This is a genomic window from Sphingorhabdus sp. (assembly GCF_044338195.1).
GTDB lineage: Bacteria > Pseudomonadota > Alphaproteobacteria > Sphingomonadales > Sphingomonadaceae > Sphingorhabdus_B.
Genome location: NZ_JBIIMC010000014.1, coordinates 1 through 53,179 on the forward strand (window position 1 = coordinate 1; position 53,179 = coordinate 53,179).

General features: G+C 56.9%; 42 protein-coding genes and 1 tRNA gene. 18 read left to right on the plus strand and 25 right to left on the minus strand.

From position 1 onward, the window contains the following. The first annotated feature begins 29 nt into the window (after positions 1-29). Complete coding sequence (dksA, locus tag ACIQZK_RS05730; RefSeq protein WP_306064814.1) at positions 30-494, plus strand: RNA polymerase-binding protein DksA; 465 nt, start codon at positions 30-32, stop codon at positions 492-494. 138 nt (positions 495-632) lie between these two features. Continuing rightward, positions 633-1,022, plus strand: a complete 390-nt coding sequence (locus ACIQZK_RS05735; protein WP_397575285.1) for a PilZ domain-containing protein — start codon at positions 633-635, stop codon at positions 1,020-1,022. A 1-nt stretch (position 1,023) separates the two neighbouring features. Here ACIQZK_RS05735 and pgl read toward each other — a convergent pair whose 3' ends face one another. The 7 genes from pgl to ACIQZK_RS05770 form a co-directional block, all read right to left on the minus strand. Beyond that, positions 1,024-1,731, minus strand: coding sequence for a 6-phosphogluconolactonase (gene pgl, locus ACIQZK_RS05740; RefSeq protein WP_397575286.1), 708 nt, complete (start codon positions 1,729-1,731; stop codon positions 1,024-1,026). A 16-nt stretch (positions 1,732-1,747) separates the two neighbouring features. Further along, on the minus strand, positions 1,748-2,362 hold the full coding sequence (eda, locus tag ACIQZK_RS05745; RefSeq protein ID WP_397575287.1) for a bifunctional 4-hydroxy-2-oxoglutarate aldolase/2-dehydro-3-deoxy-phosphogluconate aldolase: 615 nt from the start codon (positions 2,360-2,362) through the stop codon (positions 1,748-1,750). Between the two features lie 3 nt (positions 2,363-2,365). Next, positions 2,366-3,346: a glucokinase gene (gene glk, locus ACIQZK_RS05750; protein ID WP_397575288.1), complete on the minus strand. Its 981-nt coding sequence runs from the start codon at positions 3,344-3,346 to the stop codon at positions 2,366-2,368. Further along, positions 3,343-5,166 (minus strand): phosphogluconate dehydratase, encoded by a 1,824-nt coding sequence (edd, locus tag ACIQZK_RS05755; RefSeq protein WP_397575289.1) that lies wholly within the window; start codon positions 5,164-5,166, stop codon positions 3,343-3,345. The genes glk and edd overlap by 4 nt, the downstream gene beginning before the upstream one ends. Next, complete coding sequence (gene zwf / locus ACIQZK_RS05760; RefSeq protein ID WP_397575290.1) at positions 5,159-6,604, minus strand: glucose-6-phosphate dehydrogenase; 1,446 nt, start codon at positions 6,602-6,604, stop codon at positions 5,159-5,161. Before zwf ends, edd begins: the two co-directional genes overlap by 8 nt. A gap of 101 nt (positions 6,605-6,705) precedes the next feature. Then, the gene (locus tag ACIQZK_RS05765) at positions 6,706-7,740 is read right to left on the minus strand and encodes an ACP S-malonyltransferase (protein WP_397575291.1); all 1,035 of its coding nucleotides are present in this window, start codon (positions 7,738-7,740) and stop codon (positions 6,706-6,708) included. Further along, entirely contained in the window at positions 7,737-9,929 is a 2,193-nt protein-coding gene (locus tag ACIQZK_RS05770) for a thiamine pyrophosphate-dependent enzyme (protein ID WP_397575292.1), read from the minus strand. Before ACIQZK_RS05770 ends, ACIQZK_RS05765 begins: the two co-directional genes overlap by 4 nt. A 285-nt stretch (positions 9,930-10,214) precedes the next feature. Here ACIQZK_RS05770 and ACIQZK_RS05775 point away from each other — a divergent pair, with 285 nt between their 5' ends. Continuing rightward, positions 10,215-12,752, plus strand: a complete 2,538-nt coding sequence (locus tag ACIQZK_RS05775; protein ID WP_397575293.1) for a TonB-dependent receptor — start codon at positions 10,215-10,217, stop codon at positions 12,750-12,752. Positions 12,753-12,820: 68 nt separating this feature from the next. On the opposite strand, the gene ACIQZK_RS05780 is transcribed toward ACIQZK_RS05775, so the two are convergent. The 4 genes from ACIQZK_RS05780 to acs all read right to left on the minus strand — a co-directional run bounded on the left by ACIQZK_RS05780 (position 12,821) and on the right by acs (position 19,479). Beyond that, positions 12,821-15,016, minus strand: a complete 2,196-nt coding sequence (locus tag ACIQZK_RS05780; RefSeq protein ID WP_397575294.1) for a 3-hydroxyacyl-CoA dehydrogenase NAD-binding domain-containing protein — start codon at positions 15,014-15,016, stop codon at positions 12,821-12,823. Positions 15,017-15,030: 14 nt separating this feature from the next. Further along, the gene (locus ACIQZK_RS05785) at positions 15,031-16,245 is read right to left on the minus strand and encodes an acetyl-CoA C-acetyltransferase (protein ID WP_397575295.1); all 1,215 of its coding nucleotides are present in this window, start codon (positions 16,243-16,245) and stop codon (positions 15,031-15,033) included. A 2-nt stretch (positions 16,246-16,247) separates the two neighbouring features. Beyond that, positions 16,248-17,405, minus strand: coding sequence for a CaiB/BaiF CoA transferase family protein (locus ACIQZK_RS05790; protein ID WP_397575296.1), 1,158 nt, complete (start codon positions 17,403-17,405; stop codon positions 16,248-16,250). A 121-nt stretch (positions 17,406-17,526) separates the two neighbouring features. Continuing rightward, the gene (acs, locus tag ACIQZK_RS05795; protein WP_397575297.1) at positions 17,527-19,479 is read right to left on the minus strand and encodes an acetate--CoA ligase; all 1,953 of its coding nucleotides are present in this window, start codon (positions 19,477-19,479) and stop codon (positions 17,527-17,529) included. A 157-nt stretch (positions 19,480-19,636) separates the two neighbouring features. Between acs and ACIQZK_RS05800 the strand changes: the two genes are divergently transcribed. Continuing rightward, a complete protein-coding gene (locus ACIQZK_RS05800) occupies positions 19,637-20,419 on the plus strand; it encodes an SDR family NAD(P)-dependent oxidoreductase (RefSeq protein WP_397575298.1) in 783 nt (260 codons plus the stop codon). 3 nt (positions 20,420-20,422) lie between these two features. On the opposite strand, the gene prfB is transcribed toward ACIQZK_RS05800, so the two are convergent. The 3 genes from prfB to ACIQZK_RS05815 all read right to left on the minus strand — a co-directional run bounded on the left by prfB (position 20,423) and on the right by ACIQZK_RS05815 (position 25,273). Continuing rightward, positions 20,423-21,550, minus strand: a complete 1,128-nt coding sequence (gene prfB, locus ACIQZK_RS05805; protein WP_306063984.1) for a peptide chain release factor 2 — start codon at positions 21,548-21,550, stop codon at positions 20,423-20,425. Between the two features lie 149 nt (positions 21,551-21,699). Beyond that, positions 21,700-24,216 (minus strand): penicillin-binding protein 1A, encoded by a 2,517-nt coding sequence (locus ACIQZK_RS05810; RefSeq protein ID WP_397575299.1) that lies wholly within the window; start codon positions 24,214-24,216, stop codon positions 21,700-21,702. Between the two features lie 82 nt (positions 24,217-24,298). Then, positions 24,299-25,273, minus strand: a complete 975-nt coding sequence (locus tag ACIQZK_RS05815; RefSeq protein WP_397575300.1) for an N-acetylmuramoyl-L-alanine amidase — start codon at positions 25,271-25,273, stop codon at positions 24,299-24,301. A 483-nt stretch (positions 25,274-25,756) separates the two neighbouring features. On the opposite strand from ACIQZK_RS05815, the gene ACIQZK_RS05820 reads away from it, so the two are divergent. The 3 genes from ACIQZK_RS05820 to ACIQZK_RS05830 all read left to right on the plus strand — a co-directional run bounded on the left by ACIQZK_RS05820 (position 25,757) and on the right by ACIQZK_RS05830 (position 30,726). Next, on the plus strand, positions 25,757-28,402 hold the full coding sequence (locus ACIQZK_RS05820) for a ribonuclease E/G (protein WP_397575301.1): 2,646 nt from the start codon (positions 25,757-25,759) through the stop codon (positions 28,400-28,402). A gap of 107 nt (positions 28,403-28,509) precedes the next feature. Beyond that, positions 28,510-29,877: a M48 family metalloprotease gene (locus ACIQZK_RS05825; protein ID WP_397575302.1), complete on the plus strand. Its 1,368-nt coding sequence runs from the start codon at positions 28,510-28,512 to the stop codon at positions 29,875-29,877. A gap of 42 nt (positions 29,878-29,919) precedes the next feature. Beyond that, positions 29,920-30,726 (plus strand): DsbA family protein, encoded by an 807-nt coding sequence (locus ACIQZK_RS05830; protein WP_397575303.1) that lies wholly within the window; start codon positions 29,920-29,922, stop codon positions 30,724-30,726. Here the strand turns inward: ACIQZK_RS05830 and ACIQZK_RS05835 are convergent. Together ACIQZK_RS05835 and ACIQZK_RS05840 are read right to left on the minus strand one after the other, a co-directional pair. Beyond that, complete coding sequence (locus ACIQZK_RS05835; protein WP_397575304.1) at positions 30,723-31,409, minus strand: RlmE family RNA methyltransferase; 687 nt, start codon at positions 31,407-31,409, stop codon at positions 30,723-30,725. The two genes, ACIQZK_RS05830 and ACIQZK_RS05835, sit on opposite strands and share 4 nt — an antisense overlap. A 2-nt stretch (positions 31,410-31,411) precedes the next feature. After that, entirely contained in the window at positions 31,412-32,596 is a 1,185-nt protein-coding gene (locus tag ACIQZK_RS05840) for a Ppx/GppA phosphatase family protein (RefSeq protein WP_397575305.1), read from the minus strand. Positions 32,597-32,764: 168 nt separating this feature from the next. Between ACIQZK_RS05840 and ACIQZK_RS05845 the strand changes: the two genes are divergently transcribed. From ACIQZK_RS05845 to ACIQZK_RS05865, 5 genes are all read left to right on the plus strand, one after another. Beyond that, positions 32,765-32,838, plus strand: a tRNA-Gln gene (locus tag ACIQZK_RS05845). Positions 32,839-32,969: 131 nt separating this feature from the next. Beyond that, positions 32,970-33,890, plus strand: coding sequence for an aminotransferase class IV (locus tag ACIQZK_RS05850; protein WP_397575306.1), 921 nt, complete (start codon positions 32,970-32,972; stop codon positions 33,888-33,890). A gap of 14 nt (positions 33,891-33,904) precedes the next feature. Next, positions 33,905-34,618, plus strand: coding sequence for an HAD family hydrolase (locus tag ACIQZK_RS05855; RefSeq protein ID WP_397575307.1), 714 nt, complete (start codon positions 33,905-33,907; stop codon positions 34,616-34,618). A gap of 181 nt (positions 34,619-34,799) precedes the next feature. Then, positions 34,800-35,816: a glutathione S-transferase N-terminal domain-containing protein gene (locus tag ACIQZK_RS05860; protein WP_397575308.1), complete on the plus strand. Its 1,017-nt coding sequence runs from the start codon at positions 34,800-34,802 to the stop codon at positions 35,814-35,816. Next, entirely contained in the window at positions 35,813-37,606 is a 1,794-nt protein-coding gene (locus ACIQZK_RS05865; protein ID WP_397575309.1) for an arylsulfatase, read from the plus strand. The genes ACIQZK_RS05860 and ACIQZK_RS05865 overlap by 4 nt, the downstream gene beginning before the upstream one ends. A gap of 15 nt (positions 37,607-37,621) precedes the next feature. Here the strand turns inward: ACIQZK_RS05865 and ACIQZK_RS05870 are convergent, their stop codons facing one another. From ACIQZK_RS05870 to ACIQZK_RS05885, 4 genes are read right to left on the minus strand one after another with little or no spacing between them, the layout of a single operon-like run. Further along, positions 37,622-38,518: a haloalkane dehalogenase gene (locus tag ACIQZK_RS05870; protein ID WP_397575310.1), complete on the minus strand. Its 897-nt coding sequence runs from the start codon at positions 38,516-38,518 to the stop codon at positions 37,622-37,624. A gap of 2 nt (positions 38,519-38,520) precedes the next feature. Then, positions 38,521-39,411 (minus strand): haloalkane dehalogenase, encoded by an 891-nt coding sequence (locus ACIQZK_RS05875; protein ID WP_397575311.1) that lies wholly within the window; start codon positions 39,409-39,411, stop codon positions 38,521-38,523. 59 nt (positions 39,412-39,470) lie between these two features. Beyond that, positions 39,471-40,385 carry a formylglycine-generating enzyme family protein gene (locus tag ACIQZK_RS05880; protein WP_397575324.1) on the minus strand — a complete coding sequence of 305 codons (915 nt, stop codon included), beginning with the start codon at positions 40,383-40,385 and terminating at the stop codon, positions 39,471-39,473. Next, on the minus strand, positions 40,385-41,005 hold the full coding sequence (locus ACIQZK_RS05885) for a TetR/AcrR family transcriptional regulator (RefSeq protein WP_397575312.1): 621 nt from the start codon (positions 41,003-41,005) through the stop codon (positions 40,385-40,387). Before ACIQZK_RS05885 ends, ACIQZK_RS05880 begins: the two co-directional genes overlap by 1 nt. 141 nt (positions 41,006-41,146) lie before the next feature. On the opposite strand from ACIQZK_RS05885, the gene ACIQZK_RS05890 reads away from it, so the two are divergent. The 6 genes from ACIQZK_RS05890 to ACIQZK_RS05915 all read left to right on the plus strand — a co-directional run bounded on the left by ACIQZK_RS05890 (position 41,147) and on the right by ACIQZK_RS05915 (position 45,743). Then, positions 41,147-41,398: a hypothetical protein gene (locus tag ACIQZK_RS05890; protein WP_397575313.1), complete on the plus strand. Its 252-nt coding sequence runs from the start codon at positions 41,147-41,149 to the stop codon at positions 41,396-41,398. A gap of 3 nt (positions 41,399-41,401) precedes the next feature. Further along, a complete protein-coding gene (locus ACIQZK_RS05895) occupies positions 41,402-42,034 on the plus strand; it encodes a hypothetical protein (protein WP_397575314.1) in 633 nt (210 codons plus the stop codon). 62 nt (positions 42,035-42,096) lie between these two features. Beyond that, positions 42,097-42,489, plus strand: a complete 393-nt coding sequence (locus ACIQZK_RS05900) for a hypothetical protein (protein ID WP_397575315.1) — start codon at positions 42,097-42,099, stop codon at positions 42,487-42,489. Next, positions 42,486-44,114, plus strand: a complete 1,629-nt coding sequence (locus ACIQZK_RS05905; protein ID WP_397575316.1) for a sulfatase-like hydrolase/transferase — start codon at positions 42,486-42,488, stop codon at positions 44,112-44,114. Before ACIQZK_RS05900 ends, ACIQZK_RS05905 begins: the two co-directional genes overlap by 4 nt. 118 nt (positions 44,115-44,232) lie before the next feature. After that, the gene (locus tag ACIQZK_RS05910; RefSeq protein ID WP_397575317.1) at positions 44,233-45,168 is read left to right on the plus strand and encodes a sterol desaturase family protein; all 936 of its coding nucleotides are present in this window, start codon (positions 44,233-44,235) and stop codon (positions 45,166-45,168) included. Next, positions 45,165-45,743: a hypothetical protein gene (locus tag ACIQZK_RS05915; RefSeq protein ID WP_397575318.1), complete on the plus strand. Its 579-nt coding sequence runs from the start codon at positions 45,165-45,167 to the stop codon at positions 45,741-45,743. The genes ACIQZK_RS05910 and ACIQZK_RS05915 overlap by 4 nt, the downstream gene beginning before the upstream one ends. A 31-nt stretch (positions 45,744-45,774) precedes the next feature. Here the strand turns inward: ACIQZK_RS05915 and ACIQZK_RS05920 are convergent, their stop codons facing one another. The 5 genes from ACIQZK_RS05920 to ACIQZK_RS05940 all read right to left on the minus strand — a co-directional run. Continuing rightward, entirely contained in the window at positions 45,775-47,142 is a 1,368-nt protein-coding gene (locus ACIQZK_RS05920; RefSeq protein WP_397575319.1) for a mannitol dehydrogenase family protein, read from the minus strand. Further along, positions 47,139-48,539, minus strand: a complete 1,401-nt coding sequence (uxaC, locus tag ACIQZK_RS05925; RefSeq protein ID WP_397575320.1) for a glucuronate isomerase — start codon at positions 48,537-48,539, stop codon at positions 47,139-47,141. Before uxaC ends, ACIQZK_RS05920 begins: the two co-directional genes overlap by 4 nt. Continuing rightward, positions 48,536-50,167 carry a family 43 glycosylhydrolase gene (locus ACIQZK_RS05930; protein WP_397575321.1) on the minus strand — a complete coding sequence of 544 codons (1,632 nt, stop codon included), beginning with the start codon at positions 50,165-50,167 and terminating at the stop codon, positions 48,536-48,538. The genes uxaC and ACIQZK_RS05930 overlap by 4 nt, the downstream gene beginning before the upstream one ends. Positions 50,168-50,284: 117 nt before the next feature. Continuing rightward, positions 50,285-52,990: an ATP-binding protein gene (locus ACIQZK_RS05935; RefSeq protein ID WP_397575322.1), complete on the minus strand. Its 2,706-nt coding sequence runs from the start codon at positions 52,988-52,990 to the stop codon at positions 50,285-50,287. Then, on the minus strand, positions 52,984-53,179 hold a 196-nt coding region (locus ACIQZK_RS05940; RefSeq protein ID WP_397575323.1), incomplete at its 5' end, for a hypothetical protein. The genes ACIQZK_RS05940 and ACIQZK_RS05935, both read right to left, overlap by 7 nt.

Consider the following 53,179-nt stretch of genomic DNA (forward strand, 5'->3'; position numbering starts at 1 on the left):
CGGGGCCCGCCAGAGGTGGAGAATCTAACATGGGCGCAAGCGCCGAGCCTCAAACGAATACCGGAGAATTGAACAATTCCGGTTATGATATTGACCCTTCATATATTCCCAGCGACGACGAGCCGTTCATGAACGATCGTCAGCTGAAATATTTTGAAAAACAGTTGGTTGACTGGAAAAACAGTATCTTGGCGGAATCGCAGGGGACGCTGAATCAGCTTCAGGATGGCCCTATGCGCGAACCTGATCTGAACGATCGCGCATCCAGCGAAACGGACTGGGGAATCGAATTGCGAACCCGCGACCGTCAGCGCAAACTGATCTCCAAAATCGAATCCGCACTTCGCCGCATCACCGAAGGCGAATATGGTTATTGTCAGGTAACGGGCGAGCCCATTTCACTTGCCCGACTGCGCGCCCGCCCCATCGCGACAATGACGCTTGAGGCGCAGGAACGACACGAACGGCAGGAACGCGTTTCACGCGACGACTAACACCGCGACGTTCGATGATCATGGTTGATGTAACCATGTGAAGTCCACCGGGTTGATCCGCGAATTAACCATTTGGTTACCATTAAGTGGCAGTGTCCAAGTCTGGATTATTCCCAATTCTGTGCTTGGTGCTGCATTATGAATGACTCATTCGGCGGAATTAACATGTCGGCTGCAAAGCGGAGCATGGATCGCGACAGCCTTTTTCTGAAGGCAGTTCTGCGCTTTCCCAATACAAAAGATGAGCATGAAGTACGCATTCGCAACGTATCAGCCGGCGGGCTGATGGCTGAAATCCCAACAGATACACTGCGCGGTGAACCGGTGGAGATAAAGCTGCGCAGCATCGGTTGGGTCAGCGGTCACATTGCATGGGTAACCGACCGCCGTGTGGGCATTGCGTTTGATCACCCCATCAATCCGAAAGACGCGCGCAAGCCTGCCAATGCCGGCGTACGCGAACTTCCCCTATATCTTCAAAGGCTAAACACGACGCCGCTGCCACCTGGCAAGCTACGCCGCGTTTAAATCAATCATCCAAGCAATATATGTCGACAGGGACGGCAATCTTGTCGAGCACGCGGCCAACGGGGTAAGCTGACTTACTTCCCTGCTCAATCGCTACCTCAAGCACGGCACGCTTCTCGGCCCCATTGATCACCAATATCGCCGTGCGCGCGGCACCGATTGCAGATGCTGTCAAAGTAACCCGGTTGACGGGAGCTTCGGGCGGGAGCGGGTCTGGCGCAACGCCAACGGCGCGCACATCTTTGCCACCTTCGAGCGCGGTTTCGAGATCAGGTCCCGGGAATATCGACGCGGTATGCCCATCCGTGCCCATGCCCAGCCAGACAAGATCGGGTGGCCAATGCAAGTCCGCAAGACGGGCGTTTGCTGCCCCTCCGGCCAATTTATAGTCCGCAGCATCGCTGGTGATCGGCAAAACACGCGCGCCTTTCGGGATGAATATCTTCGCAATCATCGCAACATTCGACAGCGCATTGTCGACGGGAACCAAACGGTCATCGGTCGGGATGATCGTGACACTTTTCCAACGGATATTGGCTTGTGCCAGCTTTTCCAAAATAGGCTTCGGCGTCGAACCGCCCGGAAACGCAACCAACGCTTGGCCACGGGCATCAAGTGCACTTTCGATGATGAAGCTGACGTCGCCGACAACAGCGTCGATCAAATCTTCTGCTGCGTCAAAGTCCCACCATTCAATTTCTTCGGCCATGTGCCTTGCGTCTCCGTTAGTTGCGTAATGCCGATGCTGCCCGCGCTGCAGATTCTATCGCGGCAACATCAGGAACGCCTTTACCAACAAGCCAGCTTCCACCAACACATAAAATTTCGGGAACCGCGAGCCAGTCTGCTGCGGTTTCCTGTTTGATACCGCCGGTCGGGCAGAATTTGCACTGACCGAACGGACCAATCAGCGATTTCAGCGCAGGTAGACCGCCATTTGCTTCAGCCGGGAAGAATTTGAAATGCGTCAGGCCCAGATCAAGTCCGCGCATGATATCGCCCGCGCTTGCGACGCCGGGCAGGAACGGAATATTCTTGGCGACGGCGGCTTTGCCCAAATTGTCGGTAAGGCCAGGCGAAACGATAAACTCCGCCCCCGCCGCGATTGCGCTGTCGAGGCCTGCCACATCAACGACTGTGCCTGCCCCCACAATTGCGCCCGGCACATTCTTCATTTCGGCAATGGCGTCCAATGCAGCCGCCGTGCGCAACGTGACCTCTAACACCGGCAAACCGCCTGCGACCAATGCCTCAGCAATCGCGTGTGCATGCGTCGCATCTTCAATCACCAGAACGGGGATAACCGGCGCGGTGCGCATGATTTTTTCAACGGGCGTCATGGGCTATTCTTTCTCGATATATTGCTGGGCATAGGCAGCCGCTGCGCCGAAAAGGCCGGGCTGCGGATGGGTGATGAGTTTAACGGGGATGGAGGCCATCAATCCTTCAAAGCGGCCTTTGGCGCGGAAACGTTCGGCAAAGCCTGACCGGACAAGACTATCCTTTATACGCAACCCAAGTCCGCCTGCGATGACGACCCCTGCAAAGCCACCCTGAGCGAGCGTGATGTCACCGGCAACACTGCCCAGCGACAGGCAAAAACGGTCAACAGCCGCCGCGGCAAGGCTATCTTCACCGGACATGCCCATTTGCCAGAGCGTCTTGTCATCATATTGCTGAACGGCGCGGCCTTCGATAGCGGCTAGCGTTTCGTAGAGATCAACCAAGCCAGGACCGGACACCACCCGTTCAATCGAAACCCTGCGGTAGCGTTTGCGCAAGCGCGCCAACACGGCATCTTCAATCGCGTCGAGCGGGGCAAAATCGATATGCCCACCTTCGGTCGCTTGCACATGATAGGCGCCGCCGGTGCGGCTAACATGTGCAACGCCAAGACCGGTTCCCGGGCCAATGATGCTCAGCGTGCCTTCCGGCGCAAACGCCTGATCAGGGCCTGTCAAATGGTGGAAATGCTCTGGCCCGGCTTGCGCAACTGCATGGCCAACGGCGCCGAAATCATTAACGATCACGAAGGTATCGACATTCAGCTTTTCACAGACCATCGACCGGCGGATGATCCACGGATTGTTGGTGAGCTTAATCACGTCAGCATCGACCGGCCCTGCAATGGCAATGGCGGTTGCGGGCGGAAGCGGCGCGCCGTTCATCCGCTGAAATTCCTGCCAAGCGGTTTGGAAACTGGCATGCTCCGCTGTTTTCAGCGTTACCGCCTCGCCAAGTTTAATCACCTTGCCCGCGTCCACTTCGGCAAGGGCAAAGCGCGCGTGGGTTCCGCCGATATCGACGGCGACAATCGCGGTCATAGCCCTGCCGCCGCGAGCATGGCTGACCCGCCCTTTTCCGCTTCATCGGCCGTGGCACGCATCATTGCAAACAGCTCGCGTCCAGTTCCCATGTGCGCCACCGGCGTCGGCGCTGGTGCGCGACCGGCCCATTCGCTGTCGTCGACCAACACGGACAAAGTGCCATTGGTGGCGCACAGGCGCACGACGTCGCCATCCTGAAGCTTCGCGATAGCCCCGCCACGTGCAGCTTCGGGACTTAAGTGGATCGCTGCGGGCACTTTGCCGGATGCGCCGGACATACGCCCGTCGGTCACGAGTGCGACCTTAAAGCCTTTATCCTGCAACACACCCAAGGGCGGCGTCAGCTTGTGCAGTTCAGGCATGCCGTTGGCGGCAGGCCCCTGAAAACGGATGACGACAATGACGTCGCGATCAAGCTCGCCCGCCTTAAAGGCCGCCAGAACATCATTTTGTTCATGAAATACGCGAACCGGTGCTTCGATGGTCCAGCGTGCCGGATCAACCGCGCTGGTCTTGAACGTCGCACGGCCCAAATTACCCGTCACCAAGCGCATGCCCCCATCGGGGCTGAAGGGTGCCGACGGCGGGCGCAGCATCGTGTCATCGGCGGTCACCGCAGGTGCTTCGCGCCACACAAGCGTGTCCTCTTCCAACATCGGCTCACGCCCATAATCCGCCAAATCCTGACCCGCGACGGTCATGATATCGCGGTGGAGAAGCCCCGCGTCTATCAGTTCGCGGATGACATAGCCTATTCCGCCTGCCGCGTGGAAATGGTTCACATCGCCCGAGCCGTTCGGATACACGCGGGCTATCAACGGAACCACTGCCGACAGCTGATCCAAATCTTCCCAATCGATGATGATACCGGCTGCCCGCGCAATGGCCGGAATGTGCAGCGCATGGTTCGTCGATCCGCCTGTTGCCAGCAAACCGACACAGGCGTTGACGATGGCTTTTTCATCGACGCAACGACCCAAGGGGCGGTAATCGTCCCCGTCCCAGCCAATCTCGCTCAACCGATGGACAGCAGCCCGCGTCAATTCGGTGCGCAACTTGTTGCCGGGGTTGATGAACGCGGCACCGGGGATATGCAGCCCCATGACCTCCATCATCATCTGGTTAGAATTGGCGGTGCCGTAAAAAGTACATGTGCCAGCGCTGTGATAGGAAGCCGCTTCCGCCTCCAGCAATTCGGCGCGGCCCACCTTGCCCTCTGCATATAGCTGACGGACACGTTGTTTTTCTTTGTTGGCGAGGCCGGACGGCATTGGGCCTGCGGGCACGAGGATTGTCGGCAAATGGCCAAAGCGTAACGCGCCGATCAGAAGGCCGGGGACGATCTTGTCACAAATGCCCAACATCGCGACGCTTTCAAACATCCCGTGACTAAGGCCAACCGCGGTTGCCATGGCAATGACATCGCGGCTGAACAACGACAGCTCCATCGAATCCTGACCCTGCGTCACGCCATCGCACATCGCGGGCACAGCGCCTGCGACCTGCGCTGTCGCGCCAACTTCGCGCGCGAATATTTTCATCTGCTCGGGGTAGCGGCCATATGGCTGATGCGCCGACAGCATATCGTTATAGGCACTGACAATGCCGATGTTCATCGCTTTGCCGCCGCGAATGGCAGTCTTATCCTCACCGCTCGCTGCAAAGCCATGCGCCAGATTGCCGCAGCTTAAAGCGGGCCGGTTTACGCCTGCATCACGTTGCTTGGCGATCAGGTCGAGATAGGCCTGACGCCCGGGCTTTGACCGTTCGATGATCCGCGCGGTGACGGCTTCAACGGCCGGGTGCATTTTACTCATGCCAGCTCACTCCATCACGTTCGGTGAGTGCAATCGCGGCATTGGGGCCCCAGCTACCGGCACCATAGCCCTTTGGCTTTAGCGCTGTCGCGTCCCACAGCGCCCGTATGGCATCGATCCACTTCCACTGGGCCTCAACCTCGTCACGGCGGACAAATAGCGTCTGGTCGCCTTCTATGAGGTCGAGAAGCAGGCGTTCATAGGCAATCCGCCGTCGTGATCCGGCAAAGGCAGCGGTAAGCGACAGATCAAGCGGCACTTCGCGCAAGGTGACCCCGCCGCGATCCAGCCCGGGTTCTTTCGCCATCACCAACAAGCGAACATATTCCTCGGGCTGTAACCGGATAACCAACGTATTTGCCTCCAGCCGACCGCCACGGTCCTTGAACACATTGTGGGGGACGGGTTTAAACTGGATCACGATTTCGCTGCGGCGTTCGGGCAAACGTTTCCCGGTACGCAGGAAAAACGGCACGCCCTGCCACCGCCAGTTATCGACATAGGCTTTAATCGCCACAAAGGTTTCGGTGTCGGATGGTTTCCCGAGATCCGCGTCATAGCTTTTGACCGCTTCGCCGTTGACCGCACCTTCATTATATTGCCCGGTCACGACGTCACCTTCGACCACCGGACGCAGCGCGCGCAGGACCTTTACCTTTTCATCGCGGATGGCCGTCGCGTCCAGACTTGCCGGTGGCTCCATCGCAGTCAGCGCCAGCAATTGCAGCATATGGTTTTGCACCATGTCCCGCAACGCGCCGGTATCGTCATAAAATCCTGCCCGCCCCTCAAGCCCCACGGTCTCGCTCACGGTAATCTGCACATGCTCAATGGCATTGGCATTCCACAGCGGTTCAAACAGCATGTTCGCAAAACGAAGCGCCATCAGGTTCTGGACCGTTTCCTTGCCCAGATAATGGTCGATGCGGAACGTCCGCGTTTCCGGAAAAACCGCGTTCACCGCGTCATTGATATGCTGCGATGACGCCAAATCATTGCCCAACGGCTTTTCCAGACCGATGCGCACATGTGCACCAGACAGGCCCGCATGGTACAGGCCCTTGATCGTTGGTTCAAACAAAGATGGCGCGGTCGACAGGAAAATCGACAATCCGCCCGATATGTCCCCAATCTTGTCCGCCAATGCGGCAAAGCCTTGTGGATCTGACGCGTCCAGCGCGACATAAGAAAGCCTTTGCAGAAATGCGTCAATCAGGCCCTCGGCCTTGCGGTCATCGGGCAGAAATTCGCACAATGCCGCGCGTGCCATATCGCGGAAGGCATCATCGGTAAGCGCGCTGCGGGCAGTGCCAAAAATACGCAGGTCGGGATTAATCAGGCCATCGGCATGCAGCGCATATAAGGATGGCAGCAGCATCCGCCGTGAAAGGTCGCCGGTGGCCCCAAACAACAGCAAGGTGGAACTGTGCATGCTCATTCTGTCCGTCTCCATGCAAGGCACCGGTCGGTCGCCTTACCAATTGCGTCCCCCTTTATCCTGAAGGGCACAAGCGTCTAGCGCTTATTCGTATGCAACGTTTATCGTTCTGCCCAGGCGCGCTGTTCGTCCATACCCATGGAAATCAATATAGGCTCGTCCTGTTGCCGTGCCTGAAAGTCCGCTTTGCCCGAAAGGCCGCGCCAACCCGATGCAATCAGCGCTTGTGCAGTCGGTGCACCCAAGGTGGTTCCGGGCCCCAGAACAATCACAACATCCGGCGCGAATTCTGCGGCGGCAACCTGCACCGCGCGGCTAAAATCATATGTCTCCGTCAACTGCGCGCCAAGCGTGTAGGCGTAGATCGCGTCCGCGCTAAACGCATGCGGCGACCAAATCTTGCCCTGCCCGTCAATTGCCGGAATGCTGCCCGCGCCGAAATCCGCCACGGGATTCTGCGCGCGCGCCATTGGCACGATATGCTGCAGCAACGGACTGTGGAAAGCCGCATGGTGCATCAGTCGCATTGGGAAGCGGTCGTCCTTCGGCAGTTTTTCGGCGAGCCATTTCAGTCCGGCTTCGTCGCCTGCGAACACCACCATCCCGCCGAGGCGTATCGATACCGATATAAATATATCAGAAATATTCTGCGCTTCATTAACTAAAGCATTCGCAAAATTTACTTTTTTTGCGTCAATGTTCCAGTCGGCATCAACAATCGGCCAGACGATCTGCCCGCCGGCGCCATGTTCATGCATCAACAGGCCCATATTGTTCACAAGCCGCGCACCCGCCGCCAGATCGACAATCCCCCCACAGGCAAGCGCGAGATACCAGCCCATCGAATTGCCGGTCACCGCAACAATATCGAAGCGTTCACGATCAATCGCAGCGAAATCCGCGAGGGCAGATGCGTAAATCAGCGGGGAAGCATTATCGCCGGTCATATGCACCGATGGCGCGTATTTCTCGGCTTTATCGAGCGCCGATACCGGCGCTTGGCCTTTTTCCGCCCGTACCGCATCGACAATGCCGACCACATCGGCGTGGCCCAAATGGTGCTTCTGCAAATATCCAAGCTCGGACGCGTTATACGTGCCGCGTCCCGGGCAAACAACCAATGCGCGCTTCTTCATGCGACCGCTGCCTTGGCGGCTTCCACGATCGATTGCTTGCTGGGCAATACCAGTTCAGCCGCGGGCCCAAGCGGGATGAAACAATCTTCGGCGGTAATCCGGCTAACGGCGTTTCCGCGACCGGCCTCGGTCAATATGGTCATCAGTTTTTCACTTAAGCTTCCCGATCGGCGGCTTTCGTCAACAATCAGGATATTCGAACAATCGGCCACCGCAGCCACGATTGCGTCCGCATTCAACGGATGCAACCAACGCAGGTCAATGATCCGTAATGTGATGCCCAATGCTTCCAATTCGGGTGCAGCCTGACGCGATAAATAATAACCATTTCCATAGGTTATAATCGCAAGTTCAGTACCATTGCCAAATTGTCCAAGCGTGCCAAAGCCAATTTCATTTGCCTCCGCCGGCGCTGTATATTCCGCGGACCATGCCCCATCATCCGCGCCATGAAGGTCAGTCGTGTGGTACAGCGCGATGGGTTCAAGGAACACCACAACACGGCCATCCTCATGCGCGAGACGGACGCATTCACGCAGCATAGCGGGCGCGTCGGCGGCGCCCGACGGACATGCGACAATGATACCGGGAATGTCGGTGAGGACAGCGATGCTGTTGTCATTGTGGAAATGCCCGCCAAAGCCCTTTTGATAGGGCAAGCCAGCGATACGCACGACCATAGGGTTGCGATATTGCCGGTTGGAAAAGAAGGACAAGGTCGCCGCTTCACCCCGGATCTGGTCCTCCGCATTATGCAGATAGGCCAAAAACTGGATTTCGGGGATGGGGACAAAGCCATTATGCCCCATGCCGATGGCGAGCCCAAGAATGGTCTGTTCGTCCAACAGCGTGTCAAACACCCGCGCAGCGCCGAATTTTTCCTGTAGCCCCTGTGTCACGCCATAGACGCCGCCTTTGCGCGCGACATCTTCGCCAAACACCGCGATATTGGGATATTGCAGCATGATGTCCGCCAAAGCGAAGTTGATGCTCTTAGCCAAGGTAACTGGCTTTGCTAGGTTGCGCGCATCCTTCGCAAAAAGGGCGTCGCGCGCGGCCGTATCGGGCAATGGCCGCGACGGCTTGACGCCGTCCTCTGGCAGGATGGACGCCATCACCTCTTGCGCGGTCACAAGCCGTGGCTTGGCCAACGCGTCCAAGGCAACGCGGTCAACCCGCGCGCGCATATCTTCGTAGCGCGCAACAATCTCCGCGCCCGACATGCCAGCTTGCTCATGCAAAATCCGCGCGCTGTGCAGCAATGGATCTTGCGCTTCGGCCGCTTCGATCTGCGTAATCGGTGCATAGCTCAATTCAACATCAGCCCCGGCATGCCCCATGAGACGCACCGTCTGCATATGCAGAAATACGGGCCTGCGCCGCGCACGCGCATATGCAACGGCTTCGTGGCAGCCACGCAGAGCATCATTCAGGTCCGCCCCGTCGCAGGCAATGTACTTCAATGCGGGGCGATGCGCGAAGTTGGCCTCTATCCATCCGCCGGGCGTCCGCACCGAAATGCCGATGCCATTATCCTCACACAGGAAGACAATGGGCATGGGCAAATGCTGATACGCAGCCCAGCAGGCGGCGTTGAACGCGCCTTGCGATGTGGAATGGTTGGCCGACGCATCGCCGAACGAACATAAAATGATGGAATCATGCGGGAGAACCGCGTCATCAAGTTGCAGACGGCGTGCGAGCCCCAAAGAATGCGCGGCGCCGACGGCCTTTGGCAAATGCGAGGCAATGGTGCTGGTCTGCGGCGGGACAAAAGTGTGTGCACATCCCAGAACCTTATGCCGCCCACCGGAAATCGGATCATCTGCCGACGCTGCGAAAGACAAAGCCATGTCATATAATGGCGTCAGGCCGCCCGCTTGTTTTTTACGCTGAATCAGGAACGCGCCATCACGGTAATGCAAAAATGCCATGTCGGTCGCGCGCGTCGCCGCCGCCATCGCCGCCGTGCCTTCATGCCCCGAACTGCCGATGGAATAAAAAGTCTTGCCCTTTGACCGGCGCGCCCAAAGATCGAGGTGACGGTTCATGATTTGCGTATCGAACAAATCCACCAGCACATGGGCCGCTGCCCCTTCGGCAGCACCTTCTAAGCGCGGGGCTAGAAAGTCATGGGCAGCAACACGCCGCAGAAAAGCCGCGTCTAATATCGTAGGACGGTCAAACATAGTCGCACATAATTAGCGCCAAAGGGCACAAAAGCCACAGCAAAGTATGAATTTCAATTGCATGATTAAATTGCTGGATTTGTTAAAATTCGGCGATAGGATGGCGGTTGAGTGAGAGCTTGCTTGCCGGACCAACCCAGACGGTGAGTGTGTCAAAACTGGTATCTCGAAGTGCGTAGCAAATGCCACAAGGGGATCGGTTGAATAGGAGGAGAGAGTATAATGCGTCGTTTTAATCGTGTAATCACGGCTGCCCTGTGCAGTACCATCTGCAGCGCTATGTTAGTGCCTGCGGCTTACGCCCAAACAGCCCAAGCCGAAGAAGATAGTGGTGATGAGCCCATCATCGTGACTGCAACATTGCGCGCAATGGATGTGCAAGACATTCCGCTTGCCGTGACCGCGGTCGCGCCAGAGGCGCTTGAGCGTCAGGGTATCAACGACATTAAGAACTTGGCGTCCATTTCGCCAAGCTTTAACATTCAATCATCGCAGACCGAAACCCAAGGTACCTCGATCAAAATTCGCGGCGTCGGCACCACGGGTAACAACACTGGTCTTGAAAGCTCGGTCGGTGTTTTCATCGATGGCGTATATCAATCACGTCCAGGCGTTGCTTTGGGTGACCTTGTCGACCTTGAGCGTCTTGAAATCTTGCGTGGCCCACAAGGAACCTTGTTTGGCCGCAACACGTCGGCCGGCGCGCTGAACGTAACGACAAAGCGCCCAAGCCTTTCTGAAGTCGAAGGCTTCGCAAACGCCAGCTACGGCAATTATAATTTCATGAACCTTCAAGCCGGTGTCAGTGTACCTATCACCACGGACGTTGCGGGCCTGCGGTTGTCCGGCACATGGCGTAAACGCGACGGCTATCTCAAATCCCCCACGGGCGTAGAGAGCAACAACCGCGATCGCTACATGCTGCGTGGACAGCTCTATGTCGAACCAAATGCGGATGTGAGCATCCGTCTGTTGGCCGATTATGCCAAAACTGACGAACAATGCTGCGAAGCGGTTATCGTTCGTGAAACCGAACTTGCGCCTTTCTCCGCTTTCCACGGCTTGGCCAGCGATGGCGTAGACCAGTCCGGAATGAGCGCGCTGAAGAATCTCTCGATCAACGGCGGACCTTATCTGAACGGCTCCAAGCAATGGGGCACTTCGGCGGAAGTAAAATGGGACTTTGGCGGCACAAAGCTGACCTCGGTTACCGCATATCGTAAGTTTGATTCGAGCTCCACAACGGTCGGTGGCTTCACTTCCAACGACACCTACACAGTGGGTGATGGCGCACCGACATCACGCCCCGGCATTATGCCATCGGGTGACCATATCAAGACCTTCACACAAGAGCTGCGCCTGCAAGGCACTGCTATGAACGATGGTCTCGACTGGTTGATTGGTGGTTTCTACTCGAGCGAGAAAATCCGCGCGGACCAGACGATGACGCTTAATTCCGCTTTCCAAAGCACTAACAGCGCGTTTAACTTTGCCAATGCGGCCGGGGTAAATCCGTTGTTCGCACTGACGGCATTTGGCAATGCCGGCGTTCCGGTCAATGCCAATGGCAACTATGCCGAAAACCGGTTCCTGCAGGATGCAAAAAGCTGGTCGGTATTTACGCACAATGTGATCAATTTCACCGACAAGCTGAGCCTGACGCTGGGTGCGCGTTACGTGAATGAGACGAAAGACGCGTCATTCAATCAGCTTGCCGCAACAAGCGGTGCGGGCGCCAGTGCGTGCCAAGCCAGTGTGAATGGTGTTTTGACCGGTGCCGTACCTGCCCCACTTCGTGCGGGTTTGATTGGCCTCAACTGCTTCCCATTTGCAACGTCGGTTGCCCTGACAGCGCCTGCAGCCATCGGCGGCGGCCTTGCGAGCGCCAAGCTACCTTTGCCACGCGCTTGGGCGGACGAGTTCAAGGACGATGAGATCACCTATACGGCCCAATTGGGTTACAAGGCGAACGAAGATCTGTTGTTCTACGCCGGTTACAGCCATGGATTCAAATCGGGTGGCTTCAACCTCGATCCGCAATCGGCAACATTGCAGAACTCGGGAGCCATTCTTGCCGGTTTGGCAACGGGTACTATTGTGGCACCGGTTTATGCTGACCCAAGCTTCGAATCCGAAAAGGTCGACCAAATCGAAGTCGGCGTAAAGGCGACATTATTTGGTAGCATCAAAGCCAACTTGGCCTTGTTCGACATGAAAATGAGCGATTTCCAGGTGCTTGAATTCACGGGCGTCCAGTTCCTGACCTTCAACGTCAATTCGGCGCGGTCAACAGGTGCTGAGCTGGAACTGTTTGGTAAGCTGAGCGACAATATCTCGGCGAATGTCTCGGCAACATATGCCAACTCTCGCTATCCTAGCGATTGTGCCGATGGCGTCGCTTTGGCGGCACTGGCGTCAACGCAGAGGCTGTGTGGTTCTTCGCTAACCAATGCGCCTAAGTTCGCAGGTGTTGTTGGCCTGACTTATGATGGCCAACTCAATGACTCCGGTTGGGGCGTGCTGGTCAACGGCAATGTCAACTATTCGGATCGCCGCCGCACCAGCACGATTCCTTTGGATACCAACGGCCTGCCAATCCCACTGGATTATCAGGACTCTTATTTCAAAATAAATGCCCGCATCGGCTTAACTACGCCGAACGAGCAACTTACTTTTGAATTGTGGGGCACCAACCTGAATAACGAAATCACGCGCGGCGTGACAGCTAACACCCCGCTGCGCGGCGGTGCAGGCACCCGTTCGCGTATCGGTTTCGTTGAAGAACCACGCATGTACGGCCTGACCGTCCGCACCAAGTTCTAAACCAAAACCACAAACAAAAAGGGCGGCCTCCGCGGAGGTCGCCCTTTTTTGTGCCTTGCGTGCTGGTTTTATGCAGCAGCTTTATACAGCGTCTCGCCCTTGTCCGACATGTCGCGGAAGCTTTTGGGTGGCGCAAAACGATTGCCAAATCGCTGCGCCAAATTGTCGGCCGTGCGAACGAAGTTCTCCAAGCCAACAGTGTCGATATAGCTCATCGGACCGCCGGTGTACGGCGCAAAGCCCCAACCGAAGATCGCACCCAAATCAGCGCTCTGTGGATCGCGCACGACCTCTTCTTCAAAACATTGCGCGGTGGCAATCAACTGGATGTACAGCAGGCGCTGCTTCACTTCGTCGACCGAAGGCTGGTCTTCGGCGAGCGGATAATGCTCCGCCATACCTTGCCACAGGCTCAGGCGTTCGCCCTTGGCATCATAATCGTAAAAGCCCGATCCAAAACGGCGGCCCTTACGGCCAAGCTTAACGACCATCAATTCCATGAAATCTTCGGTGCCGCTTGGTTGATATGCGTCGCCCAATTCCTTCTTGGTCGACTGCATCACGTCATAGCCCAGCTGCAATGTGGTTTCATCCAGCAACGCCAGCGGGCCAATCGGCATGCCAAGCGATTTGGCGGCGTTTTCGATCAGCGCAGGCTTTACGCCTTCGGTCACCAGCTTCATCGCCTCACCCATATACGGCGGGAATACGCGGTTGGTGAAGAAGCCGCGAACGTCCTTCACAACAATCGGCGTCTTCTTGATCTTTGCGTTATAATCAAACGCCGCAGCCATAGCCCGATCGCCGGTCAATTCACCGGGAATGATTTCCAGCAACGGCATTTTTTCAACCGGCGAGAAGAAGTGCAGCCCGACGAACAATTCCGGACGTGACGAATTCTTCGCAAGACCCGTAATCGGCAATGTCGACGTGTTCGACGCGAACACGACATCCGGACCAATCACAGCCTCAGCCTTCTTAATGACATCTGCCTTTACATCGGGCCGTTCAAACACGGCTTCGATGATCAGGTCGACATCTTTCAGATCGTCATAACTGTCGGTCGGCGTAATCCGCGCCATGAACGCATCGCCGGCTTCCTTGGTCATCTTGCCACGGCTGACGGCCTTGTCGATGATCTTGCGGCTATAATCGACCGCCTTATTGGCATCTTCAAGGCTGCGGTCGAGAACGACAACCTCCATGCCACCCTTGACGGTAACGTGCGTGATGCCCGACCCCATGAGGCCGCCACCCAATACGCCCACCTTTTTAATCTCAACCGCAGGGACACCTGCAGGGCGGCCAGCGCCCTTTTCAGCAGCCTGTTTGTTGATGAACAACGTGCGGATCATATTTTTCGCTTGGCTGCCCGAAAGCAGTTTCGTGAAATATTTGGATTCAACACGCAGCGCAGTGTCGAACGGCAGGATCGAACCTTCATACAGACACGACAAAATGGCCTTGATGGCGTCAAAATTGCCTTTGCTTTCCTTGTGCGCCATCGCGTTCAGGCCAACGAACAGTTGAACCGCACGTGGGTCCATCGCGCCTGCACCGCCGGGGAATTTGAAATCCTTCTTGTCCCAAGGCGCTGTCGCCTTCGGATTGGCCTTTACCCATGCCTTGGCATTGGCGATCACATCCGCAGCTGGCGCAACATCGTGCACCAGTCCCTGTGCCTTCGCCGTTGCCGGATCGAGCGACTTGCCTTGAATGATCATCATCGCTGCGTTCTGCAGGCCAATGAGGCGTGGCGTCCGCTGTGTTCCGCCGCCGCCGGGCAAAAGTCCAACCATCACTTCGGGCATGCCGAGCTGGATTTTTGGATTGTCCGCAACGACGCGGTAATGGCACGCAAGCGCGAGTTCCAAGCCGCCGCCGAGGGCCAGACCGTTCAGCGCACAGGCCACTGGCTTTGCCGACGCCTTACCACTGCTCAGGTCCTTGGCGGATTGACCGCCGGATTCCATTTTGCGCAGCAACGCGTTCAACGCGAACGCTTGGTCGAACGCTTCTTTGGTGCTGCTCGCCTTTGCGCCGCCCAACATGGTCAAGTCAGCACCGGCCAGGAAACCGGATTTCTTGCCCGATGTAATGACCGCGCCCTTTACGGCTTCGTTCGTGGTGAAATCGTCGACCCATTTGCCGAATTCTTCGATCAACGCGCCATTCCATACATTCATCGATGCATCAGGAAGGTCAATCGTCAGAAGCGCAATGCCATCGGCGTCGATATCGACGGAGAAAGTTGTGTAAGTCATATTTTCGTTCCCGATCAATTCACGCGTTCGATGATGGTTGCAGTGCCCATTCCGGCACCGATGCACAGCGTGGTGAGCGCAGTCGACTTGCCGGAACGCTCCAGCTCATCCAGCACGGTGCCGAGGATCATGGCACCTGTCGCGCCAAGCGGATGTCCCATGGCAATGGCACCCCCGTTGATGTTGATGTCCGTATGGTCGACGTTCATCGCTTCCATGAAGCGCAGAACGACCGAGGCAAAGGCTTCGTTCAATTCCCACACATCAATGTCGCTTTTGTCCATTCCGGCACGCGCCAGCGCCTTTTGCGCAGCGAATTCGGGGCCAGTAAGCATGATGGCGGGTTCGGAACCGATGGACGCCATCGATACGATCCGTGCACGCGCCTTCAGGCCATATTTCTCGCCAGCTTCTTTCGTGCCGATCAGCACAGCGGCCGAACCATCGACGATGCCCGAGCTGTTGCCCGCGTGATGGACATGGTTGATCTTTTCGACGTCCGGATAGCGCATGATGGCAATGTCATCAAAGCCGGGCATCATCGTGCCCATCATCTGGAATGCAGGGGCCAACGCGCCCAAGGACTGCATATCGGTCTCCGGACGCATCAATTCGTCATGGTCGAGGACGACTTCACCAATCACATCCCGGATCTGCAGGATGGAACGCGCAAAACGCTTTTCAGCCCATGCCCGGCCCGCCCGCTTTTGGCTTTCAACGGCATAAGCATCAACATCGTCGCGGCTATAGCCATATCGGGTGGCGATAAGGTCTGCCGAAATGCCTTGCGGGATGAAGTAATTGGCAATCGCCGAGCGCGGATCAATCGGCCACGCGCCGCCGTCCGAACCCATGGGCACGCGGCTCATCGATTCAATGCCGCCACCGACAGCCAGATCGCATTCGCCCGACTTCACTTTCGCCGCAGCGATGTTCGACGCTTCCAGGCCAGAGCCGCAGAAACGGTTCACCTGAATACCCGACGTTGTGTGCGGATAGCCCGCAGCCAACACGGCGGTACGCGTGATAACCGCGCCCTGCTCGCCCACTGGCGACACGCAACCAAAGGCTACATCTTCAATCTCTTCACCCGACAGACCATTGCGGTCGCGAATGGCAGCCAGAACCTGCGCCGCGAGGTCGATGGGCGTTATTTCATGCAGCGCGCCATCGGGCCGCCCCTTGCCACGCGGGCTACGCACCGCATCATAGATATAGGCTTCGGTCATATTCAGTCCTTATTTGTGACCACGGCGCCTGCCGCGATCAGTTGGGAGATTTCATCGGGGCTGAGTCCAGATTCAGCCAATATGGCCGCGTAATCTGCACCTTTTGTTGCGATGTTGAAATGGGTTACCAACGGCTGTGTTGCAAGACGCGGCGCGATTTGGGGGTGCAGCCATCGGCCATCGGTGACAACCGCGTGGCGTTCAGCATTGACCGGATGTGACGCCGCCTCAACATAGTCGAGTACCGGCGTTACGCATGCATCGGTGCCGGCAAAAATCGCTTCCCAAGCGTCACGCGTCTTGGTCGCGAACACATCCTCCAGCATTTCATGCTGTTTCGCGAACGCGGCGTGGTCATGCTGCGCGCCATAGGCCTCACGGTCGATGGGCAAACGCTCCATCATCGCGGCGAAAAATTGTGGCTCAATGCAGCCCACCGCCATGAACTTGCCATCGGCCGTCATGTAACAACGATAAAATGGCGCGGCACCGTCGAGTAAATTCGCTTCGCGCTTCGTCCGCCATTGGCCAACGCCGGCCATGCCATGGACAAAGCTCATCAGGCTATGCGTGCCATCGACAATCGCGGCATCGACGATATTGCCACGGCCCGTCTGGGCACGCTCGATTATTGCGGCAAGGATGCCGTTGACGAGGAACATGGAGCCGCCGCCGAAATCACCGATCATATTCAGCGGGGGAACGGGCGGCTGACCGTCTTTGCCAATCGCGTGTAATACGCCGGTCATACCGATATAGTTGAGATCATGCCCCGCCATCTGGCTCCACGGGCCAGTCTGTCCCCAGCCGGTCATGCGGCCATAGATCAAGCGCGGGTTGATGGCGTGACAGACATCGGGGCCAACACCCATACGCTCGGTCACGCCGGGCCGTAGGCCTTCGATAAGGACGTCGGCAGTTGCGACGATCTTTAACAAAGCCGCGACCGCTTCCGGCTTTTTCAGGTCCAGAACCATCGACCTTTTGCCGCGCGCATCAATCGCTTTGGGAACGAGCGAGCCGCCGGGACGGTCAATCACAATGACATCAGCGCCCATGTCAGACAGCAGCTGGCCGGCATAAGGGCCCGGCCCAATTCCAGCGAGTTCAACGACCTTAATGCCTTTTAAGGGACCCGTTTTTGCTGGAGAATCGGTCATGAAGCTTTTCCCAATATGGCGCATTTAATCGCGCGATTAAGGCGTATCTGTTAAGGTGTCGCGGCACTTGACGCAAGCGTCAAGTAAAGCTGAACCCGGGAATTCTAAAGCTGCGCTGACGTCACTGGTTCTGCCGCCCCTCAATAAGCGCATCGACAACATTGGGGTCAGCAAGTGTCGACGTATCACCCAGTGCACCAAAGTCATTTTCGGCAATCTTTCGTAATATGCGCCGCATGATTTTGCCCGATCGCGTTTTGGGCAGTGCGGTCGTGAAATGGATATGATCGGGCGACGCAATTGGTCCGATTTCAACGCGCACCTGCTGCCGAAGTTCCGCGTGGAGTTCGTCCGACGGCTCTTCGCCGACATTCAGGGTCACGTAACAATATATGCCCTGCCCCTTTATATCGTGCGGAAATCCAACGACGGCTGCCTCTGCGACCTTGTCATGCAGCACGAGCGCGCTTTCCACCTCGGCAGTGCCCATGCGGTGGCCCGATACGTTGATGACGTCGTCGACACGGCCCGTAATCCAGTAATAGCCATCTTCATCCCTGCGGCAGCCGTCGCCCGTGAAATATTTGCCTGTATAGGTCGAAAAATAGGTCTGCACGAAACGGTCGTGATCGCCATAAACGGTGCGTGCCTGACCCGGCCAGCTGTGCGTGATGCACAGATTGCCCGATGTTGCGCCGCCAATATGTTCATCGGCAAGAACAGCGCCTTCATTATCCACGAGCTGCGGCTGGATGCCAAAGAACGGCCGCCCTGCGCTGCCCGGTTTCATGCCATGCGCACCGGGCAAGGTTGTAATCATCACGCCGCCCGTCTCTGTCTGCCACCATGTGTCGACAATGGGCAATTTCCCTTCGCCCACCGTCGCGTGATACCAGCGCCAAGCTTCGGGATTGATGGGCTCACCCACCGTGCCCAGCAAACGCAGCGACTTGCGCGAGCGCGCCAGAACCGGCGCATCGCCATCGCGCATCAGCGCGCGCAGGGCCGTTGGCGCAGTGTAGAATATGTTCACCTGATGCCGGTCAATAATGTCCCAGAAACGCCCGCTATCGGGGTAGCTTGGAATGCCTTCGAATATCAGGCTGGTTCCGCCATTTTGTAACGGCCCATAGACGACATAGCTGTGCCCCGTGACCCAACCAATGTCGGCCGAGCAAAAGAAGACCTCACCGGGACGATAGTCAAAGACATAATGGAATGTGCTCGCGGTCCATACCGAATAGCCACCGACGGTGTGCAACACACCCTTTGGGCTGCCCGTTGATCCCGAGGTGTATAATATGAACAAAGGGTCTTCGGCGTTCATGGGTTCGCAGGGGCAATCGTCCGACGCGCCAAAGTCGTGATACCAATGGTCGCGGCCAGCCTGCATCGCAACGGGTTCGCTCGTGTGCTGCACAACCAAAACCGCATCGACGCCGTCCACTTTCGTCAGCGCCGCATCGATATTTGCCTTTAACGGCACCGACTTGCCACCGCGCAACGCCGTGTCTGCGCAGACGACAAACCGGCTTCCACAATCCTGAATACGTCCAGCAATGGCCTCCGGCGAAAAGCCGCCAAAAACAACGCTGTGCACCGCGCCGATCCGTGCGCAGGCGAGCATCGCCACCGCGCCCTCAACGCACATGGGCATATAGATTGTGACGCGGTCCCCTTTGCCAACGCCAAGGGTCTTGAGCGCGCCAGCCATGCGCTTCACCTCCGTCAGCAACTCCGAATAGGAAACCCGGCGCGCATCTTTGGCGGGGTCATCAGGCTCAAAGATAAACGCAATCGCGTCGCCCTTCCCCGCGGCAACATGGCGGTCAACGGCGTTGTGGCAAAGGTTTAAAACACCGTCTTCATACCATTTGATCGACACGGGGTCGAACGACCAATTGCCCACTTTCGTCGGCGGCGTGAACCAATCGATCCGCTTGGCTTGCTCCGCCCAAAATGCATCGGGCGCGCTGATGCTTTGCGCATACATCCGGTCATAGTCCGCCGCGCTGCATTGCGTGTTATGGGCAGCCGTCTCGGGAATTGGAAACCAGTCCTGATGCTCACTCACTTGCTCTCTCCCGTAACGCTGTTAATCCTTGTGGCCTGCTTAAGTGGAGTAGGTCCAGTGATTCAAGGCTAAAGAGTGCAAACGCTCTTCACACAGCTCAGATACCCGCCGCACAGCGATGCGGTGGCCAGATATCATTTGAATACAGGAAACGCACATGCCGAAATTACAGAATAAGTCCGCGCTCGTGACCGGGGGTGCCCGCGGGATTGGCGAGGCGATTGCCCGCTGCTTCGCGAAAGAAGGTGCTATGGTCATCATCGGCGATGTTGATGCCGAAAACGGCATGCGCGTCGCATCAGAAATAGGCGGCACTTTCGTTGCGCTTGATGTCTCGTCCGAAGAGGATTGGAACAATGTGGCCAACCAGCAGCCAAGCATCGACATCGTCGTGAATAATGCCGGGATAACTGGGTTCGAAGACAGCCCCGGCCCGCATGACCCTGAAAACGCCACGCTGGCCGAATGGCACCGCGTCCATGCGATCAATCTGGACGGAACGTTCTTGGGCTGCCGTTATGCGATCAAGGCGATGCGCGCCCAGAAAGCCGGTTCCATCATCAACATGTCCTCGCGCTCTGGCTTGGTGGGTATTCCCGGTGCTGCGGCCTATGCTTCATCCAAGGCGGCGATCCGGAACCACACCAAATCCGTGGCGTTATATTGCGCGGGGCAAGGGTTGAACATTCGCTGCAATTCCATCCATCCCGCCGCGATCATGACACCGATGTGGGACGCGTTAATTGGCGATGGACCAGATCGTGACACCCGCATGGCCGCAATGGTCGCAGACACACCGCTTAAGCGGTTCGGAACGGTTGAAGAAGTTGCTGCAATTGCCCTGATGCTGGCATCGGATGACGCAAGCTATATGACCGGAAGCGAGGTGCATCTGGACGGCGGCCTATTGGCCGGGTCTTCAGCGTCTCCCGGCGATTAAGCGTCAATCAACATCGTCGACGGAAACCGCCTCGCCTGTCACGCGCTGGGCCAATGCTGCGGCGATGAAATTGTCGAGGTCACCGTCCAACACATCGCTGGGTGTTGGGGACGTCACGCCGGTGCGCAGGTCTTTCACCATCTGATAAGGCTGAAGCACATAAGAACGGATTTGGTGGCCCCAACCGATTTCGGTCTTCGCCGCATATTCGCCCGATGCGACTTCTTCACGCTTGCGAAGTTCGGCTTCGTACAAGCGCGCCTTCAACATGCCCATCGCGGTGGCGCGGTTCTTGTGCTGGCTGCGGTCGTTCTGGCTGGCGACGACGATGCCGGACGGTTTGTGGGTGATACGCACGGCGGAGTCGGTCGTGTTAACATGCTGCCCGCCTGCGCCTGATGCGCGATAGGTGTCGATCTTCAAATCGCCTTCGTTGATTTCGATGTCGATATTGTCATCAATGACAGGATAGACCCAAACGCTCGAGAAGCTCGTGTGGCGCTTCGCTGCGCTGTCATATGGCGAGATGCGAACGAGGCGATGGACGCCGCTTTCGGTCTTGGCATAGCCATAGGCATTTTCGCCTTTGACCAGCAACGTCGCCGACTTGATGCCCGCCTGATCACCGGCCTGATAATCCACCATTTCGACTTTATAGCCGCGCTGTTCGGCCCAGCGATAATACATGCGCTGGAGCATTTCCGCCCAATCCTGGCTTTCCGTGCCGCCTGCGCCAGCGTGAATTTCGATGAAGGTATCATTGCCATCGGCTTCGCCCGACAGCAGCGCCATGACCTTGTCCTTGTCGGCACGATCCGCCAACGCCTTAAGCGATGCAGCGCCTTCGTCGCCAAGCTCTGCATCGCCTTCCATTTCGGCAAGCTCAATCAGTTCGACCGTTCCGCTCTTGTCGGCGTCAATTTCGCGCACGGTGCTGATGGCGGCATCAAGGCGGCGGCGCTCGCGCATAACCTCTTCAGCGGCTTTGGGATTGTCCCACAAAGTCGGATCTTCCACCTTTGCGTTCAACTCATCCAGGCGGCGCAATGCGCGGTCCCAATCAAGCGACATCTTGACCAGGTTAAGGGCAGCATCAATGCGGGCAACATAGCCTTCTGCGTCGGCGCGCATGGGGAAACTCCAAGGGAATGAAAAACGTCAGGCGCGGCCTTTAACCGAAACGCCCGCGAAGTCAAAGCCAGCTAATTGCGTGGACGTTCTTCGACCTACCAACATGACGGCCCCAATTTCAGAGGACGCGCTCTAAATCACGCGGATGTTTAGTATATTCCGCCCTCTTGCTGGATAAACTCCTGATCGCGTTTTGTCCCGACGCTGGTGCTGGCCGATGCCGACGATCGCGTTGCGCTATTAGACTGGGTCTCGGATGTTTCCTTGGGCTTGTCTTCGCGCGCCGCTAGCTCCTCTTGGCGAATGGAGCGCTTCGGTTCGGTCTCGGCCTTGAATGCCTCCCAAATCACCGCGCTCATGGGGTCTCTGCCCGGCCAAGCGCCATAGACGCGCTTGCCTGTCTTGCGGTCGATGCGCACCAACCGGGTTCCGGCGGGCGCGATAAACGGTGTCTTTGGCATGCCAGCCATCGCGGACCGCGCAAATTGTTTGAAGACGGGGGCCGCAAGTGAACTACCCTGCGCATAGCCACCCATATTCCGCGGCTGGTCAAAGCCCAAATAGAGCCCTGCAACCAGATGTGGCGATCCGCCAATAAACCACACGTTGGTGGGGCCAGTTGTCGTGCCGGTCTTGCCGAACAACGGGCGATCCAGTTCGCGCAATGTGACGGCGGTGCCGCGTTCAATGACGCCTTCAAGCATGTGGACGACTTGATACGCGGTAATGGGGTCCATGACCTGTTTACCCGCGGCAGCAAAGCGCGGCATTGGCTTTCCATTCCAATCCTTGGCTAGGCAGCCCTTGCAGGGTTTCCAATTGGCAGGAAAAATGACTTTGCCTTTGCGGTTCTGCGCAAAATCAATGAGCGTAGGCTTCAATTCGCGGCCGTGATTGACCAGCATCGAATACGCATTGACCATCTTTAGCACGGTCGTGTCACCGGCACCCAAGGCATAAGAGAGATAATCCGGATAATCGCCGATGCCGAAATCGCGGAAGGTATCGGTGACATTGTCCATACCCGATTCCGCGGCAGCACGCACCGTCATTAGGTTGCGGGATTGTTCAAGCCCCCAACGCATCGTTTGCGGGCCTGCGCCATTACCGGTGAAGTTGCGGAAGCATTTTTGGCCAAGCGATGCCCCTTGCCACACGCAATATGGTCCATCGACGATAATGGATGTCGGCGTCATGCCGTTATCAAGCGCCGTCGCATAGACGAATGGCTTGATCGTAGAGCCTGGTTGACGTTGGGCCTGCGTTGCGCGGTTAAAGCTGGAAATGCGGTTATCAAAACCGCCTTGAATCGCCAAAACGCGGCCATTCATTGGGTTTTGCACCACCATGCCGCCGCCGACTTCTGGGACGCTGCGCACGGCGTAGCTATTCGTACCATTGGGGGCGACAGCAATAACATCGCCGGCTTTCATCGCCGATGGAGCGCCGTCTAACTGCGCAATGCTGCCATCGGCAAAGCCGACTTTGCCTTTACCCAAAGCGACGCCAGCCCGCCATTGGGCGTAATCAATGGCAATATTGGTCGCCGCAAATCGTGACGCCCATTTGTTGTCCGACACGTCAATCGTGCCCATATTGGCTTTCCACGCTTTGCCCGCGTTATAACGCAACAAACCGTCGCGCAGAGCCTGGGTCGCAAGTATCTGGTAATCGGCGTTCATCGATGAACGCACCCACAGGCCGCCTGAATAGACGCTATAGGGCCCGTCGGCATCGGTTTCACCAAAGCGCTCAATAAGCTGGCGGCGCACTTCTTCCGCGAAATATCCGCCGACATTTTTATATCCGGTGCCGCGCTGTGCAACAATGCCAAGGGGTTTGGCACGCGCAGAGGCCAATTGCGCGTCGGTAATCCATTCATTCTTGCGCATTTCGCCGAGCACCCAGTTGCGGCGGGCAATGGCAAGCTTTGCGTTCTTTGCACGACCATAACGTTCTGGCGCCTTGGGCAAGATGGCGAGAAAGGCCATTTCATGCAGTTGAAGCTGGTCCACGCTTTTCGCAAAATAGGCTTGTGCAGCGGCTTCCACGCCGAACGCCTGCCGACCGAGCGCAATTTCGTTAAGGTATAGCGACAAGATTTGCGGCTTGGTCAACGCACTTTCAATGCGCTTCGCCAAAATCGCCTCTTTGACCTTGCGGGTGTAACTATACTCGTTCGTCAGCAACAGGTTTTTGGCGACCTGCTGCGTGATGGTCGACGCACCGCGCGACCGTTTGCTGCTGAAAATATTGTCAAAAATCGCCGAAACGATACCGGGATAATCAATGCCGCCATGGCTGAAGAATGTTTTATCTTCTGCCGCGAGATAGGCCCGGACCAGTAATTTGGGGAAGTCGGCATATTCCAACTGAACGCGCCGTTCGCGGGCATAGCTGTGAAATGGTTCGCCGTTAACGTCGCGCACCACCGTTGGCAGCGGCGATTCATATTCGATCAATGCCTCAGCATCGGGAAGATTGCGGGCGAAAAGCACCCAAAAGAGCAGGAGAAACAGAACAAACGCGCTGACCGCATAGGTCGCGCGCCGAAACCGTTTGCTTTGCCACCAGCCCTGCCACTTGCCGATAAATCCTTCGGCTTCGCGTTTCAGCTTGTAACTGATTGCTGTTGGCTCTTGTGTGGTCGGAGACGAGTTATCCATTATCGGCCCTCTCTAGCCGATTTGCCGGACAGGTCCAGAATCTTGTTCTGCAACTTGGCGCGATTTTTACCGCACCGGCTGGTTATCGGGTCACGATCCTGCGGGCAAAGTGGACCTGAATGGCATTTGCCACTGCCCGGGCGACTTTTTGACGTCCGGTGGATGATGCCAGAAAATTGACATCAGATGCATTGCTCAGATAACCTGTTTCGAACAAAACTGATGGCGTATCGGGCGCTTTGAGCACGATAAACGACGCAAAGCGGGGCGAATTTCCACGGATACGCATGTTCGGGATTGCCTCACGCAGCAACAGCTTTGCGAAATCAGCAGACACATTCATGGTTTCGCGCTGCGTCAAGTCAATGAGGATCGACGACACACTGGCTTCAGCACCACCCAGATTAACGCCGTTGATGATGTTCGCCTTGTTTTCGCGCGCTGCAAGCCGTTGCGCCTCGCGATCGGACGCAATTTCGGAAAGCGTATACACCGTGCCGCCGCTGGCTTGCGGATTGTCGGCGCTGTCCGCGTGAATAGAAATGAACAGATCGGCTTTCAGTTTGCGTGCGATCTGATACCTGTCCTGCAGCACGATAAATTTATCGCTCTCCCGCGTTAAAGCAACGCGGACACGGCCGCTTTTGAGCATTTCATCACGCACCGCCTTGGCAATTGCCAATGTCACCTCTTTTTCACGTTGCCCGCCATGTGGACTAATCGCGCCCGGGTCATGCCCGCCATGCCCTGCGTCAATGACGACAAGTGGTAGGCTTGCATCCGCAGGGCCGCTTATCTTCGGCCGGCCTTTGCCAATATTCGAGCGAATGGGCGCGGTGACTTCATAACGCCGCTGTGGTGGTTCCGCACGAAATGCCAATGGTCGCACGATGTGGGTTGTTCGCGGCGCTATGGGCCCTTGCACCGAAACTTGTGGAATGGCGCCGCCAATCGCGGGTGACGCGAAAACCGGCAAGGTGGCAAAAAGCGCAGCCGCGAATATATAGTGCTCATGGGTTCTGGCCGTTGCCTCCGTCCAGAAAGTTTTTTCGTCCACGCCCCGGCTCCATCCGTAAGATGGATATGTTGCTAGCGATGGAAGCGTAAACGCTGGTGTCCAGACAGGGTTAATGGCGCATTAAGGCTAAAAACCGGTTTTTCCATCCACAATGGCAAGCTATTTCGCGTGATGCCCTTGCCGACAACCCGCAGGAGTGCTAGCGCGTAGCTACAGGGAATTTCATCTGATCTTCCCGCCAATCCGCCTTCGGTTCTTTTCCGCTCGGCACATTAACAGGTTGACGCTGCATGAGGCATGATATTTCCACCAACGCCGCCCGCAATGGGACTGGCGCATGGGCTGGAAATCAAGCGCGCGCGATACACGCCCGCCATGCACAAGCAGCAGACGCATTTCTTACATTCCCACCATATCGCTTTGCCGACAGGAACGCTGTGCGTCCCGTCTGGCATTGCATCAACAATAAAGCGAGCGGCCTTTGGCTGACAACCGGGCGCCATGCTCGCTGGAGTAATATCAATGACAACGCGTATGCTAATCGATGCGCGGCACCGGGAGGAAACCCGGGTCGCAGTCGTCACAGGAAACCAGATTGAGGAATTTGATTTTGAATCGGCCGAGCACAAGCAGCTCAAAGGCAATATCTACCTCGCAAAAGTAACAAGAGTTGAACCCTCGCTTCAGGCGGCGTTCGTAGATTATGGTGGCAATCGCCATGGCTTTTTGGCGTTTGCCGAAATCCACCCCGATTATTACCAGATCCCACGCGAAGACCGCGAGCGTTTGTTGGCGGAAGAAGCCGAAGCCGCCGCGGAAGAAGCTGCACTGCGTGAGCAGGAAGAGGAAGAAAGCGACGAGCCTTCGGACATCATGCAGGGTTCTGCAGAGCGTGACGACGACGTTACTGACCTGATTGAAGTCGATAGCGACGACAGCGTCGACACCATCGACATGACCGAGGGCGAAGAGCCCGACCTCGGCAGCAATGGCGACGATGCGTCAGACGAAGGCGAAGGCGAAGGCGAGCGCGGCGAAAACGGCCGTAACAACCGCCGTCGTCGTGGCCGTGGTGGCCGCAATGGCGAAACCCGCGCACCAAAGGCCAGCGACGAAGTCCGTGCAAAGCGTATGAACCTGCGTCGCCGCTACAAAATTCAGGACGTCATTCATCGCCGTCAGGTTTTGCTGGTTCAGGTTGTGAAGGAAGAGCGCGGCAACAAGGGCGCGGCTCTGACGACCTATCTCAGCCTTGCCGGTCGTTATTGCGTCTTGATGCCAAATACGTCGCATGGCGGCGGCATTAGCCGTAAAATCCACAGCGCGGCTGACCGTAAGCGCCTTAAGTCGATTATTTCGGACCTGACTTTGCCATCCACCATGGGTTGCATCATCCGCACCGCTGGACTTGCGCGCACGAAGCCTGAAATCAAGCGCGACTTTGATTATCTCGCCCGCCTTTGGGACGAAATTCGTGAGCGTACGCTTCGTGGTGCAGCACCGATGCTGATCCACACCGACAGCGACCTCATCAAGCGTGCCATCCGTGATATCTATAATAAGGACATTGACGAGGTATTCGTCGAGGGGCCTGACGGATATAAAGCCGCCAAGGACTTTATGAAGCTGCTGATGCCAAGCCACGCAAAACGCGTGCAGCATTATGCAGACCCGGTTCCGCTGTTCCAGCGTTACCATGTCGAAGATCAGCTGAACGCAATGTATCAGCCAATCGTCCAGTTGAAGTCGGGTGGCTATATCGTCATCAACCCAACCGAAGCTTTGGTTTCGATCGACATCAACTCAGGCCGTTCGACCAAAGAACATGGCATTGAGCAAACCGCGCTTTCCACCAATTTGGAAGCCGCGCGCGAGATTGCCCGTCAATTGCGCCTGCGCGACATGGCTGGCTTGGTCGTCATCGACTTCATCGACATGGAGCATCATTCGAACGCCCGCAAAGTCGAGCGCGCGATGAAGGAAGCGTTGAAGCACGACCGTGCCCGTATTCAGGTCGGCCGTATTTCCAGCTTTGGCTTGATGGAAATGAGCCGTCAGCGTTTGCGCACCGGCGTGCTCGAAGCGTCCACCCGCGAATGTCCGCATTGCGAAGGCACTGGCCTTGTTCGCACGGCATCATCGGCTGCGTTGTCCGCCCTGCGCCTCATCGAAGATGAAGCAGCCAAGGGCCATGGCAGCCAGATTGTTCTGCAGGCGAGCCAGGAAGCCACAATCTACTGCCTCAACAACAAGCGTGCCGAACTGGCCGCGATTGAAGAGCGCTATCACGTGCGCGTGCTGATTGTGCCCAATGGCGAAACTGAAGGCGCAAAGCTTGCCGTATCCAGCTCCGGGCCACGTCCAGAGCGGCCTGCCGCACTGCCGCCGATTATCGACATCGAAGAAGATGATATCGACGACGAAATCGACGATTTCGACGACGAAGCCGAAGAAACTGAACGCGAACCACGCCGTGCGCGTGAAGAGCGTCCACGCGAAGAAGGCGAAGCTGGTGAAGGCCGCAAGCGTAAACGTCGTCGTGGACGTCGTGGTGGCAAGGGCCGTGATCGCGATGGCCGTCCGGAAGGCGAAGATGCTGTTGCGGGTGACAACAACGCTGCAGATCGTCCACAGGGCGAAAGCAACGCTGAAACAGCCCAGGCTGACGGTGATGTCGAAGGCGAGACCAAGCCAAGGGCCCGTCGTGGTCGCCGTGGCGGCAGAGGCCGTGATCGCGACCGTGAAACGGCTGTAGGTGAGGCAACAACCGAAGCGCCAGCAGTAGCGGAAGTGGAAGTTGCGGAAGCGCCTGTTGAAGCACCCGCAAAGCCAAAGCGTGCAAGCCGGGCAAAGCCAAAGGCTGAAAAGGTCGCTGTAGAAGCTGATGCACCGGAAGCGAAAGCCACTGAAGCCCCAAGCGCTCCAGAAAAAGCACCTGCTGCCAAAGCAAAGGCACCCGCAAAGCCACGCAGCCGTGCAAAAGCTCCGGTCGCTGAAGCTGAAGCGGTAGCTGACGAAACGGCGGAGGCTCCAAAGGCGAAAGCCAAGGCCCCACGCAAGAAAGCAGCTGCCAAAGATGTTGCACAGGATGTAACATCAACAACCGACGCTGGCGGAGCCGACGACGGTCCACCCCGTTCAGGTTGGTGGCAACGCACGTTCGGTTAAACCCGATTCATTGTTTACACATAGCCCCGCTGGTCATTGACTGGCGGGGTTTTGTTTTGCCCAACTTCTTCATTGCGCGTTCATCCAGTTCGCGCCATTCACTGCATATGAACAATTCTGCAATTCGTGCCCTGCGAACAGCATTCGTGCTGTTTCTTGCCATATGGATATCCGTGCGCCCAGCCATGGCGCAGTCGATATTACGCGACGCTGAAACCGAAGCTTTTTTCAAAGAGATTTCGGAGCCATTGATTATAGCGGCTGGGCTTGATCCGAATAATGTCGACATCATCCTGATCAATGACAAATCCGTCAACGCATTCGTTGCTGGCGGGCAAGCGGTCTATCTGCACAGTGGGTTGATTGACGCCGCAACCACCGCAAACGAAGTGCAGGGCGTCATTGCGCACGAACTTGGGCATGTCGTCGGCGGCCATGCCGTTCGCTTCGACGAAGGCGTCTCGGTTGCAAGCGGCATCAGCATTGCAAGCCTCATCCTTGCCGCTGCGGCCATGGCGGCTGGCGCGGGCGAAGCTGGCATGGGCATTTTGTCCGCGGGCCAACAAGCAGCGATGGGCAAGTTCCTTGCCTACAGCCGTGGACAAGAAGGCACGGCAGATGCGTCTGGCGCACAATATCTGTCCACCGCAGGCATTTCGGGCCGGGGCTCCATCAGCTTCTTCAAAAAGCTGCAGAATTTCGAATTCCGCCTCGGTATCCCGCAAGAGGATAGCTATGGCCGCACGCACCCCTTGTCGGGTGAGCGTATTTCGGTGCTGCAGGACAAATATTCCGCCGATCCGGCTTGGAATGCCCCGCTAAATCCGAAGTGGGAGAGTGATTTCAAACGCATCAAGGCAAAGCTGACAGGCTATCTTTCTGACCCGAAGGCAACGATGCGCGATTATCCCGAAAGCGACAAAAGCGTTCCTGCCCGCTATGCCCGTGCCTATGCGTGGCATAAGTCTGCTTATCCGCAAAAGGCGTTGGATGAATCATCGGCACTCGTCGCATCCGCCCCCGAAGATCCCTATTTCCTTGAATTGCATGGACAAATATTGCTCGAATCCGGTCGGCCCGCCGACGCGATTATACCCTTACGCAAAGCGGTAAGCCTGACGGGCAATCAGCCGCTGATCGCCGCCATATTCGGGCATGCGTTGATTGCAACCGAGGACAAGACGAAGCTCGATGAAGCCGCTCAGGTCCTTAAGGCCGCAGTCACCAAAGATAATCAAAATCCATTTGCCTGGTACCAATTGGGCGTCGTTTACGAACAAAAGGGTGATAGCGCGCGTGCCGCCCTCGCCAGTGCGGAGCGTTACTTGATGGTAGGTGCGCCGCAATTGGCTTTGCCCAACGCGCAGACCGCAATGGCTGGCCTGCCCGAATATTCACCCGATTGGATCCGCGCTCAGGACATCAACATGGTTGCCGAAGCACAGCTTGCGCAGCTGAAGAAGCGGAAACGTTGAATTGGCTGGCAACGGTGCGCGACGGGGGCTAATCGGGCCGCTATGAACAATATGACGTCGCGCATGCCGCTTATCCTCATTCTCTGCGCTACACTTTTGCTGGCGGCAATCGGCGCTTATCTGTTTTGGCCAAAAGATACTGTGTCCCTGCAAGAACCAGCAGACGCTGCGTCAGAGGACGCCGCCAAGGCCGCTGCTGCTGCAGGTATGAGCGCCGACGACCGGAAAGCGACCGAGGCGATTGTACGCGCATATATATTGGAAAATCCGGAGATTATCACAGAAGCCATTGGTGTCTTGCAAAAGCGCGAGGCAACGCAGCGCCTCAGCGCCGTGGGCAGCAAGCTGACCGAGCCCTTCCCCGGCGCGGAGTTCGGAAACCCCAATGGTGATGTCACGCTCGTCGAGTTCACCGATTATAATTGCGGATACTGCCGCTCCAGCGTTGCAGATGTGCAAAAGCTGATCGATAGCGATAGCAACATACGCGTTGTCATCCGCGAGCTACCCATCCTCAGCGCGTCCAGCCGCGATGCTGCCTTATGGGCACTCGCAGCCGCCAAGCAAGGCAAGCACAAGGCATTTCACGACGCCATGTTCAGCGGTGGCCGCCCTGATGCCCAAAGCATCCGCGCCGCCGCTTCCAAAGCAGGGATGAACCTACCCGCCGCCGAAAAATTTGTGCGTTCACGCGAGGCCATGGCTGAAGTGGAAAGCAACATTGCGATCATGCAGCAAGTTGGCTTTGGCGGCACTCCGACCTTCATTATCGGTGACCAGATATTGGAAGGCGCCGTTGGTCTTGATGCCCTGAAAGCCGCGGTCGCGAAAGCGCGTAAAGCGGGTTAAGCTTTCTTTCCCTGCGCAATCACATACCATTCCACCGAGCCTTTGCGGCTTGCCGGTGGCTTGGCATGTTTGACGGTCGTGAAGTTGTTTTTCAATATGCTCAGCATCACCGGATCGGTTCCCCCGGCAAATACTTTCGCAACAAAATCGCCGCCGGGTTGCAAGACCTGAATAGCAAAATCGACCGCCGCTTCGACCAGCCCCATTGTGCGTAAATGGTCGGTCTGTTTGTGACCGACGGTGTTCGCCGCCATATCTGACAAGATGAGGTCCGGCGCGCAGCCGAGTTCAGCAATCAACCTATCCGGCGCACTGTCATGCATGAAATCCATTTGGAGCAGCACAACGCCTTCGAGCGGATCGACCGGTAATAGATCGATGCCTACAATGGCAGCTTTGGGCTGTTGCCTGCGCACCACTTGTGCCCAACCGCCCGGCGCGACACCCAAATCCACCACGGCTTTCTTGCCGCGCAATATGTGGAACTTCTCGTCCAACTCGACCAGCTTATATGCCGCGCGGCTGCGATAGCCCTCGCCATGCGCGCGCTTCACATATGGGTCGTTCAACTGCCGCTCAAGCCAGCGGGTTGATCCAGCTGTGCGCCGCTTGGCGGTTTTGACCTTCTGCTTGCCCGCCAGTGTCCGGCCGGAGTTCTTACCACCAAATAAATTGTCTGCCATTTTTAGTTCCGTCGATTTCTGCGCTTTGCGTCGCTCGCCATCAGCGCACGCAAAATGCCCTCGCGAATGCCGCGATCCGCAACGCCCAACCGCTCACCGGGCCATATATCAAAAATAGCCTCAAGGATGGCGCATCCGGCAACAACCAAGTCCGCGCGCTCATGCCCGATGGTCGGGAATTCAGCCCGCCTTTCTATCGTGCGGCCGGCAAGCTCGCGGCTAATCTCGCGCATCGCGGCGGTCGGCAAATGCAACCCATCCACAGCACGGCGGTCATAGCTGTTCAGCTTCAAATAGACGCTGGCAAGCGTCGTGACCGTTCCTGAAGTCCCCAAAAGCCTGCGGTCGCCGCCATCTTCGGGCAAGCGTGCGGCGAACTCGGCAAAGCTTGCCATCACCTTTGCGCGCATCGATGTATAAATGGCGTTCAGCTGCTCAGGCGTCTCCGCCTCGGCCCGTTCGCTCTCGGTCAAAGACACCACGCCCCATGGAACGCTCACCCAGTCTAATATCTCGGGAACGCCGCCAGTTGTCGACACCAGCACTAGCTCAGTCGATCCGCCGCCAATGTCGAATATCAGCGCCGGGCCCTCCCCCTGCTCCAGCAAGGCATGGCATCCCATGACGGCAAGGCGCGCCTCTTCCTTTGGGCTGATGATGTCGAGATGAATGCCTGTCTCGCGCTTGACGCGTTCAATGAACTGCGCGCCGTTGACGGCCTGACGGCATGCCTCGGTCGCGACGGACCTTGCCAGAACCACGTTACGTTTTTTCAGCTTCTCGGCGCATACGGACAGTGCCTCAACCGCGCGGTCCATGGCCTCATCGCTCATCCGGCCCGTGGCTGTAAGCCCCTCGCCCAGCCGGACAACGCGCGAAAATGCATCGACGACGGTGAAATCATCGCCGCCAGCCCGCGCGATTAACAATCGGCAGTTGTTCGTCCCAAGGTCGAGCGCAGCATATGCTGTCCGATCAAGCCAGTTACGCCGCAAAGCCGCGTTATCGGCAGGACCAAAGCCATTGGCGGCCTTGGGAGCCGTGTTGGATGTGTGTGCACGCGCTGCGCCCTCAGCCGAAGCTTGCTGCAGTGTTGCAGCCTTGGGTGCCGCATTCTTGCGACGGGGCGGTTTTTTACGTTTACGCCCGCGTCCCTTTTGCGGCGATGGCGCGACATTCTCGCCCATAGCCGTAAACTCACTTCTTATTTTCTATCCGGGCAGATGTGCTGCCGGTACCTGACACCTTGATACGCGCTGCACGTGAAAAATTCAACATTTTTGAATATCGTTGCAACGGGCCAAATTCAGCGGCTTGACCGTGCACGGGCACCAGCATATAGGCCCGGCCTCTGTTCCCCGGTCGTCTAACGGTAAGACTACGGACTCTGACTCCGTCTATTGAGGTTCGAATCCTTACCGGGGAACCAAATGCACGCGCAATCAAGCCGCGCAGCCGCAACCCCATTTCCATAGGACGATATTGCGATCAGCCGCCACATGATGGACGTTGCACGTTCCTATTTGACGCACGTGCCCAGCAATCGTTACGGTCAATAGCATGGCACTTGGAACGCATGATTTCGTCTCTGATTCGCGCAATGACGCGATCCTCATCAACGTTAATGGTCAACTCACGCCCCGTGCGCAGGCGATGGTCTCTGTCTTTGACAGCGGCTTTATGCTGGGTGACGGGGTATGGGAAGGGATCCGCGTTCACGCAGGGCGCATGGCCTTTTTGGACCAGCATCTTGACCGTTTGTGGGAAGGCGCAAAGGCAATCGCCATGGACATCGGCATTTCCCGCGATGAAATGAAGGCGCGCCTTTATGCCACTATCGACGCGAACCAGATGGACAAATGCCATATCCGGCTGATGGTCACGCGTGGTATCCGGTCAACGCCGTATCAAGACCCACGTGTGGTCGTCTCACCCGCGACCATTGTCATTATTGCCGAATATAAAGTCCCGCTTCCCACAACGGTTGATCGCGGCCTATCACTGTTTACCGTCCACGTCCGTCGCGGTGATCCGGCGGTGCAGGATCCCAAACTCAATTCGCATAGCAAACTCAATTGCATCACCGCTTGCATTCAGGCTGCTAATGCCGGCGCAGACGAAGCCTTGATGCTCGACCCGCACGGCTTTGTCGCCACATGCAATTCGACCCATTTTTTCATCGTCCGTAAAGGAGAAGTGTGGACCTCCACCGGTGATTATTGCCTCGCCGGCATCACGCGCGCGAACGTCATCCGCCTGTGCCGGGAGAATGATATTCCTGTGTTCGAACGCAACTTCTCCCTGACGGATGTCTATGGTGCGGATGAAGCGTTTGTGACCGGAACCTTTGCCGGGGTCGTTCCCGCGCATACCATCGATGGCCGTGTATTGACCGATGGAAAGGGGCCCGTCGTTGAACGTCTTCAAAATCTCTACCGCGCCTTCATCGAACGCGACATCGCGGGCCAGACCCGACCTTGACGCAGCGGATATGCATGTGGTCGGGACCGCGAAATATCTCGACGGCCATGATGCGCAGCTTTTCCTCGCGCGCGGATTGCGCCGTCAGTGACGAACCCTTTTACGGCTGTTTCCTTGCACATAACGGGGAGCCGCATCCCATGGCAGCAGACGTCATCGCAGATATGGATTGCGACTGGTCCAGTGTAGCGGCCCACCTTTCCGGTCCCGCGCCGGGGGGTAAGCCTCTGTGGTATCAAAAGCAGATGACCCACCATATGGTCGGTCCAATCCAACCCGATGATTTGACCAACTGCCGCCACGCATTTCTGGTTCGCGAACCTGCCTATATGGTCGCCAGCTACCGCGTTAAGCGAGAGAGCGTGAACGTCGAAGACCTTGGTTACGCAACCCAGCGTGCCTTTTTTGATCGTATCGCCGACCGGACCGGCTATGCCCCGCCCGTCGTCGACAGCGCGGACATTCTTAAAAACCCCGCAGAGACACTAGCTTTGCTATGCAATGCGCTCAACATCGCATGGGACCCAGCCATGTTGTCATGGCCCGCTGGCATCCACCCAGATGACGGTATTTGGGCAAGCCATTGGTATGACGCGGTCGCGGGCAGCACGGGCTTCCAAAAACCCGATATACGCCCGCTCAACCTCGATGATGAAGCGCGTGCTGTCGCGGATGCCTGCATGGCCGACTATGAACATCTTGCCCAACATCGCATTGTTGCACCTTGATGTTTGGCCGCGCGCGTCGTGCAGCGGCGCCAATGGCAAACTTATCTCTCGCCTTTGAATGCACTGAACAGATCAGGCAGCGGCGGAACAATCGGATCATTCATCCACACGCTGTCAGCGGCCCCGCCCATATATTGGCATTGATAATGTCAATATAGACCATTACACATGATGCCGGACCATGACGGAAGGAACGACGGCCATGTATACGATCAACGGCGCACTCGGATCGCCTTATTCGATGAAAATGCGCGCGCTTATGCGCTATCGGCGTATCCCGCATCTGTGGGTGCATGGTGCAGATTCGCGCGATGCGCTGAGCAAGGTCAAGGCCCCCGTCATCCCCGTGATGGAATATCCCGATGGGACATTTCACAATGACTCGACGCCGCTAATCTATGATCTGGAGGCACGGCATTCCGAACGCTCGGTCATTCCGTCCGATCCGGCGCACGCCTTTATCGCGCATCTGATTGAGGATTTCGCCGATGAGTGGGTGACAAAGGCGATGTTCGGTTATCGCTGGCTGGAGGAGGTTGACCAAATCCAGATGAGCCGCTGGCTTGCGTTTGATGCGATGAAGGGCGGCGGCCTGACGACCAGTCAGGGCTATGCCGAACAGTTCCGCGCACGCCAAGTCGGCCGCATGGCGATTGTCGGCTGCGCGGCTGAAAACTTCCCGTTGATCGAGGCGTCAACTCGCGCAATTCTGGGTGCGCTGGAAACGCATGTGGTGGACCGACACTGTTTGTTCGGCACACGGCCCAGCATAGCGGAATTCAGTATGTACGGCCAATTGTCCCAGCTTGGCGTTGATCCCACGGCGCAGGCGATGATGCGCAAAGATTTTCCCTACAGCTTCCGCTGGCTGCTCCATATTGATGATATGTCGGGAATAACGGGGGAATGGGATAAGGCAGATGCGCCCTTTGCACCCATTATCACCGCTTGGTTGCAGCAGGTGGGCGAAATCTACATGCCCTTCCTCCTCGCCAACGCAGCCGCGATTGAGGCAGGCGAAGATAGCTTCCGCATCACCGCGATGGGCCTGCCCTACACACAGGGTGTTTTCAAATATCAGGTGAAGTGCCTCGCCGATTTGCGCGCGCGCTATGCCGCGTTGGATGCACATGCGCGGGCGCGCATTGACCCGCTGCTCGCGCAGACGGGCTGCCTTGAAGCATTGCTGAACCAATGAAGCTAAAAGGACCCGCAACGCTATTGACGGCGCTGGCGTTGCTCAGCCCGGCCACACTTGGCGCACAGTCCGCGCCAGCAAAGGCCCCCAATATCGTCATCCTGCTCGCGGATGATTGGGGCTTTAGTGATGTCGGGGCCTTCGGCGGAGAGATTGCGACGCCCAATATCGACGCGCTTGCCGCCAAGGGCGTGCGTTTTTCGAACTTCCATGTGGCAGGGTCGTGCTCACCAACGCGCGCGATGCTGCAAACCGGCGTGATCAACCACCGCGCGGGTCTGGGCAATATGCCGGAGACAATTCCGCCAGAGCATCTCGGCAAGCCGGGTTATGAGGCGCATCTGAACAACCGCGTCGTAACGATTGCGGACCAGCTGCGCGCCGGCGGCTACCGCACCTATCTGACCGGAAAATGGCATCTGGGCCACACGCCCGATACCTTGCCCACAGCACGCGGCTATGACCACGCGCTTGCACTCGCCCAATCGGGCGCGGACAATTTTGAAGATAAGCCCAATCTGCTGATTTATGACAAGACCGAGTGGAGTGACGATGGAAAGCCGGCCAAACTGCCGAAGCGCTTTTACTCCTCAACGCTGATTATCGACAGGATGATCGGCTATATCGACCGCGGCCGAGCGAGCGGAAAACCGTTTCTGGCATCCGTCAATTTCATCGCCAACCATATTCCGGTGCAGGCACGCGATGCGGACATTGCGGCTTATGCCGGGCGCTATAACGCTGGCTGGACTGTGCTACGCCAAGAGCGCCGCGCCGCAGCGATTGCCAAGGGCGTGATGCCCGCAGGTGTTGCGATGGTGACCATGGGCACCAGTGGTGACTGGTCGAAGTTATCGGCAGAGCAAAAGCGGCAACGTGCGGGTGCAATGGCTGCCTATGCTGCCATGGGCACGGCGATGGACCGCGAAATTGGCCGGTTGATTGCGCATCTGAAGTCCATCGGTGCATATGAAAACACCATATTCGTGTTTCTGTCGGACAATGGCGCGGAAGCCACTGATCCCATGAACATGGGCGCATTTGCGCGCTGGAACGCCAATCTCCTCTATGATCAAAGCATCGCCCAACAGGGACGCCCGGGTTCGCTAACCGCACAAGGTGCCGGATTTGCGAGCGCATCGGCATCGCCGCTGCGTGGATATAAGTTTACCGCGAACGAAGGCGGCCTGCGTGTCCCGATGATCATATCATGGCCGGGCAACCCGGCAATCAAGGGTGGACGCATTGCATCGGGCTTTGCCCATGTCACCGATATGCCGCTGACTTTGCTGAAGCTCGCAGGCGTCGCGCCGCAGCAAGGCCGTTTTTCGGGACGCCGCGTCGAACCCATGATTGGCGCGGACCTGACACCCATGCTCACTGGGGCTGCATCGTCCGTCCATTCGGCCGACAAGCCATTGGGATATGAGTTGTCGGGCAATGCGGTGTTGTTCAAAGGCGATTATAAGCTCGTCAAAAACTTGCCGCCTTATGGCGATGGCCGCTGGCAGCTTTACAACATTACCACCGACCCCGGCGAGACCATCGATCTGTCCGGTTCCGACCCCGAACGTTTTGCGACTATGCAAAACGATTACGCCGCCTTTGCCAAGGCAAACAACGTGCTGCCGATGCCCTACGGTTACACTGCGCCCAAACAGATTTTCGCAAATGCGCTCCGCACATTGCTAATCCCACGGCTTATCGCGTTATGGCCGGTGGGCGGGCTAGTATTGTTCGCAACAGCGGCTTTGATCTGGTGGCGCAGACGGCGGCGAAGGGCCGCTTAACCGCCGATCTTACGCCTACGCAGCGATGAAATTGCGGATCAGGTCGACCAGCTGTTCCGGCTGATCTTCCTGACAGAAATGGCTGGCCTCAATCCGGCAATGCGGTTGCCCCTTGGCGCCGGGAATACGGCGCTGAATTTCCGTATCGAGATGACCGAGCACCTTGTCCTGATTGCCAAAGCAGGTGAGCACCGGTTTGTCGAAGCGTTCGAGCTGTGCCCAAGCGGCGACATTTTCCGCCACCGACAGATGATCAGGGGTCACGGGCACGAGCACAGGAAACTGGCGCGCGCCGGCCTTGAAACTCTCATCAGGGAACGGCGCATCATAAGCGGCGATCTCGGCGCTGCTCAGTGCGCGATTACAGCCGCCATCAACGATCCGGCCGCTCTTAAATTCGGGCGTGGCCTGGCTGAATGCGCGCCAGCCATCAAAACCCGGACCAATATTCTCGCCAACGGGCAGATAGGTGTTTGAAATCACCAACCGCGCAAAACGATCCGGGAAAGCAGCGACCAGCCGCAGCCCGATCAACCCGCCCCAATCCTGACAGAATAATGTGATGTTGTTGAGATCAAGCTGCGTCAGCCAGTCGCTCATCCACGCGACATGGCGTTCATAGCTATAATCGTCGCGGCTGGCCGGCTTGTCAGACTTGCCAAAGCCAATCAAATCAGGTGCCAGCACGCGGTGCCCGGCGGCAACGAGTGGAGGTACAAATTTGCGGTAGAGATAGGACCAGGTCGGCTCTCCATGCAGCAGAAGGATCGGCGCAGCATCGCGGGGGCCTTCATCGACATAATGCAGCCGCAAGGGTGGTGTGCCCTGCGCTTCAACCTCAACATAATGTGCCGCAAAGGGATAGTCCGGAAGGTCGGCGAAAGCTGTTTCAGGCGTGCGTAGGATCTTCATGATTATCGCACTTTCAGGATGCAGTCGACGAAGCCTTGCGGATCATTTTCCTGAATGAAGTGACCGCCCTTCAACGTGCAATGCGGCTGACCCGCTGTACCGGGGACACGGCCGATGAAGCGGTTCTCGCCTCCACGGGTGACCGGATCGCCATCGCTGAAGCAGCACAGGAATGGCTTGTCCCATTGCTCAAACACTTGCCACGCGCGTTTCTGATCGGGGATTGCGACGTTATTTTCAAACGGAACGAAGCTCGGGAATATCCGCGCGCCTGCCTTGTAGCGGCTGTCAGGAAACGGCGCGTCATAAGCGGCGATCTCAGCCGCGCTGAGCGCACGCTTTGCCCCGGCATTGACGATTTTACCGATCGGGAAAAACGGGCTCCATTTGGAAAAGGCGCGCCAAATAGCAAAAGCACGCGGTGGCGGGCCGCCTTCGGGCAAGCCGCCATTGGACAGAACGACACTGGCAAAGCGGTCCGGCATTTCCGCGACCAGGCGCAGGCCGATTAACGATCCCCAATCCTGACAGACGAGCGTCATATTGCTCAGACCAACCGCCTCGATCCACTGGCGCATCCAGCCAACATGGCGTGCATAGCTATAGTCCGTTTTTTTCGTGGGCTTGTCCGATTTACCGAAACCGATCAGATCAGGTGCGACAACGCGAAAGCCGGCCGCGACGACCGGGCCGATCATGTGACGGTACAAATAGCTCCAGCTTGGTTCACCATGCATCATCAGCACCACCGGCGCATCGCGCGGGCCCTCATCCACATAATGCACGCGCAATGGCGTGCCATCCGAGGGATCGGCAATCTCCACATAATTTGGCGCAAAAGGGAAATCGTCGATTGCGGCAAAGGCGCTATCGGGTGTGCGTAGGACTTTCATGCATTCATCCCTAGAATGAGTGATATTGGCACTTCAGGTGTCATATTATCGATAGCGGGTCAAGAAGCTGGTCCAGCCTTCTTCGTGTCGACCAGCCGAAACCCGATATGGTCGGTTCCCAGCCCGCGCTCCTGAAACTGACGCGCGGCGGGGCGATAGCGCGCGCAATAATTGGCGGCGCAGAGATAGGATCCGCCTTTTATGATGTTAACCGGTTCGCTGGCATCGGCGCGCGATCCGCTGGCGCTTGTCCATTCCCAGACATTGCCGATCATATCATACAGACCAAATCCGTTTGGTTTGAAACAACCCACCGGCGCTCGGCCAACATAGCCGTCGGCGTTGAGGTTTTTGACCGGAAAGACACCTTGATAATAGTTCGCTTGCGGCTGGCCCTTTGCATCGACCGGTTCCGGCAAGGCGACCGCACCGCCGCGCGCAGCATATTCCCACTGCGCCTCGCTCGGCAGTTCCTTACCCGCCCAGCGCGCATAGGCCTCTGCATCCTGATAGGCGATCTGAACAACGGGTTCGTTGTCGCGGCCAATAATGGTCTCTTTAGGACCGGAGGGATTTCGCCAGTGCGCCCCCACGACCCAGTGCCACCAACGCGGGTCGTCGTCCGACGGAATATTGAACACGGCAGAACCCGGGACCAACATTTCGGGCGGCGCACCGGGCAGCTTGGGCGGATCGCGCTCCGCTATCGTCTTATAACCGGTTGCCTTTACAAAGGCCGCAAATTGCGCGTTTGTCACTTCATGCGCGTCGATCCAGAACCCCTTGACCACCACGGTCTGCGGCGGGCCTTCCTCAGCATAATGCGGATCGTCACCCATGACGAAGCTGCCGCCCGGGACCCAGACCATATTATTGTCTGACAGGCCGGTGCACATTGATTCAGAAGGCACGTCTGCATCGCCGCAGCCAGACAACAGCAGCGCCAGACCGAGAGCGATACCAACGCGCTGCATCAATCCTCCGGCATGCCGGACATGGCATCGCTCAGCAAACGCCGCACAACCGCCTTGGCATCTTCAAAAGGCAATTCCTGATCATGCCTTAACAATCGCCATGTCTGGAAACTCAATATGACATTGAGACCACGGGTACCCGCCACATCGGCCTTTACCGCCGCAGGCAAATGCGCCTCGGTGCTGTCGGATTCGAGCCGCAGCATCCGGCGATAGTCCTGCATCAAATAGGGCGATTGGAAGCGTTTGAGATTGGCCGAAATCCGGTAAGGCAGGATGGTTTCGAAAACCACTGCCCGCCGGTCCGCAATGTCGAACAGCTTTTCCTTCCAGCTGGCGCCGCTTGGCGGTTCGAGGATGATGGGCATCACCTGCGCCGCAATCACCTCCCCCATCTCACGGTACAGCTCGTCCATATCGTCAAAATGTCGGAAAACCGAGCGGAGGCCAACACCCGCAACTTCCGCAACACGCGCGGCGCTGGGTGCAACATCGCCCTTACCGACCAGATCGACCATCGCTGCAACGATCTTCGATCGGCTCGACCGGCTGCGTTCCCGTCGGCCATCGGCCAGCGGCGCTTCTGCGCGTGATGTCATTTTGTGCGATGCGTTGGTCATGCCGCCATGTTTTGCGGCAAACGGCCGCTGGCGCAAGCGACAAAAGCGATTGCAAATATATTTTGGCACAATTAATGCCAATAATATTCCGCCGCTTCGTCGCGGGACGCAAAAGACAATTGGATGAAGGAAAAGACAAGGATGTCAAAAGCAGTCTTCATTTTGACGGCGTCCGCGCTGCTGCTGTCAACTGCACCGCTGTCGGCGCAAGACAATGTGCGCGAAGCGTGCATGCCCGACATCCGTAAATACTGCTCCGCAGAATTGGCGACTTTTAGCCGCGACAATGTCCGCGCCTGTCTTATCAAGAATATCAAAAAAACATCACCCGCCTGTCAAAAGGCAGCAAAAGCGCGGCGCGATGCCGAGCGCGCCAAAAAGAAGGGCAATTAGGCCATGACAGCATGGATTATCTGGGGAACGGCGTTGCTTGCCTATGTCCTATTTCGGCTTTGGTATGACAATTGGTCAGGCCCACTGAAACCTGCCGAAATTGATGCGTTTCTTGCGCAAATGGCGGGGCGTTTCGAAGGCACAGGAAATAGCCAACAGGTTATGCGCGCGTTCCTTGAAGCCGATGACGGCCGCGAGTTTGTGATGCTCAATCTGGTTAAAGCGCAGATGGAGCAAGTTGAGGACCCCAAAACCGGCCAAATGGTCCAAGGCTTCGATCTGCTCAAGCGCTATTCGCAACGCTTCATGCCGGCGCTGTTCCGCAATGGTGGCCATCCCGGCATGGTCGGACGCAAGGTTGGCGGATATATTGATGCTTGGAACACCGAGGCGGATCCCGATTGGACCGTCTTTGGCCTCATGCGTTACCGCAGCCGCCGCGACATGATAAAGCTGGTTAGGGACCCCGCTTTTATGGAGGGCCATCCCGATAAGCTACTTGGTACGCTTGCGACATTTTCATTCCCGACACAGCGGGTTGTGTCGTTTTACGTCAGCCCGCGCGTCACCGTTGCGCTCATCTTGGCGCTTGCTGCCGCTCTTACACATCTGGCCGTTCTGACCGTCACCGGATGAACGCTTTCTTTCCACCCAGTACGAATATCCACTATCGTGGATCCCGTTACGCGGCGTGGTTTTTGGCATTTTATGGCATTGGCTGGATCGTGCCAGGGATGATCCACAGCTTCCTGCCTGATGGCGGTGCAGGCGTCATTGCCGGGCTTGATCTCAGCCACAATCCAACGATGATCTTCGGCATGTTTGCTTGGGCTGGCGCGACGCAGATTGCGCATGGCATCGTCACCCTCTTGGTCGCATTGCGCTACCGCACACTGGTGCCGCTATTTCTTTTGGTGTCTTTGATCGAGCGCCTGTTGCTCAGCTGGTCGGGCTGGATAAAGCATGTGCCCGTCAGCGGCCATCACCCGCCCGAACATTATGCCAGCCTGATTTCGCTACCCGTGATATTGCTGTTTCTGTGGCTGTCCGTGCGGCAATCACGTCAACCTCAACCGGAGAGCCCAGAATGAAAAAATGGACATGGATCGGGGCATTGGCGCTGTTGATCGGCGCGGGCTATTTGGGGTTTCAGCAATATAAAATCTACATTCCCGGTATCATCAGCGAATGGCGCGAACCGATTGGCGAAAACCGTCCCATTGAATGGGCGCAAGGTCCTGCGGTCGCCCCCTCTGGCCAACGTCCGCCCAACGTCATCCTGATTGTCGCCGACGATTTGGGCATGAACGACATTTCGCTTTACGGTGGCGGGGTTGCCGGTGGCGCGGTGCCGACCCCCAATATCGATTCCATTGCCAAACAGGGCGTCAGCTTCGCCAATGGCTATGCCGCGAACGCCACCTGTTCGCCGTCGCGCGCAGCATTGATGACGGGGCGTTATCCCACACGGTTCGGTTTTGAATTTACCTCTATTCCAGCGGCGTTCGCTTCAAATCTGGCGCACAATGATGGGAATTCACCCTTTCCAACCATCTATCATGAAGAGCTGAACCGCGACCTGCCCGCCTATGCCGATATGGGTGTGCCCAATGCGGAAATCATGTTGCCCGAGATATTGAAAGCGCAGGGCTATCACAATATCCACATCGGCAAATGGCATCTCGGCGAAGCCAAACCATTGCGGCCAACGTCGCAGGGGTTTGACGAAAGCCTTGGCATGCGGGCGGGCGGCGATTTGTTTATGGCCGAAGATGACCCGCAGGTCGTCAATGCAAAGCTGCCATGGGACCCGATCGACCGCTTTTTATGGGCAAACCTGCCATATGCGGTCTATTGGGGGAACAGTGAACGCTTTCGTCCCAAAGGCCACCTGACCGACTATTTCACCGACAATGCATTGGCCGCAATAGACGCGAACAAGAACCGGCCCTTCTTCATGTATCTCGCCTATAATGCGCCGCACACACCGCTGCAGGCGCTAAAATCGGACTATGACGCGTTGCCACAGATTAAGGACCATACCCAGCGCGTCTATGGCGCAATGATGCGTCAGCTTGACCGGCGGATTGGCGACGTCCTGCAAAAGTTGAAGGACACGGGGCTCGACGACAATACGCTTGTTATCTTTACCAGCGACAATGGCGGGGCATGGTATACCGGCATCAAGGATCACAACACGCCCTATCGTGGCTATAAAGGTACCTTCTTCGAAGGTGGCATCCATGTGCCGATGATGATGCGCTGGCCGGGCAAGATCGCACCGGGGACGGTTCGCAGCGATGTCGCGCAGCACCTTGATATGTTTGCAACCATTGCAGCAGCGACCGGTGCGCGTGTACCCAGCGATCGCAAAATGGACAGCTTCAACCTGCTTGGCACCGGACCGAAACGCGAAATAACATTCTGGCGTTCGGGGCATTACCGCGGTGTGCGCGCAGGCGACTGGAAATTGCAGATATCCGAACGTCCCAACAAAGTGTGGCTGTTCAACCTCGCCACCGATCCAACCGAGCAAGTCAATTTGGCCACGAAGGATCCGGCGCGCGTGGCGCAACTGCGCAAGTTGATCGAAGCGCAAAACGCAGGTTTGCCCAAGCCCCTTTGGCCCGGCCTACTTGAAGGCGCGATCCGGATTGATGTTCCGCTCAACGCGCCATGGAAAAAAGATCAGGAATATGTCTATTGGGCCAACTGATCGCGTGGTGGTGTTTGCAGAAATTTAGCCTATGCGGGTTTGCGTCGCAAAAGCGTTTTGCAATTTTTTAATATGTCTATCAGCCTATTTCTTGGGCGAACCGCGGGGGGATAAATTTGTGACAGTTACGCAGCTCATCAACCAAAATTGGGTTATCATATCCCTTGTCGCTTTTGGGCTGGGCATCTTGTTTGAACTGGGCGCCATTCGCTTCCTCAAACGTAAAGGTAACGTGCCGGCAAAAGACTCGTTGCTGTCGATATTTCTTGGGCTCGCAAGTGATCCGGTAAATGCCATCTTTGCGTTCATCACGACCGCCGCTTTATTTGCGGCAGCCCCCTTTGCGTTTGGCGAAATACCCATCACCTGGGGATCGTTCTTATTGTGCTTCGTGCTCGATGATCTGCGATTTTATCTGCACCACCGCATATGCCACCGCGTCCGTTGGGGTTGGGCCATGCATGTGGTCCATCACTCATCCACCAATTTCAACATGCCCATTGCGCTGCGCCAAAGTTGGATGAAGCACTTTACCGGAACGATGATGCTCAAAATTCCGCTGATTTTGATCGGCTTTGATCCGGCCTTGGTTGTTTTTTGCGGGATCCTTAACGCAACTTACCAATTCTTCCTGCACACCGAAACGATCGACCGTTTGCCACGGTGGTTTGAATATATTTTCAATACGCCGAGCCACCACAGGGTACATCATGGCCGCAATCCAGAATATCTGGATGCGAATTTCGCCGGTACGCTGATCATCTGGGATCGCATGTTTGGCACATTTGTCGAGGAAGACCGCGCCGTGCCGGTTGACTATGGCTTGGTCAAAAATCTTGAGACGTTTAATCCAATCACAATCTTAACGCACGAATATGTCGGCATAGTGCAAGACGCTTCGCAACGCGGACTGAGCCTGTGGCAGCGCTTTTGTTACATTTTTGCGCCGCCTGGGTGGAGCCATGATGGGTCACGGTTGACGTCCGAAGATATCAAGCGTGAGGCTGGTTTGCTCCCCGCTAGCAATGCGCCAGAATCGGTTTCGCGCGCATGATGCCTGCCCATTACGCTGTATCCGACGCCGCCATTGTGTTGGTCACGATTTTTGCTGGCAATGCGCTTTGGCGAAGCGACCGACATTTGCCGGCATTTGCGATGGCCTGCTTTGGCGTAGCGGCCTTCATCGGCGTCGTGCGTTTTGGGGCTGGTTTGCAGGATCAGCTCGCCGCTTTACATGGCGGTGCGTCTCAATTGTTGGGCCTTGCGGGTGCCTTGGCGATTTTATCCAGCTATCTGTTCCGCCCTGCAGATAGACACATAATATCGATAATCGCACTCATCCTGTGCGCGGCGACCGCGATCTTTTTGTTCGCGCAACCTTTACTCGGCCCTGTTTTCCTATTGGCCTTGGTGATTATGCTTTTTGCATCAATCGCCCGACCTGGCCCTTTGGGGCGGTCATGGCTTATCCCAGCCGGCTGCGCCCTGATGCTGGCAGATACGTTGTTCATCCGACGCGCAGCGTGGCTTGATGAGGCTGCAGCTTGGCACGTGTATCACGTGGTCATTGCGTTAGCGCTCGCCGTACTCGCGAAGGGTTTGATGTCCACCGAACGGGACGCGCACTGATCCATCGTCGTTCGATGTGCGCCGCGATTGCCTATAATTGACGTTCGATCTCGAGAAGATCAGCGTCGCTTGGCGTCCAACCGCTCGCCATTATGCCACCCGCACGGAACAACGCGGCCGAAATGCCATGCGCGCCTGCTTGGGCCCATGTTGCTTTCAAAACCTCTGCCAAAGGGTCATCGACAAAGCCATTGTCGCCGCGAATATGGCATAGCCATCCGCTGATGGCGGTCAGGATAGACGGGCATTGTTTGCCCTTCGCCTGTTGGCTGGCCAGCGTAGCCAACCAGCGCTGGGGGATTTTTTGGCTACCATCCATCGCAATCTGAATGAGCCGGTGGTTAAGCGCGGGGTTTTGAAACCGCGCGATCAATGCATCGGCATATGCGTTCAGGTCTTGTCCCGGCGCTGGCTCCAGACTGGTCGCCGCTTCATCACGCATCAATGTGTTTGCCAAGCGCGCCAATTCAGGATCAGCGATGGCCTGATGCACAAATTCATGGCCGCGTTTCAAACCCAAATAGGCAAGCGCGGAATGCGCCCCATTTAGCAGACGCAGCTTTGCCTCTTCATAAACATGGACATTGGATGTCATCAACGCGCCATGCTTTTCCCAAGCTGGCCGCGGCCCGGCAAAATTGTCTTCGATCACCCATTGGCTGAACGGTTCTGTCACTACCATCGCATCGTCGCGCAGGCCCGTAAGCGCTGCGATGCTTGTCCGGTCAGCTTCGGTGGTTGCCGGAACGATGCGGTCGACCATCGTCGATGGGCACGCACATTTTTCCTCGAACCAGCTGATAAGCTCCGGCGCATGACGATCGAGATATGCAGTCATCAGTCGTTTCAACTGTGCGCCATTTCCCGCAAGATTATCGCAACTCATCAAGGTTAGGCCCGGTGATCCGGCGTCACGCCGCCTCCGGAATGCTTCCGCCAGATAGGCATATACCGAACCCTTATCCGCAACATCAAAGTCAATGGCACCGTCCGGCGCGCGGCAATAGCCTTTTTCCGTGATCGTGAAGCTGACGATATGCGTCGCTGGATTGGCCAAGGCCGCGATAAGCCGGTCGCGTTCCTCCGCAGCGACGATCACGTCTGCAACCGAACCGATGACGCGGACCTTGCTGCTATCTGCACTCTGTTCGACAAGCGCATAGAGGCCATTCTGCGGGCGCATTTGGTCGCGCACATTGCCCGAACGCAGCGACACGCCCAAGATGCGCCAATCACCGCTCTCTGCGGCCATGGCATCGTCGGTATAGGCTGCCTGATGCGCGCGATGAAACGCGCCGATACCGAAATGCACAATGCCAACGCCGCGCGCATCGCGGTCATATGCCGGTCTCGCAACCGTTGCGGGCAAATGGGAAAGATTGGCGTCAGAAAGCCTCATAATTTATACGCTGCTTTTGCCAGATTATAGCTCAGGTCCACCGCAAGCTCAGCTGCTTCCCATTCTTCCATGCGGTGTTCGGCGACCAATTGCGCCAGGAAGCCGCAATCGATCCGGCGGGCAACATCGTGGCGCGCTGGGATCGACAAGAATGCGCGGGTGTCGTCATTGAAGCCAACCGTATTATAGAAACCGGCGGTTTCCGTCATCTGGTTCCGGAAACGACGCATCCCTTCGGGGCTGTCATGGAACCACCATGCTGGCCCAAGCTTCAGCGCTGGATAATGCCCCGCCAACGGCGCCAGTTCGCGCGCATAGGCGGTCTCGTCCAGCGTAAAGAGGATGATCGTCAGGTCGGCATTGTTGCCATGCTTGGCCAGCAGCGGGTGCAGTTCATGCACGTAGCCAGTAGCCGTCGGAATATCCGCCCCCTTGTCGCGTCCGAATTGATGGAACAGCGACGGGTTATGGTTGCGGAACGCACCGGGATGGATTTGCATCACCAAGCCGTCGTCGACGCTCATTCCCGCCATCTCGGTCAACATCTGCGCGCGAAACAATTCTGCATCCGCGGCGGAGCATGATCCACGCACGATACGCGCGAACAGCGCCTGTGCGTCGGCCGGCGACAAATCCGCCGTACGCGCGGTCGGGTGACCATGATCGGTGGAGGTCGCCCCCATCGACGCAAAGAACGCGCGGCGCTGGCGGTGCGCGGCCAAATAACCCGTCCAGCTAAAACAATCCTCTCCCGTTATAGCCGAGAGGGTTTTCAGATTATCGACAAAACCTTCGAATTCGGGGTCAATAACCGGATCGGGTCGATAGGCCGTTATGACACGGCCGGACCAGCCGCTGTCGCGTATCGCTTGATGGTGACGCAAATCGTCGAGTGGGTTCTCGGTGGTGGCGATAACCTCAATATTATAACGTTCAAACAATGCCCGCGGCCGGAAGGCACTGGTTTCGAGTTTTGCGGTAATTTCGTCATAATAATGGTCTGACGTGTCTGCCGACAACAGAACATCCAAGCCAAAGCTTTCGGCAAAGACCCAGTCGAGCCACATACGCGAGGGCGTTCCCCGAAACAGATGATAGCGCTCTGCAAACAGTCGCCAGCTTTCGCGTGGGTCCGCATCGGCGTTGCGGATGCCCAGCGCCTCAAGCGGAACACCTTGCGAATATAGCATGCGCAGGACGTAATGATCGGGATGCAGAAGCAGTTCGGTCGCATTGCCAAAAGACGCATCGGTCGCCCACCACTCCGGGTCGGTGTGACCATGTGGGCTGATGATCGGCAAGCCAGCGACGTCGGCATATAACCGGCGGGCGATATCCCGAACGGCAGAGTCCGTAGGAAAAAGCCGGTCAGGATGAAGTTTCAGGGGCGTAGTCAAGATAATGCCTCATAGGTGAAATTGCGAAAGCGGACCTCGCCTTGTCCGGCGGCGTAGAGCGCTGGACGCAACGAAAGGAAGTCGTAAGCGACATTATGGTGGTAGCCCGATACTTCCATCTGAACATCGAACTTGCGCCACGTTTTGCGGCCATCATCGCTGGTGTGAATGGTCAGGATGTTGCGGTCATTCGTCAGACGTATCGACAGTTTTGACACAGCGCTGCCGCCGGGGTCACGTTGGCCGGGAATGGCGCCGCGCGGCCGTTGCAGGCCATAGCGATGCATGACAAGGCCCTTGCTGCCAAAACCCAATCCTGCATAAAGGCGGCGATTGTAGAACAGCAATAAGCCGCCTTCCGCCCCGGGATCGGTTTCAATATCCACAATGACGCGATACGCCTGATCACCTACCAACGCGCATAAGGGCGAGCAATCTGACGGCGTCTTGCCCTTGGCCGCCATATGCAAGGTGCCGTCCACCCGCTTCAGCCTGTTGGCTTCGTTCTGGGCTGGGTCATAAAATGCCCATTGCGTGCCCATTTTGTCCGTCGAAAAATCATCCGACAATGGCGCGCCATGTGGTTGAGGGCCAATGTCCCGCGGCTTCTTAATCGGGCGGGACAGATCACCCCCCAATGGACGCGGCCAGCCATCGGCGTCCCATTTTACGGGCTCAAGCAGCGTCTGCCGGCCCAAGGTCCAATAGCCATTTTCATAGCCATGATACATCATCCAATATGTGCCGCCCGGGCCTTCGAACAATGTCGCATGGCCGCGCGACCACCATTTTTCACGCGCGGAAAGGGTGCGGATTAACGGATTGCGCGGACAATTTTCCCAAGGGCCAGCCAGCGATTTGCTGCGCGCCATGATGACCATATGGCCAGTGGGCGGGCCAGCGGTGCCGCCCACCGCAGTCGTCATATACCAATAGTCACCGCGCTTCATGATCTTCGGACCTTCGGGCGCGAATGTTTCAACAACCCATTCTTCGGGATAACGCCACGGGTCGTAGACATGTTCGACACCACCGACGGTCGATAAGCCGTCGCCGGATAGCTGAACACGGTCTCCACCGGACAGGAACAGCCAACGCGTGCCGTCATCGTCTGCGACATGCGCGGGGTCGATATGCAGGGGCAAATTCAGGTCAACCGGGTCGGTCCACGGCCCTTCGATCTTGTCCGCGGTGATGACGTAGATGGATTTCTTTTCAGGGGTTCGCGCCGGAATGTAGCAATAGAAACGGCCGTCATGTTTCACCAAATCTGGTGCCCACACCGAACCGATTGGTTGTGTCAGCGCGGCGGTAACCGGTCGCCAGTTCACAAGGTCTCTGCTGTGCCAAATGACAATGCCGGGATATGCGTCAAAGGAGGAGAAAGTGAGATAATAATCCTCTCCGTCACACACCAATGATGGATCAGGATGGTCGCCGGCAAAAATCGGGTTGAGGAATTTGCCGTTGCCCAAATCGGCACGGCGTTGGCCTTCAAATCCCTTCGCCCAACGCATCGCTGCATGTGGATCAAGGCTGGAGGTAGCGGCGGACCCTTGCGCGCGGGCTGCGTAAGGCAGCAGCGGGGCTGAGCCCAAAAGCAAAAGGCTCGTGCGGCGGCTGATCATCGCTTCATTCCTTTTAGATCTGCTTAAGGTAACCGGTGTCATTCCCACTTTGCTGTGAAGATTTCTGCCTGTCAATGGAACACCGCATGAAGAATTAGCTCCAAAGCTTAGACGGGTTCAAGCGGCCTCGGTTGCTGTGGCATCGGCAAGCGGAAGTTCGATAATGAACCGTGCGCCTTTGCGGCTCGATTTGGCGCGCATCACGCCGCCCATGTCGCGGATGATGCCATAGCTGATCGATAGTCCAAGCCCGGTACCTTCCTTGGGCGGCTTAGTTGTAAAAAAGGGCTCAAATATCTTGGGCAAGACATCCGGGGCGATACCGGGGCCGTTGTCCGCCACAGTGATCACCGCTGACCGATCATTGCGATCAATGGTGATTTTGATTTCACCTTCTGCGCTGTCGCCGGTATCGTGCCGGCTATGAATGGCGTCATTGGCATTGATGAACAGGTTCAATAGGACCTGCTCCAGCATCACGGGCAACGCCCGGACGTAAATGTCGGATGCTTTCACTTCGGTAACCAGTTGTGTCCCGTCGAGTTCCATCTGTGGTTCGGCCATTAAGATGGCCGCTTCAACCGTATGTTGGAGATTGATCGCAGAAGGTGCTTCCTTCGACGTCCGGCCAAATATCCGCATCTGCAGCAATATGGCGGAGGCACGTTCGACCTGCGCCAGAACATTTTCAAGCTTGGAAATGAACTTCTCCGCGTCCAAGCGCCCCCGAAGCGCATTTTCACGCAAGTTAGATGCTGCCATTTTGATAAAGTTCAACGGCTGGTTTAACTCATGCGCCGTTCCCGATATCATCCGGCCGAGGCTCGCCATCTTGTCCGCGTGTAAAAGCTGGTCCTCGGATGCCTTTCGTTCGGAAATATCCATGATGATGCCAACGGCTTCGTGCTCAGCCCCCTGCGCCGTGGGTTCAACGGACAGCGTGTCATATACCCAGACATAGTGACCATTTTTGTGCCTTATGCGATATTCAGCCGCATAAGCTTTGCCCGGCACCAAATGCCTGAACGCCGCCATACAATAGTCATAGTCGTCCGGGTGAAGGGAACTGCTCCACCATTGTGGCGTCAAACCTTCGGCCGTCGAATAGCCCAGCATTTCTTCAAGTGACGGGCTTATATAGGTCATGACCGTCCCTTCGCCATTGGCGACGTCAACGGCATAGACGATGATCGGAGCATGTTGTGCGATGCTGTTCAACCGGCGTTGATAGCTTGCCAAAGCGCCGCGCTCGCGTCCGAACGAAGCAGCGGCAATCGCTATCGTTCCCGAAATCTCGCTAACTTCCTCAATAAATATCTGATCGGACGCCGTTTGCCCTCCCCCAAATTGCGTGAGGTCTGCGGCTGACTGCGACACACGCCGCAATATCTTCGACGCCTTCTTGCTCATTCGCGATGCAAACAGCCCAATCAGAAAAACGAATGCGATGAGCGCAACAAACTGACGCAGTTGTCCCTTGCGCGCTTTCAGCACCGCGGGTGCAAGCGGCAGCACGGAAGCGACTTGCCAATCCGGCAGAGCAGCGATGGGCCCCACGCGAACGATGTGCGAGTCACGCAGATCGGACGTGACTGCACGCCCATAATCAACGTCGCTTAAAAGGACGGGTTTCGTAACAGCCGTCGCCTGCTGACTTTGGGACATGGAATCAACCAGGGTGCGCACGTTCGTGGTGACATGAGTCAGCGCGAACGTCCCTTGGGCAGCGCTAGCAACAAAAACACTGTCCACGAAATGCTGGCCGGGGATTTCGACAAGATCATGCAAGGTTTCCGGACGCAATATGCCGACAATATCGTCCGCTTTGCCATTTCGAACATGCGGAACGACCAGGGCAAAATCGACATTCGATCGCCCTTGCCCCAGATTTAACGCAACCAAGCGCGCCCGCTTTTCTGTTAAAGGCGGAAGATCTGCTTTCCCCGTCTTTGCTCCGATAACCGAACCCCCTTCAGCCAATGCAAATGCCGCCAGGCTTTGATCGGGGGCCAAGAAAGCAATTTTCTGAAATTCTGTCGAAAATTCTTTGGGCAAGCGAACATCGGATTGGCCGCGGGGAAGCTGGCCATTATCCGCATAGCCGCGCAGCAGCGTCGTTCGTGCATCCACCCATGCACTCAACTTCGCATCCGCGACGCGCATACGCGATTCAAGGTTTCTGTTAACCTCGTCCATCGTGGTACGTTCACGCGACGGCGCATCCAGCGCCATATACACCGTCGCCGGGATCAGCACCGTCCCCATGAATAACATGACCGTAAAGCATTCAACCCTAAGCTTTGGCCAATGCCCGAATTTTCCGAACGGATTTCCGCTCAGAAGGGAGACATAGATCAACTCACCAAGGACGACGTTCAATATCCCGTTCGCGACATGCTTTGCGACCACGAGCGCAAGCGACAGCTGATCCATTTTCAGGATGCCGCCATAAAATAAGAACGCCAAAGGCGCGCCTACCACTATCCAGTAAATAACGACGCTGCGGACAGGTGAGGTGCGGCGCGCAACGATGGCTACAAATACCGCTTCGCATGCCGACACGATCCAACCCCATGGGTGGTTCCACAAGATGACTGAACCGATACTTGACACTGAAACCGCAAGCACCAGAGACTGCGGCGCCAGCATGCGCACAAATGCATATACCAGCGCGTTTCCGAGTATAAAGTTCATGCCCCAGCCAAGCTTGAGCTCGAAACTGTTCAGGAAAAGCCCTACAACGCCCAGCAATGCCGCAATTAGCAGTTCTGTTAAGGGAATATCCCGGGTCGCCGGGAATTCGGTCCAGCGGCGGCTTAGCACGCCAACACCGCGCGGATTGCCGTGACCAATGCGTCCGTGTCCGCCGGCTTCAGAAAGATGGAAATGTCAGCCAAATCGTCGCCTAGCTGCGTGCTCGCGTCGCCCGTCAGGATCATGAAATCAACATGACGCCCTTCCGGCAGGGCAGCGCGCACACCATTAATCATGCCGATGCCATCCAGATGCGCC

Bases quoted from the DNA above. Each gene is read 5' to 3' on its own strand.
- eda (WP_397575287.1), bottom strand. From the start codon at position 2,362: ATGACGCCCGTTGAAAAAATCATGCGCACCGCGCCGGTTATCCCCGTT.
- glk (WP_397575288.1), bottom strand. From the start codon at position 3,346: ATGACCGCGATTGTCGCCGTCGATATCGGCGGAACCCACGCGCGCTTT.
- ACIQZK_RS05865 (WP_397575309.1), top strand. From the start codon at position 35,813: ATGAAGCTAAAAGGACCCGCAACGCTATTGACGGCGCTGGCGTTGCTC.
- ACIQZK_RS05895 (WP_397575314.1), top strand. From the start codon at position 41,402: ATGACAGCATGGATTATCTGGGGAACGGCGTTGCTTGCCTATGTCCTA.
- ACIQZK_RS05770 (WP_397575292.1), bottom strand. From the start codon at position 9,929: ATGTTTGACCGTCCTACGATATTAGACGCGGCTTTTCTGCGGCGTGTT.
- pgl (WP_397575286.1), bottom strand. From the start codon at position 1,731: ATGGCCGAAGAAATTGAATGGTGGGACTTTGACGCAGCAGAAGATTTG.
- ACIQZK_RS05850 (WP_397575306.1), top strand. From the start codon at position 32,970: ATGGCACTTGGAACGCATGATTTCGTCTCTGATTCGCGCAATGACGCG.
- ACIQZK_RS05785 (WP_397575295.1), bottom strand. From the start codon at position 16,245: ATGACCGAAGCCTATATCTATGATGCGGTGCGTAGCCCGCGTGGCAAG.
- ACIQZK_RS05820 (WP_397575301.1), top strand. From the start codon at position 25,757: ATGACAACGCGTATGCTAATCGATGCGCGGCACCGGGAGGAAACCCGG.
- dksA (WP_306064814.1), top strand. From the start codon at position 30: ATGGGCGCAAGCGCCGAGCCTCAAACGAATACCGGAGAATTGAACAAT.
- ACIQZK_RS05890 (WP_397575313.1), top strand. From the start codon at position 41,147: ATGTCAAAAGCAGTCTTCATTTTGACGGCGTCCGCGCTGCTGCTGTCA.
- zwf (WP_397575290.1), bottom strand. From the start codon at position 6,604: ATGAGCATGCACAGTTCCACCTTGCTGTTGTTTGGGGCCACCGGCGAC.
- ACIQZK_RS05780 (WP_397575294.1), bottom strand. From the start codon at position 15,016: ATGACTTACACAACTTTCTCCGTCGATATCGACGCCGATGGCATTGCG.
- ACIQZK_RS05810 (WP_397575299.1), bottom strand. From the start codon at position 24,216: ATGGATAACTCGTCTCCGACCACACAAGAGCCAACAGCAATCAGTTAC.
- ACIQZK_RS05765 (WP_397575291.1), bottom strand. From the start codon at position 7,740: ATGAAGAAGCGCGCATTGGTTGTTTGCCCGGGACGCGGCACGTATAAC.
- ACIQZK_RS05885 (WP_397575312.1), bottom strand. From the start codon at position 41,005: ATGACCAACGCATCGCACAAAATGACATCACGCGCAGAAGCGCCGCTG.
- ACIQZK_RS05860 (WP_397575308.1), top strand. From the start codon at position 34,800: ATGACGGAAGGAACGACGGCCATGTATACGATCAACGGCGCACTCGGA.
- ACIQZK_RS05855 (WP_397575307.1), top strand. From the start codon at position 33,905: ATGTGGTCGGGACCGCGAAATATCTCGACGGCCATGATGCGCAGCTTT.
- edd (WP_397575289.1), bottom strand. From the start codon at position 5,166: ATGAGTAAAATGCACCCGGCCGTTGAAGCCGTCACCGCGCGGATCATC.
- ACIQZK_RS05880 (WP_397575324.1), bottom strand. From the start codon at position 40,385: ATGCAGCGCGTTGGTATCGCTCTCGGTCTGGCGCTGCTGTTGTCTGGC.
- ACIQZK_RS05825 (WP_397575302.1), top strand. From the start codon at position 28,510: ATGAACAATTCTGCAATTCGTGCCCTGCGAACAGCATTCGTGCTGTTT.
- ACIQZK_RS05835 (WP_397575304.1), bottom strand. From the start codon at position 31,409: ATGGCAGACAATTTATTTGGTGGTAAGAACTCCGGCCGGACACTGGCG.
- ACIQZK_RS05870 (WP_397575310.1), bottom strand. From the start codon at position 38,518: ATGAAGATCCTACGCACGCCTGAAACAGCTTTCGCCGACCTTCCGGAC.
- prfB (WP_306063984.1), bottom strand. From the start codon at position 21,550: ATGCGCGCCGACGCAGAAGGCTATGTTGCCCGCATTGATGCTGCCCTT.
- ACIQZK_RS05920 (WP_397575319.1), bottom strand. From the start codon at position 47,142: ATGAGGCTTTCTGACGCCAATCTTTCCCATTTGCCCGCAACGGTTGCG.
- ACIQZK_RS05830 (WP_397575303.1), top strand. From the start codon at position 29,920: ATGAACAATATGACGTCGCGCATGCCGCTTATCCTCATTCTCTGCGCT.
- ACIQZK_RS05735 (WP_397575285.1), top strand. From the start codon at position 633: ATGAATGACTCATTCGGCGGAATTAACATGTCGGCTGCAAAGCGGAGC.
- ACIQZK_RS05790 (WP_397575296.1), bottom strand. From the start codon at position 17,405: ATGACCGATTCTCCAGCAAAAACGGGTCCCTTAAAAGGCATTAAGGTC.
- ACIQZK_RS05905 (WP_397575316.1), top strand. From the start codon at position 42,486: ATGAAAAAATGGACATGGATCGGGGCATTGGCGCTGTTGATCGGCGCG.
- ACIQZK_RS05800 (WP_397575298.1), top strand. From the start codon at position 19,637: ATGCCGAAATTACAGAATAAGTCCGCGCTCGTGACCGGGGGTGCCCGC.
- ACIQZK_RS05930 (WP_397575321.1), bottom strand. From the start codon at position 50,167: ATGATCAGCCGCCGCACGAGCCTTTTGCTTTTGGGCTCAGCCCCGCTG.
- ACIQZK_RS05915 (WP_397575318.1), top strand. From the start codon at position 45,165: ATGATGCCTGCCCATTACGCTGTATCCGACGCCGCCATTGTGTTGGTC.
- ACIQZK_RS05875 (WP_397575311.1), bottom strand. From the start codon at position 39,411: ATGAAAGTCCTACGCACACCCGATAGCGCCTTTGCCGCAATCGACGAT.
- ACIQZK_RS05840 (WP_397575305.1), bottom strand. From the start codon at position 32,596: ATGGGCGAGAATGTCGCGCCATCGCCGCAAAAGGGACGCGGGCGTAAA.